Genomic DNA, 54,252 nt, shown 5'->3' with positions numbered 1-54,252 from the left:
GTCAAGCGCTTTTCGCTGTTCGCCAGGGAAATTCTTTCCTGGTGCCTTCGTTTCAGCCCTTCTTACCTTCGTCAAGCGACCGATCCACCATGGCCCTGGCCATATCGATCAGGTGCACCGTCGACAGCGTCAGGTCCCGGCTGGCGCCTCGAAGGTTACTGGCCGACTCATAGGCAACGGAGGCCGCGCACCGCATCAGGTCAGAGGCATGTACAAGTGCCTCCTCGCTGCTGACGTTCTTGTTTACAGCAAAAAAGCGCGGTTGTTCGGGCTCTGCTGACACGGCTGGTTTCAAGTAATGATCGAGCGCGCGCTGTGCGGCAGCGAAGCCCTGTGGCGAGTTGAGGGTGGTATCCATTGGCTCGTCGGGCAGGTCGGTGCTGGTGATTGCCATGGTGACGTAAACTCCTTTTTTATGGTCAAATCCGTAAAACCAGATTAGTACAAAACGTATTTGTTTCGACCAATTAAATAATACAGATTGTGTTTTGAGCGCGGATAGGAGCCCGCGTATCGTGCCGACATGGATAAATGGATTGAATTGGTCAAGGCCAAGATGAGTGAGCTCAATATCACTCAGGAGATACTCGCAGATCGTCTTGGGATGTCGCAGGGTGGTGTTGGACACTGGCTGAATAAACGACGTCAGCCTGCTGTCGACGACATGAACCGTGTGCTGCAAGCCTTGGGCCTGGATTTCCTCGAAGTGGCAATGGTGCTCCGGGAGGTCGAGGCTTACGAGGAAGATAATCCTCCCTTGGCGCAGCGCTATAACCCTTCATTTCGCTACCCGATCAGTGATTGGCAAGACGCACAGCAGCTGCGCGATGGGGAGTTGCCGGTGTACGGTGCGACGCAGTTCGAGCTGTCCGACTACCACGCTCGTGGCGGCGCGTTCTGGCTCAAGGTAGAGGGTGATGCGATGAACGCGCCCAGTGGGCCGAGCATTGCCCACGACATGCTGATCCTGGTCGATCCGGAGGTTGAGGTGCTGCCCGGCAAGCTGGTGATTGCCCAATGGCCCGGCAGCGTCGCAGCCACTTTCCGCAAATTGATCGAGGAGGGCGGCCAACGTTACCTGGTCCCGCTCAACCCTACTTATCCGAAGGCTTTGTACACTGCCGACTGCCGAATCATCGGCGTGGTCGTACAGGCCACCGCCAAGTTCTGATCAGATCGGCCCTGCCAGGGGGTAGGACCGTTCCTTGTTTCAAGCCTCTTGCAGCTCGACCAGCGCGCTGCCTTCACTGACCATTTCGCCTTCCTGGTAGTACAGCGCCTTGATCACTCCCGCGTGCGGCGCACGAATGCTGTGTTCCATTTTCATGGCTTCCAGCACTACCAGCTGCGCGCCGGCTTCAACCGATTGCCCGATCTCTACCAGGACCCGCACGATACTGCCGTTCATGGGTGCGGTCAGGCCGCCCTGATGACTATGACTGGCTTCCACGGCACTGATCGGGTCGTAGGATTCGATGCGGCGAAGCTCCCCATCCCATTGCAGATAGACCACGCCGTCGCGGCGAATGACCCGGTGCTGTCGGCGCAGGCCTTCTTGCTCGGTCAGCAGTTGCTCGCCCTTGAGCTGTGCTGTGCTTGCATCGACTGCGCCCAGCGTAAGAGCACGGTCCTGGCCTTCGCAGCTCAGGTGCAGGCTGATCTGCGTTGGCAGCCCGGTACGAAAACCGTTGCCGCTCGCCCAAGGCGACGCCAGGTCGTCAGTGCGCGGCGCGGTGGTTTGACTTTGGGCAAATGCCTGGCCAGCGGCTTGCCAGAAATCCTCACCCAGCTCTGCCGGTTTTGGCAGCAACTGCTCCTGGTATCGCGGGATGAACCCGGTATCCAGTTCTGCGGCGGCAAAAGCTGGATGGCCGATGATCCGGCGCAGGAAGTTGATGTTGGTCCTGAGGCCACCAATCGCGAACTCGTCGAGCATGCCCAGCAGGCGTAGCCGCGCCTGTTCGCGGTCTTCGCCCCAGGCAATCAGCTTGCCCAGCATCGGGTCGTAGAACGGCGAGATCTCATCACCTTCTTCCACGCCGCTGTCGACTCGACGTCCGTCGCCGGGCGCCGACTCGCGATACAACTCCAGACGTCCTGTCGCTGGCAGGAAGTCATTACCAGGGTCTTCGGCGTACAACCTGACTTCAATGGCGTGTCCGATCAGGGGCACCTGCTCCTGGGTCATCGGCAGGGTTTCACCCCGGGCCACGCGGATTTGCCAGGCGACCAGGTCGAGCCCGGTAATGGCTTCGGTCACCGGGTGCTCGACCTGCAGACGAGTATTCATCTCCATGAAGAAGAACTCGCCTCGAGAGTCCAGCAGGAACTCCACCGTACCGGCTCCGACGTAGCCAATGGCCTGTGCCGAGCGTACGGCGGCTTCGCCCATGGCGCGGCGCAATTGCGCGCTCAGGCCTGGAGCAGGGGCTTCTTCGACAACCTTCTGGTGGCGACGCTGGATCGAGCAGTCGCGCTCATTGAGGTACAGGCAATTGCCCTGCTGATCGGCAAAGACCTGGATCTCCACGTGCCGCGGTTTGAGCAGGTATTTTTCTACCAGCATGCGTGAGTCGCCAAATGACGATTGGGCTTCACGCTGCGCCGAGGCCAGGGCTTCGGCCAGTTGGCTGACATCCTCGACCACTTTCATGCCTTTACCGCCGCCGCCTGCCGTGGCCTTGAGCAGCACTGGATAACCGATGCGTTCACAGGCTGTGCGGAAGGTTTCCAGGTCCTGGGCTTCGCCGTGATAACCAGGCACCAGTGGCACGCCGGCGGTTTCCATCAACGCCTTGGCGGCGGATTTGCTGCCCATTGCATCGATCGCCGAGGCGGGAGGGCCGAGGAAGATCAAGCCGGCATTCTCGATGGCCCGGGCAAATCCGGCGTTCTCGGACAGGAAACCATACCCCGGATGAATCGCCTGGGCACCACTGGCCAGTGCAGCAGCAATCAGTTTGTCGATCTGCAGGTAGCTGTCGGCGGCTTTGCTGCCACCCAGGTCCACCCGGATATCGGCCTCGCGGCTGTGCCTGGCCTCACGATCAGTGGCGCTGTGCACGGCCACGGTGGTCAGGCCCAGGGCCTTGGCGGTGCGCATCACCCGGCAGGCGATTTCGCCGCGGTTGGCCACCAGTAAAGTGGTAATGACGGGCGTGCTCATCAACGCGGCTCCTTCGTGTTTGGGGTGGCGAGCCAGTTCGCCGGGCGTTTTTGCAGGAAGGCACGCAAGCCTTCCTGGCCTTCAGGGCTGACGCGGATCCGCGCAATAGCATTCTCTGTGTAGCGCCGCAGCGCCGGTGTCAGCGCGCCGTTCCCCACTTCGCGCAGTAAATCCTTGCTGGCGCGCATGGCGGCGGGGCTGTTAAGCAGTAAATTGTCGATCCACTGCTCGACCTTCGATTCCAGCTCTGCCAGCGGGTAGCTTTCTGACAATAAGCCGATCTCCCGTGCCCGCTGGCCGTTGAACCGCTCGGCCGTCAGGGCGTAGCGACGCGCTGCGCGTTCGCCGATCGCTTGCACCACGAACGGACTGATCACGGCAGGCGCCAGGCCGATGCGCACTTCCGACAGGCACAATTGCGCGTCATCGGCACCAATGGCCATATCACAGCAGCTGATCAAACCCAGTGCTCCCCCAAACGCCGCCCCTTGCACTACGGCCAGGGTGGGGATTTTCAGTTTGGCGAGGTTGTACATCAACTCGGCCAACTCGCGGGCATCGTCGAGATTGGTGTGGTAATCCAGTTCGGCGGACTGCTGCATCCAGGCCAGGTCGGCGCCGGCGCTGAAATGCTTGCCGCGGCCGCGCAACAGCAGGAATCTGAGGCTGGTATCGGCCGAAACCTTATCCAGGGCGATGATCAGCTCGCGGATCATCTGCGCGTTGAAGGCGTTGTTCTTGTCTTCGCGAGCGAGCCACAAGGTCGCGAAACCCCGGGGGTCGGTGTGCAATTGGAGGGTGTTGAAGTCGCTCATTTTGTCTGTCTCCACAACTCATGTGTGAGCGGGCTTGCTGGCGAAGAACGATAGCGCGGTACATGGAAGACCGCGGTGAATCCTTCGCCAGCAAGCCCGCTCACACAGAAAATCACATCCGGAATACGCCGAAACGGCTCTGTTCTACTGGCGCGTTCAGCGCGGCCGACAAGGCCAGGGCCAACACATCGCGGGTCTGCGCGGGGTCGATGACGCCGTCGTCCCACAGCCGGGCGCTGGAGTAGTAGGGATGTCCCTGCTGTTCGTACTGATCGAGGATAGGTTGCTTGATCTCGGCTTCCTGCTCGGCGCTGAAGCTCAGGCCACCGCGCTCGGCCTGCTCGCGCTTGACTTGCACCAGCACGCCGGCAGCCTGCTCGGCACCCATCACGCCAATCCGCGCATTTGGCCACATCCACAGGAAGCGTGGGTCGTAGGCGCGTCCGCACATGCCGTAGTTGCCGGCGCCGAAGCTGCCGCCAATGATCACGGTGAACTTTGGCACCTTGGCGCACGCCACGGCGGTCACCAGTTTGGCACCGTGCTTGGCGATGCCTCCGGCTTCGTATTTCTGGCCAACCATGAAGCCGGTGATGTTCTGCAGGAACAGCAATGGGATGCCGCGTTGACAGGCCAGTTCGATGAAGTGCGCGCCTTTCTGCGCGGCTTCGGCGAACAGAATGCCGTTGTTGGCGAGAATCGCGATCGGATAACCGTGCAGGTAGGCAAAACCGCAGACCAGCGTCGTGCCGAACAACGCCTTGAACTCGTCGAACACCGAGCCGTCCACCAGCCGTGCGATGACTTCACGCACATCAAAAGGTTGCTTGGCGTCAGCCGATACAACGCCGTAGAGCTCATCGCTGCCATACAGCGGGGCGATCGGGGTGCGTTGCTGCACTTCGCCGAGCTTGCGCCAGTTAAGGTTGGCAATGCTGCGCCGGGCAATGGCCAAGGCGTGCTCGTCGCTCTCGGCGTAATGATCGGCGACACCGGAAACCTTGCAGTGCACATCGGCGCCACCAAGGTCTTCGGCGCTGACGACTTCACCCGTCGCGGCTTTCACCAAAGGCGGGCCGGCAAGGAAGATGGTCGCCTGGTTGCGCACCATGATTGCCTCGTCTGCCATGGCCGGAACATAGGCGCCGCCAGCGGTGCAGGAGCCCATGACCACGGCGATCTGTGGAATGCCCATGGCACTCATGTTGGCCTGGTTGAAGAAGATTCGGCCAAAGTGCTCGCGGTCCGGGAACACTTCATCCTGGCGAGGCAAGTTCGCGCCACCGGAGTCCACCAGGTAAATGCAAGGCAGGCGATTTTGCTGGGCGATGGTCTGGGCGCGCAGGTGTTTTTTCACGGTCAGTGGGTAGTACGAGCCACCTTTTACCGTGGCATCGTTGGCGACGATCATGCATTCGACGCCTTCCACGCGGCCAATTCCGGCGATCACGCCAGCCGCCGGAACATCCTCACCGTACACCTCGTAGGCTGCCAGCTGGCTGATTTCCAGGAAGGGCGAACCGGGATCGAGCAGCCGGTTGATGCGCTCACGAGGCAGTAACTTGCCCCTTGATGTGTGTCGCTCTTGCGCTTTGGGGCCGCCACCTTGCTGCACCTGGGCGAGCAGGGTGTGCAGGGCGTCGACCTGTTTGCGCATCGCCGCGCTGTTGGCCGCGAACTCCGCCGAGCGGGGGTTGAGCAGGGTATGCAGGATAGCCATGGACAACTCCGGTTAGCGGGTTTCGTTAAACAATTCACGACCGATGAGCATGCGACGAATTTCACTGGTACCCGCGCCGATTTCGTAGAGCTTGGCGTCACGCAACAGACGGCCCGCGGGGAATTCATTGATGTAGCCGTTGCCACCAAGAATCTGAATCGCGTCGAGGGCCATTTGCGTGGCGCGTTCGGCGCTGTACAGGATGACGCCGGCGGCGTCCTTGCGCGTGGTCTCGCCGCGCTCGCAGGCCTGGGCCACTGCGTACAGATAGGCTCGGCTGGCGTTGAGTTGGGTGTACATGTCGGCGACCTTGCCCTGGATCAGCTGGAACTCGCCGATGCTCTGGCCAAATTGCTTGCGGTCATGGATGTAGGGAACGATCAGGTCCATGCAGGCCTGCATGATGCCGGTCGGGCCGCCGGACAGCACAACGCGCTCGTAGTCGAGACCGCTCATCAATACTTTCACGCCGCCATTGAGTACGCCCAGGATGTTTTCTTCCGGCACCTCGACGTCATCAAAAAACAGCTCGCAGGTGTTCGAGCCACGCATGCCGAGCTTGTCAAACTTGTTGCTGCGGCTGAAGCCTTTCGAGTCGCGTTCGACGATGAAAGCAGTAATGCCGTGAGGGCCTTTTTCCAGGTCGGTCTTGGCGTAGATCACGTAGGTGTTGGCGTCGGGGCCGTTGGTAATCCAGGTCTTGCTGCCATTGAGCACGTAGCGATCACCACGCTTGTCGGCGCGCAGTTTCATCGATACGACGTCGGACCCGGCGTTCGGTTCGCTCATGGCGAGGGCGCCGATGTGCTCGCCGCTGATCAGCTTGGGCAGGTACCTGGTCTTCTGCTCATGATTGCCGTTGCGGTTGATCTGGTTGACGCAGAGGTTGGAGTGCGCGCCGTAGGACAGCGCAACTGAAGCCGAGCCGCGGCTGATTTCTTCCATGGCCACCACGTGCGCCAGGTAACCCAGGCCAGCGCCACCGTATTCTTCGCTGACAGTGATGCCTAAAAGGCCCATGTCGCCGAACTTGCGCCACAGGTCTGCTGGAAACAGGTTGTCGATGTCGATCTGGGCGGCGCGCGGGGCGATCTCGCTGGCAACAAAGGACTCAACCGAATCACGCAGCATGTCGATGGTTTCACCGAGGGCAAAGTTCAGGGATGGGTAGCTCATGGGACACCTTTTGGCTTTTTTGTTGGGTGGGGAGGGCGGTGCTGCAGCTCTCACCTTTACGTTAACGTAAGCCTGTGACGAAGCGCTGTCAATCACCCTTTACGTTAACGTCAACTTGGGCGGCAGTAGGGCGGATGAGGATAGAAAGCGGACCCTTCTCGGGAGATGAAGACTGTGGGAGCCGGGCTTGCCCGCGATGGCGTCTGCACATTCGATACTGATGTGGCAGGGGGAAGACTGTTACTCCCACAGGGTAAATTCATTGTTGGTGGTGGTGATGTCGAAAACCCGAATCCCAGACAGCACAAAGGGGAGCCGAAGCTCCCCTTTAATTTGTCGTTGCGCGTGCTCTTTTTTTATTATTGAGGGGCGGTCTGTTGTTGTTTTTGGTAACCGTGACCCTTTACCGCTGTTTTTGTCGATCCCCATCCGGGATCAAGAGCAAACGTATTTTTTTGAGCGCTGATCTGCTTTTTCGCCAAGCGATCCAACCAGTTCGGGAGCTACCTGAAGGTAGTTTTATTGTTCTCTGCCCGGTTGCGGGTTACTCCGAAAAGCACCCTGAAAAGCACACCTTCTCCAAAAAAATCTGTTAGCTGCGTCTCTGCCGTGTTGTTCTTGTTATGTCAGAGTCGTTACGTCTTATTTTTATTGGTTTGCTGCTTTTTATTCTTGTTATGCCAAAGAGATAGCAGGAGCCGTGCCAACTTTTAAAAAAGCTTTAAAAACAGATACTTATGATTTGACTGGTTTTTGCCGAAGGCTCTGACTCTCATAATCTGTTTCCGTGTTACTCGATTGCGCCCACATTTCACGGCTGGCGGTAACACCCCGACACAACCGCTCGCTCACTGTGCACTGCGTGCCTTGGCAACCCGCGATCCGGTAGGGCGGCCCAACACGGTACAGATCTGCTGGCCTGCCAGAATCAAGGCGTCCAGGTCAATACCGGTGTGTATGCCCATGCCGTTAAGCAGGTAGACCACATCCTCGGTAGCCACGTTACCGCTGGCGCCTTTGGCATAGGGGCAGCCGCCGAGGCCGGCGATGGAGCTGTCGAAGGTCGAGACGCCTTCCAGCAGGCTGGCGTAGATATTGGCCATGGCCTGCCCGTAGGTGTCATGGAAATGCCCGGCGAGTTTGTCTCGAGGGACATCGGCCGAAACCACTTCGAACATCCTGCGAGTGGCGCCTGCGGTGCCGGTACCAATGGTGTCGCCCAGGGATACCTCGTAACAGCCCATCGCGTACAGCTCGCGAGCAACCCATGCGACTTGCTCGGGTGCTACATCTCCTTCGTAGGGGCAGCCCAGCACACAGGACACGTAACCGCGCACCGTTATCCCGTGTTGTCGGGCTGCGTCCATGATGGGAACGAAGCGCTCCAGGCTATCGCTGATCGAGCAATTGATGTTGCGCCGGGAGAAGGCTTCGGAGGCGGCGGCGAACACCGCAACTTCCTTGACCCCGGCAGCAATGGCGTCTTCGAACCCACGCAGGTTGGGGGCGAGTGCGCCGTAGGTGACGCCTGGTTTGCGCTGGATCTGCGCAAAGACTTCTGCCGAACCTGCCATCTGCGGCACCCATTTGGGCGAAACGAAACTGCCGACCTCGATGTAACCAAGGCCAGCGGCGCTCAGCGCGTCGACCAGTTGCACCTTGTCGGCGACGCTGATGGGCTGGGCTTCATTTTGCAAACCGTCGCGGGGACCCACTTCGATCAGGCGCACGTGAGTTGGAAGGGACATGGGAATAGACCTGTGCTGATAGCCCTGCAGGAGCGAGCGTGCTCGAGATGGTCGTTAGCGATAACGCGGGTTTCCTGATTAAACGCGTTGACCTTGACTCCATCGCAAGCAAGCTTGCTCCTGCAGAGGAGATGTGTGGGATTATTGAAGTGCTTGCTGGCTCTTGATCGTCTGTTCCAGGGCCTGGGTGCAGCGCTCCTGCGCCGTGTCCAGTTCCAGCTTCATCTGCTCGATGTCGAGCATCTGCTGTTCCAGTTGATCACGACGCTCGGCGATCTTGTTCAACATGGTCTGCAACTGTTTCTGGTTGCCCCCGGCAGGGTCGTAGAGTTCGATCAGCTCGCGGCATTCGGCCAGTGAAAAACCGATGCGCTTGCCGCGCAAGATCAGCTTCAGGCTGACCTTGTCCCGGGGCGAATAGATGCGTTCCTGGCCGCGTCGCTCGGGGCTGAGCAGGCCTTGTTCTTCATAGAAGCGGATCGCCCGGGTGGTAATGTCCAGCTCGCGGGCGAGGTCGGAGATGCTGTAGGTCAGGCTGCTCATGGGCGCGCTCGAAAAAGGGTCATGGCGCTAAGCTAAAGGCAGGTTGACGTTTACGTCAAGGGCAAAAGCCCTACACCTTATCCAGTTTCTTCTCATGCGCCGTCACCTGCTGGCACAACTCGATCATCTGCTCGCGCATCCAGCGGTTGGCCGGGTCCTGGTCAGTGCTTTCGTGCCAGTAAAGGTGGGTCTCCACCGGGGGCACATCGTTGACCGGTAAACTGAAGGCATGCAGATCGTTGCGACGGGCAAAGCGCTCGGGCACGGTCATTACCATGTCCGTCTGCTGCAGCACTTGCGACGCCATCAGGTAATGCTGCGAGCGCAGGGCGATCTTGCGCTGGATGCCCATCTTGCCCAGCGCCAGGTCGACATGGCCCAGGCCACTGCGCCGGCTGGAAATATGAATGTGGGTCAGGGACAAGTAGTCATCGAGGCTGAATTTTTCCTTGTTCGCCAGCGGATGCCCCCTGCGCATGGCGCACACGTAGCGGTCCTCCATCAACTTGACATGGCGTACCTGAGGGTCGGTATTGAGCGGGGCATCGACGGCGAAGTCGAGGCGCCCGGCCGCCAGTTCCTTGGTCGTCTCGCGACGCTTGGACAGAAAGCTCTCGATGATCACGGTCGGCGCCAGGCGACGCAGGCGCTGGAACAGCGGGGGCAGGATCACCGCCTCGGTGAGGTCGGTCATGCTGATGCGATACGTCTTGACTGCCTGCAGCGGGTTGAATATGCGGCTTTCCTGAACGGATACACGCAGCAGCGAGAGCGCATTGCGCACCGGCCCGATGATGTTCTGCGCCATGGGCGTCGGGACCATGCCCTGGGCGGTGCGCACGAACAACGGGTCGTTGAATGTCTCGCGCAGGCGGGCGAGGGCGTTCGACACCGCCGGCTGGGTGATGCCAACGATCTGTCCGGCGCGAGTCAGGTTGGCTTCGGTGTAGATCGCGTCAAAGACGATGAAAAGGTTGAGGTCGACCTTGCTCAGATTCATGGCGCTGCACTCTTATTGTGTGGGCTCGGTGGCCTTGGCGATCAGTGGATCATATATCGGTGATGAATGTTAATACACGCCGAGAATAGGCTAGGTAAATTTTCGTCACTGTTCTAGCATCAAATCCATGACCTGAACAACTCATTAAAACCCCCGTTAAAAGGTAGAGCTGCCCATGGATTTCGCTTATTCGCCCAAGGTGCAAGAACTGCGTGAGCGCGTGACCGCGTTCATGGACACCTACGTTTATCCCGCTGAAGCCGTGTTCGAGCGTCAGGTCGCCGAAGGCGATCGCTGGCAGCCGACCGCGATCATGGAAGAACTCAAACTCAAGGCCAAGGCCGAGGGCTTGTGGAATCTGTTTCTGCCCGAGTCCGAGCTGGGTGCCGGCCTGACCAACCTGGAATACGCGCCGCTGGCGGAAATCATGGGTCGCTCCTTGCTCGGCCCTGAGCCCTTCAACTGCTCGGCTCCCGACACCGGCAACATGGAAGTGCTGGTGCGTTACGCCAACGATGAGCAGAAGCAGCGCTGGCTCGAGCCCCTGTTGCGTGGCGAAATTCGGTCAGCCTTCGCCATGACGGAGCCCGACGTGGCGTCCTCCGACGCTACCAATATGGCCGCCCGCGCCGTGCGTGACGGCGATGAGTGGGTCATCAATGGCAAAAAGTGGTGGACCTCCGGCGCCTGTGATCCGCGCTGCAAAATCCTGATCTTCATGGGCCTGAGCAATCCTGACGCACCGCGGCATGCCCAGCACTCGATGATCCTGGTGCCGGTGGATGCCCCTGGCGTGAAGATCCTGCGTCCGCTGCCGGTGTTCGGTTACGACGATGCACCGCATGGTCACGCCGAAGTGCTGTTTGAAAATGTCCGGGTGCCGTTTGAAAACGTCCTGTTGGGCGAGGGCCGCGGGTTTGAAATCGCCCAGGGTCGCCTTGGCCCGGGGCGGATTCACCACTGCATGCGTTCTATCGGCATGGCCGAACGTGCGCTGGAGTTGATGTGCAAACGTTCAGTGAGCCGTACCGCGTTCGGCAAGCCACTGGCGCGCCTGGGCGGTAACATCGACAAGATCGCCGACTCGCGTATGGAAATCGACATGGCGCGCCTGCTGACCTTGAAGGCCGCTTACATGATGGACACCGTCGGTAACAAGGTGGCCAGGAGCGAGATCGCGCAGATCAAGGTGGTTGCTCCCAACGTGGCCTTGCGCGTGATCGACCGCGCGATTCAGATTCACGGCGGCGCCGGGGTTTCCAACGATTTCCCGCTGGCCTACATGTACGCGATGCAACGCACCTTGCGCCTGGCCGATGGCCCGGACGAAGTGCACCGCGCCGCCATTGGCAAGTTCGAGATCGGCAAGTATGTGCCGAAGGAAATGCTGCGCAGCGGCCACTAAACAAACGTGGTGCATCCCCCCACGAGATTCACTGTAGGAGCGAGCTTGCTCGCGATGATCGTCAACGAAGACGCGTTAATGCTGGTTAATGCGGCGCCTCTGAGTTCATCGCGAGCAAGCTCGCTCCTACAGAGGGCGAGTTCAGTGAGTATCCACCTCGGGCAGCCCGTAGAACGTGCGGGCGCACGCGGTGGTGTGTGCTGCCAGGTCTTCCTCGCTTTCCCCCCGATGCAATGCCACCTCACGCAACACCTCCGTCAGATACGCGGGTTCGTTACGGCCATTCTTCGGTTTGGGCCGCAAGCTGCGAGGCAACAGGTACGGCGCATCGCTCTCCAGCATCAATCGACCGCGTTTGATCTCCTTTACCAGAGGGTGCAGGTGCGTGCCCCGGCGTTCGTCGCAGATCCATCCGGTAATGCCGATGTGCAAGTCCAGGTCGAGGTAGCTGAACAAGGCCTTTTTTTCCCCGGTAAAACAATGCACCACGGCAGCCGGCAACTGATCCCGATAGTCGCGCAGGATGTCCAGCAGGCGCTGGCTGGCATCGCGCTCGTGCAGGAACACCGGCAATTGCAGTTCGACCGCCATGGCCAGGTGCTCCTCCAGCACCTTCTCCTGTTGCGGGCGCGGCGAGAAGTCGCGATTGAAGTCCAGCCCGCATTCGCCCACGGCGACAACGTTGGGTTCCTTGAGCAAACTGCGCAGGCGCCGGGCGCTATCGGCGTTCCAGTCGCTGGCGGAATGCGGGTGGATGCCGGCAGTGGCAAACAGCCGCTGGTTGCTTTCGTCCAGCTGCTGGCACAGCTCCAAGGCCTGTTCGCTGCCTTCGAGACTGGTGCCGGTAAGGACCAGTTGGCACACGCCGGCGGCGTACGCACGGTCGAGTACCGCCTGGTGCTTGTCGGCAAAACTGGGGTTGGTCAGGTTGACGCCGATATCGATGAGTTGCATGGTGCTACCTCGGACCAAAGGCCGGAAAGCATATCAGAGCTGCAGATTTATAAGAAAAGCCAAGAACTACAATCAGTTGTAGCTGTCTCTTGATGCCGCGAGGGAGGTCGTGCTGGTCAGTTGGCCCGCATGAAGCCGTTTTCTCGCGCCTTGTCAGCGCTGTTTCTGACGTTCGATTTCGCTCACTCCTTGAAATCGGCCCAGTTTTCTTTCCGGAGAGTGGATGACCCGTCCCTCGGTGTTGCTGTTGCTGTGTTTATCGTTGCTACTGCCGATGCCGGCGGTTGCGCGTCTGGCCGGCCCGCTGCAAGCCGTACCCGCCGCGAAGGTCCGTGATCTGGCGGAAATCCGCAGCAGCCGGGTGCTGCGCGTGCTGGTTAACCAAAGCCGCAACAGCTCCGGGGAAGTCGAAGGCCAGGCGATCGGCGTCGAATACCACCGCCTGCGCGCCTTTGAGCAATACCTCAATGGTCACGCCCGTGACGGTCAGGAAATCTCCCTCAAGATAATCCCCAAAGGCAAAGATCAACTGATCGGCGCATTGCAGCGCGGGGAGGGTGACCTGGTGGCGCCAGGGGAATTGCTCGACCTGCAGCCCGGCCACGCCATCAGCACCAGTCAACCCATTGCCAGCAATATTCCGTTGGTGTTGGTCGGGATCAAGGGCGAGCGGAGTTACACCCGCCTGGAGCAGTTGTCCGGCAAGACCCTGGCCCTGCCGACGGGCAGCGCTGCCGGGGATGCGCTCAGCCAGATCAATCAGAAACTGGCGCTGCATAAATTGCCGCCGGTGAACGTCGAGTGGGTCGACCCCAGCCTCGCGGTCGAGGATGTGTTGGAAATGGTCCAGGGCGGCATCTTCCACCTGACGATAGTCGAACAACCGATTGCCGAGCGCTGGGGCAAGATTCTGCCCAAGTTGCGCCTCGACCGGAAGGTGCTGATCAGCGAGCCGGGAGAAGAGTTCTGGTTCGTGCGGCGCGATGCTTCAATGCTGCGGGCCAGCATCGACCGCTTTCTACTCACCTACAAGAAACCTTCGGACCAGGATGTGGCCTTCCTGCGCATCTACCGTCGGCTGTATCAAGTGCACTATCCCTTGGCCAAGGCCAATCGTCAGCGCCTGGAAAAGCTGCGCCCGGTGCTGCAGAAGCACGCGGCGGCCCAAGGCATGGACTGGCTGAATCTGGCGGCGCTGGCATTCAAGGAATCCGGGCTGCAACCCAGTGCCCGCAGCGGCGGTGCCCCGACCGGGCTGATGCAGATCACCCCGGCGGCGGCGCAACGGGTAGGCGTCAATAACATTCAGGAACTGGATGCCAATGTTCAGGCCGGGGCCAAGTACCTGGCGATGATTCGCCGCAAATTCTTTGCCAGCCCCAAGCTCAATGAGCGTGAGCGCATGGCGTTTGTGCTGGCCGCTTACAACATTGGGCCGGAGCGGGTCCAGGGCATGCGCGCCGAGGCACGACGTCGAGGCTTGAACCCTAATCAATGGTTTTTCCAGGTGGAGCGCATTGCCATGGAGCAGGTTGGAATGGGGCCGGTCAGCTATGTTAATAGCGTGAACAAGTATTACCTGGCGTTCGATCGGGAGCGAGAATCGCTGGAGCCTCAGGGGCAAAAGGTTGTCACACGGAAATGATCTACTAAACTGATTGTTATGCTGAGATATTTACGCTTTTAACATAAAAATAACCGATTAATATAGCGGCCAACCACACTCAAACCAAGAATGGATGACACAGCATGAGCACACTGATCAACAAGGTCCTGTTTACCCGCGCCGGCTACGGCTTGACTGTCCTGCGGATCTTCGTCGGCATCATCTTTGCCGCCCACGGCGCGCAGAAGCTCTTTGGTGCGTTTGGCGGTTACGGTTTGGCCGGCACTGCGCAGTACATGGAAAGCCTGGGCCTGACGCCTGGCTATGTGATGGCGACGCTGGCTGGAGGCACCGAGTTCTTTGGCGGCCTGGCATTGATCATCGGCCTGTTGGTGCGCCCGGCGGCATTGGGCCTCACGTTTGTGTCGCTGGTTGCCATCTTCAGCGTGCACATCAGCAACGGCCTGTTCATGGCCAACAACGGTTACGAATTTGCCCTGGCCCTGCTCGGTGGCTCCATTGCGGTGTTGATCGAAGGCGCCGGCAAGCTGTCGGCAGACCGCGCCATCGCCGGCTAACCGCTCTGGATCAACCAAAAGGCCCGCATCACGCGGGCCTTTTTTGTTGCTCTCAATTCTTGACACTGCCGTGTCGGCTTCTCTAGGATGCTGCTCATGCGCCGATTTAAACAGCTACTTGCGGGGCGCCAGGTGACTCGATCAGTTACCGACAGAAGCTTGGAAACAGGCTTCGAAATTCCGCTAAAGCGCTGGTTCGGTGTTGCCTCTCACCTGCCATGCAGACCTTTGAGGCAGAGACACGACACGATGAATGCATTAAGCCCCGTTGTACGCCCCGCGCCGATCACGGCACACCTCACCCAGCGCAATCCCAAAATCCTGCTTGGCGGCAAACATCAGCCAACGCTCCTGCGTTATCTCGATGGCTGGCCTCGCCGCACGGGTGGTCCTGCGGCATTCCTTATCCAGTTCGTCGAAGACGGTGAGACCCTGGCGCGTTTCGCCAGCGACAGCTTCGACCTGGCGGTGATTCAGTCACCGACTGTTGAAGGGGCCGGCGAAATGATCAGCCAATTGATCCGCGTGGCCCGCCAGGGCCTGATTACACGACGCTGAATGTTACCGTTTTGTCGATTGACGGCGCGTGCCAGCGGCTGGCACTGGCGTCGGTATTCGCGCGAATCAATCAGACGAGCGTCTTAAGGGCCAACTCAAAAGCGTCACAGCCTTTGCTGGCAAAGCTCTGGTAGTTACCGAACAGACGGATCAGGTAGATCGAGCCTACGTTCAGATAGCCCAGGCGGTAAATGGACTTCAACGAATCGAAGTTGCTCGACTCCACATAAGAGACCAGGCCTTTGTAACCCTTCTCCAGGTAATGCTTGAGAGCAAGGTTCATGCCTATGGCGTGCAGGCGCTGACCGCGATACTCGTGATGGGTGAAGCCTTTGTACATGTAGACGTAAGAGGGGCTGAAGTGCAGGAACAGTTCTGGCGGATCGATGTGCGTCGGTTTGCGTGAATACCAGCCATAAGAGGCTAATACCGCGCCATCGAAGATGCCGAAGCATTGATCGCCCTTGGCCAGGGATTCTTCGATAAAGCTCTCGGGCATCTCATTGACTGGATCGCGCGCGTAGTGGCGCATCATCTGTTCACTCAGGAACATCGGCTTGAAGTGCGATGGGTAGTCGAGGAACGCGGGGTCGACTTTCTGCAGCGTGACCCCGCGCAGTATCTTGAACAGCATGAAGGCGTTGACCGTCTTCAAAAAAAGCTGATGACTCGCGCTGGATAACCCAATCTTTCGAATCTTCGTTTGGCTTTTCTCAAGCAGCTGCTGCACGATCATGCCGTCCTCCCGATGGATCTTGTGGATGAAAGGGAATTTGCGTGAATTCAAGGTGCCAATTTATTGGCCTATGTAACAAGATGTTAGCAAGGTATTTTGCTTTTGCCCGGGAAAGCGTCATAAAACTAGCGATACCCGACAGACGTTCCGTAGAGTCAGTTGAGTACTTGCAGCTAACTACCTGAGTTGTCAGACGTTCATTTCCCGCAAGCCTGGGTAGAAAAGGAAAATTTTTTTTCAGTGCCATGCATTCGTGACTCGCCCCAAGGAGGCCCTCGACTTGAGTACCAACATCATCACAAAAGAAGGGCATGACGCCCTGAAACAGGAGCTCGATTACCTTTGGCGGGAGAAGCGTCCGGACACGACTCGCAAGGTCACCTGGGCCGCCTCCCTGGGCGACCGCAGTGAGAATGCCGATTACCAGTACAACAAGAAGCTGCTGCGCGAAATTGATCGCAGGGTGCGCTACCTGCGCAAGCGGCTGGAGGATGTGCGGGTGGTCGAGTACTCGCCGGAGCAGGAGGGAAGGGTGTTTTTCGGCGCCTGGGTCGAGATTGAAAACGAGGCCGGGGACATCAAGAAATTTCGCGTGGTGGGGTATGACGAAATCTACGGGCGCAACGATTACATCTCGATCGATTCACCGATGGCGCGCGCGTTGCTGAAAAAGGAAGTGGGTGACGAGGCGGTGGTGCAGACCCCGGGGGGCGAAACGTTGTGGTGGATCAACGCCATCTCCTACGGGCAAACGCCAAACGATCGCCCAGGGTAGGGCGACCGCTCAGGCGTCGATCAACCCTCGCGCAGCACGGTCAGCGGGCTGGCATTCAGGGCCCGACGGGTACCGAATACGCCCGCGCCGCCAATAAGCACGGCACCGATCAATGGCAATACCAGCAGCCATGGATGCGGCTGCCACGGCAGGTCAAATGCATAGCGGTATAGCACCAGGCTGACCAGTTCCGAGCCCAGTGCCGCGAGCAGGCCACTCACTGCCCCCAGCAGACCGAACTCGATCCGCCGGGCCTTGACCAACAGCTTCCGTTCCGCGCCCAGCGCACGTAGCAGGGCGCCCTGGCGAATGCGTTCATCCAGTGTTGCCTGCAATCCGGAAAACAGCACCGCCATGCCAGCCGCCAGGACGAACAGCAGGACGTACTCCACCGCCAGGGTGACCTGGGCGAGGATGCTGCGCAGCTGTTCCAGCAGGGCTTCGACTTGCAGGATGGTCACTGCCGGAAAGCTTCGGGACAGGTCGACGATCTGCTGGTCATGCCCAGCGGCCAGGTAGAAGCTGGTCAGGTAGGTGGCCGGCAGGTCCTTAAGGGTGCCGGGCTGGAAGATCATGAAGAAGTTGGGCTGGAAGTTGTCCCAGTTGATGTCACGCAAGCTGGTGACTTTCGCTTCGCGATTGACGCCGCCAACGGTGAAAACCATGTGATCGCCCAGCTTGAGCTTCAGGCTTTCGGCAACCTTGCCCTCCACCGATACCCCGGGAATCTCGTCGGGCGTCTGTTCGGTCCACCAGTTGCCGGCGGTGAGCTTGTTACCCGCTGGCAGGTCGGCCGCCCAGGTCAGGCTCAGGTCGCGCTGGATGGCCCGATCTCCGGCTGAGTCCTTGCTGACGATTTGCTGCACCGGTTCGCCATTGATACTGATCAGCCTTCCGGGCACCACCGGATACAAGGGTGCTGCCTGTGCCGAGAGTTCGATCAGGCGGTCGGTGAATGCCTGCTTGTCTGCCGGCAAAATATTCAGTGCAAAATAGTTTGGAGCATTTTTCGGCAGCTGGTTCTGCCAGGTATCGAGTAATTCGCCGCGCAGCAGGGCGATCAACGCCATGGACAGCAGGATCAGACCGAACGCCAGGGACTGCCCCGCAGCTGCCAGGGGGTGGCGCAGCAACTGGCCCAGCCCCAGGCGCCAGGGCAGGGAAGCGCGTGCCAGCATGCGCCGCAGGCTTTTGAGCAGCAGCAACAGCAAGCCGCCCAGGACCAGCGCGGCAATGACGCCGCCGCCGAGCAGGGCGAAGGTCAGCACCAGGTCCAGGCTCAGGCGCCACATGATCAGCCCCAGTGCCCCCAAGGCCGCGCCATAGACCATCCAGGTGCTGGACGGTATGGGCAGCATGTCTCGACGCAACACGCGCAGCGGCGGCACCCGACCCAACGCCGCCAGGGGCGGCAGGGCAAAGCCGGCCAACGCCACCAGCCCGGTGCCGATCCCGGCCATGGCCGGGAACAGGCCGCCAGGCGGGACATCGGTAGGCAGCAGGTCATGCAGTAACGCAAACAACCCGAGCTGCGCCAGCCAACCGATCACCGCGCCGCTGATACTCGCCAGCAAGCCCAGCACAGCCAGCTGCACGCTGAACAACAGCAGGGTTTCCCGGCGTGACAGGCCCAGGCAGCGCAGCAGTGCGCTGGCATCGAAGCGGCGAGTGGCGAAGCGCGTGGCCGACAGGGCCACCGCTACTCCGGACAACAGCACCGCGACCAGGCTGGCCATGTTCAGGTAGCGCTCGGCCTTGCCCAGCGCACCACCGATTTGCCGATTGCCATCGCGGGCATCCTGCAGCCGCTGATTCGGCGCCAGGCCGGGCTTGATCGCTTGTCGATAGCTTTCCAGTGCCTCGGCCTTGCCGCGCCACAGTTCCCGGTAGCTGACCCTGCTGCCGGGCTGGACCACGCCAGTGGCCGCCAGGTCGCTGAGGTTGATCATGACCCGTGGCGTCAGGCTGTAGAAATTCCCCGCCCGATCGGGTTCATAGGTCAGTACCCTGGCGAGTTTGAGCGTTTTCATGCCGACGTCGATGCTGTCGCCCATCTTCAGGTCCAGGGCTGTCAGCAGTCGCGCTTCAACCCAGGCTTCGCCGGGTTTCGGACCACCCCCGGGCTCTTCCGGGGCGAAGGGCGCAGGCGCGCTTTTCAGTTCGCCGCGTAATGGGTAGGCGTTATCTGCCGCCTTGATGCTCGACAGCTGGATCCCGTTGTCGGTGGCGATCACGCTGGAGAACTCGACCACCTGGGCGTGTTCGAGTCCCAGCTCGACGCCGCTGGTGATCTGTTCCGGTCGCGCTGGCGAGCTGCCTTCGAGCAGCAGGTCGGCGCCGAGGAACTCGGTGGCCCGCAGCAACATGGCGCCGTTCAGGCGGGCGCCGAAATAACCAATGGCCGTACTCGCCGCCACGGCGACCAGCAAGGCGAAGAACAACACCCGCAGCTCACCGGCGCGGGCGTCGCGCAGCAGTTGGCGCAGGGCAAGGCTGAACAGGCGCAATAGCGGCAGGCGTGCCATCAAGGCTCCAGAGGGGCGACCAGCAGGCCGGCTTCAAGGCGGATCAGGCGCCGGCACCGGTGTGCCAGGCGTTCGTCGTGAGTCACCAGCACCAGCGTGGTGCCGCGCTCTTTGTTGAGTTCGAACAGCAGGTCGCTGATGCGCTCGCCCGTGTGGCTGTCGAGGTTGCCCGTGGGCTCGTCGGCAAACAGTACGTCGGGCTCGGCTGCGAACGCGCGGGCAATTGCCACGCGTTGCTGTTCGCCACCAGAGAGCTGGCGCGGTGAATGGGTCAGGCGCTGGCCCAGGCCTACCCGCTGCAACAACTGCGTGGCCCGTTCGCGGGCGTCCTTGCGACCGTCCAGCTCCAGCGGCAGCATGACGTTTTCCAGGGCGTTGAGACTGTCGAGCAGCTGGAACGACTGGAACACGAAACCGACGTGCTCGGCCCGGATGCGCGCGCGCTGGTCTTCGTCAAGATTACTCAGGGCCTGGCCGGCCAGTGTGACTTCGCCGCTGCTGGGCAGGTCGAGGCCGGCGAGCAAACCGAGGAGGGTGGATTTGCCTGATCCTGAGGCGCCGACAATAGCCAGGCTATCGCCCTTGTTCAGTTCCAGGCCGAGTTCGTGCAGGATAGTCAGTTCACCTTCCGCGCTGGGTACCACTTTGCTGAGGTTCTTCGCGGTGAGAATGCTTGCGCCCATGGAGAATCCGATGCGAGTGTGGTTTTTGAGTGCTGGCCTGGCCTTGATGTGCATGGCCCAGAACGCAGCGGCGGGTACAGTCCTGATCGTTGGCGATAGTATCAGCGCGGGTTTCGGCCTGGATACCCGCTTAGGCTGGGTGTCTTTGCTTGAGCAGCGGCTCAAGCGCGAAGGTTTCGACGATAAGGTGGTCAACGCATCCATCAGTGGCGACACCAGTGCCGGAGGCCAGGCGCGCCTGCCGGCGCTGCTTGCAGAGCATAAGCCGGAGTTGGTGATCCTCGAGCTGGGTGGCAATGATGGCTTGCGCGGGATGCTCCCAACTCAATTGCAACAAAATCTTGCGTCGATGATCGACAGCTCGCGCGCCAGCGGAGCAAAAGTGTTGCTGCTGGGCATGCAATTGCCGCCCAATTATGGTGCTCGCTATACCAAGGCTTTTGCCGAGGTCTACAGCACCGTGGCCGACGAGAAAAAAATCCCGCTGGTACCCTTTTTTCTGGAGGGGGTGGGTGGGCATCCGGACCTGATGCAAAGCGACGGCCTGCACCCGGCTGCAGGGGCTCAGGGCAAGTTGCTGGAAAATGTCTGGCCGACACTGAAACCGCTGCTTTGACGCTTTTCTACTGGCTGCGTTTCGGCTAAGGTGGCGCCCCCGATTTGGAGCCCCCGATGCCGCGTCCCGCCTGGTCACTTTTCGCCTATCAACTGATCGAGCCTGACGAGCAGCTGGATCTGTTCGCCTGCCAGGAAGTGCGTGTGCATCTGGTGACCCGACAGCTTGAACTGGGCGGCTCGGCAGACCGGACCCTCTGCGGCAGCCTCCTGCCGGCGCAGCCACGTTGGTCGAGTGTGGATCGTCGGGTGTTTCAGGACCAGCGCTTGTGTTCGTTGTGTCGTGCGATTCTGGAATCGCAGAAACGCGGGACTTCGCCGATCTGGCCAGAACTGCGGTTTGAGCTGTAGGAGCCGTAGGAGCTGTCGAGTGAAACGAGGCTGCGATCTTTTGATCCCGCTTTGTGTACATATCCATTTTTGCGGTAACGGCTTCTGATGGTTCCGCTCTTACAGCGGGTTACTTTGCGCCGGGGCGCGCAGCCTTTTCGAAAGTGACCCGCTGTAAGAGCGGAACCATAAGCAGCCCTGACCGCAGCAATGGATATGTACGCAAAGCGGGATCAAAAGATCGCAGCCTCGTTTCACTCGACAGCTCCTACGGCTCCCGCAGCTACCCAGCTCCACCGACCCCAAGGCCCCCATAATCTCAGGCCGAATTCGTTAGCAGGGGTTTCGAAATAAACCGAACCCCCCACCCACCAAGCCCCCCCAGCCAATGCGCGCTCTATCGGTGCGTCTCCCCGAATAGCGAAGCGCCAGTGTACAATCGCGTTTTTATACCTTGTCGATCATGCGAAGGATTTTCCGGATGTTGCCGCGCTTTCCCGCCGTCACCCGCTGCCTGACTCTTGCCGCGCTCTGTGCCGCAGGCCCCGTGGCAGCCTTGGAGTTGCCTCTTCCGCCACCCGGTGAAGACATCATTGGCCAGGTGCAAGTGATCAAGGCCAAGTACGAAGATACCTTCGCCGACCTTGGCACCACCTACGACCTGGGCTATTCGGAAATGGTCGCCGCCAACCCGGGCGTCGACGCCTGGCTGCCTGGCGTGGGCACCGAAATCATTCTGCCAACGCGCTTCATCCTGCCCCCAGGGCCGCGTGAAGGCATCGTGATCAACCTCGCCGAGTACCGCCTTTATTACTACCCCAAAGGCCGGGACGTGGTGTACACCTTCCCGCTGGGCATTGGCCGTGAAGGCTGGGGCTCGCCGATTGCGCATACCACCATCACCGCCAAGACACACAATCCGACCTGGACGCCGCCTGCGTCGATCAAGGCCGAACACCTTGCCGATGGCGATCCTCTGCCCAACGTCGTACCGGCCGGTCCGGACAACCCATTGGGGCCGTTCAAGTTCAACCTGGGTACCCCGGGCTACCTGATCCATGGCTCGAACAAGAAATTCGGCATCGGCATGCGCACCAGCCATGGCTGTTTCCGCATGTTCAACAATAACGTCCTGGAAATGGCGAGCATGGTCCCGGTGGGTACCTCGGTGCGTATCATCAACGACCCGTACAAGTTCGGCGTGAGTGGCGGCAAGGTCTACCTCGAGGCGCACACGCCGCTTGACGACAACGGCAACCCGTCGGTAGTCGACAAGCACACGGCGGTGATCAACGCGATGCTCAAGCGTGAGGACATCACCAACAACCTGCGCATGAACTGGGATGTGGTGCGTGATGTGGTCGCAGCCGAAGATGGCTTGCCAGTGGAGATCGCCGTACCCAATGGTGCGGCGCCGATGGTGACCAGCTCACCTATCGACCTGCAGCAGTAGGCCTGTGCAAAAGCCCGTCGACGTGAATCGCGTCGACGGGTTTTTTATTGTCCGCAGGAAAATCCGGGCAATAAAAAAGCCGACCCAAAAATGGGTCGGCTTGATAACAATCCCGAGGGATTATTACTTGCGGCTAGCTTTGTCGAGCATGCGCAGAGCGCGCTCGTTAGCTTCGTCAGCAGTCTGTTGTGCTTTTTGAGCAGCAGCCAGAGCTTCATCAGCTTTACGGTAAGCTTCGTCTGCACGAGCCTGGGAGCGAGCTGCTGCGTCTTCGGTAGCAGTCAGACGTGCTTCGGTTTCTTTCGATGCGCTGCTGCAACCGGTAGCCAGAACTGCGGCCAGGGCCAGAGCAGAGAATTTCAGAACGTTGTTCATCGTGTTCCCCTTCAAGGACTTTCTATTAAGTAGCTGTCTCCTCAGAGTGAGGAAATAGCCGGCGTACATACTACCCATTACTTGTAGTAAGTAAACTGACGTGTAGCAAGAAGCAAAAAAAATTGTAGGCGTTGATTCTTTTTCGAGCAACTTTTAACTGCTTTGTATAAAAAATATCCAGCTGCGAGCCCCGATCTGAGCGAGCCCCCCGGAAAAAGTTCCCGATCTGCAGCGCTGTTTTTGCGGTCTAGGGTAAAGTCTGTCTAAATGATTTCGTCTACACTTTTGTTCGGGAATTGTGCAGTGCTTCGCTTATCTTTCTGCTAGTTGAGGTGACTTTAACAACGGGCGCTCGTCTTAAGTCTCAACATCCGGCAATGTTCAGGTAATCGGCTGCGGGAAATCCCCGGTCTTGAAGTCCCTGCGTCTCCCCCGGAGCAGCACCCGCCAATCTGCGTAATGACGAGCGTACCTTGAGCATTTTTGCCAATGGTGCCTACTATTTGTACGTGCCCGGTTGCGCGAGATTGGTGCAGCTCTTCTCGGTGTCCTTTCAGGCACGGGGTGGCGTAGATGTTCCTTCGCCGGAAAAACATCGGTAAGGTAGGGGTCAAAATTCAAGACCCGCGAGGAGTAGTGATGAGCGAGGCGTTGTCCATCCACCATGACCAGGCTGGTCATCAGTTCGAGACCAATGTGGACGGTCATCGTGCCTACCTGACCTATATGGACCTGGGTAAACAGACCCTGGATATTTATCGTACCTTCGTACCCAACGCGTTGCGTGGTCGCGGTATTGCCGCCGCGTTGACCGAGCAGGCGCTGCAGTACGCCGAGGAAATGGGCTACACGGTCATTCCATCGTGCTCCTATGTGGAGCGCTACATGGAACGTCACCAGCGCCATGCCGCCAAGCTGAGCCAGTAAACGCAACGCAAAAAAACGCCGGGCTGCCCCGGCGTTTTTTTTGCGTTGCGTTTACTGACCCGCTTGGCCGTGCTCAGTCGCGAGCGCGTTTTGGCAGTACGTCCTTGAGCTTGGCATGCATGCTGCGCAAGGTCGTCTCGGTGGCAGACCAGTCGATGCAGGCGTCGGTGATCGACACGCCGTATTGCAGGTCGGCCAGATCCTTCGGAATGGCCTGGCAGCCCCAGTTCAGGTGACTCTCGACCATCAGGCCGATGATCGACTGGTTGCCTTCGAGGATCTGGTTGGCCACGTTCTCCATCACCAGCGGTTGCAGGGCGGGGTCCTTGTTGGAGTTGGCGTGGCTGCAGTCGACCATGATGTTCGGCTTGATCTTCGCCTTGTTCAGTGCCTGCTCGCAGAGCGCGACGCTAACCGAATCGTAGTTCGGTTTGCCGTTGCCGCCGCGCAGTACCACGTGACCGTAGGCATTGCCCTTGGTGGTGACGATCGACACGCCACCTTCCTGATTGATGCCCAGGAAACGGTGCGGGCTGGAAACCGACTGCAGGGCGTTGATCGCAACGGTCAGGCCGCCGTCGGTGCCGTTCTTGAAGCCGACAGCCGAGGACAGGCCGGAAGCCATTTCACGGTGAGTCTGGGATTCGGTGGTGCGCGCGCCAATGGCCGACCAGCTGATCAGGTCCTGCAGATACTGCGGGGAGATCGGGTCAAGGGCTTCGGTGGCGGTGGGCAGGCCCATCTCGGCCAAGTCCAGCAGCAATTGACGACCGATATGCAGACCGTCCTGAATCTTGAAGGAGTCATCCAGGTACGGATCGTTGATCAGGCCCTTCCAGCCAACGGTGGTACGTGGCTTCTCGAAATACACTCGCATGACCAGATACAGAGTATCGGACACTTCGGTGGCCAGCACCTTGAGGCGCTCGGCGTATTCGTGGGCGGCCTTGATATCGTGGATCGAGCAAGGCCCGATAACGACGAACAGGCGGTGATCGGTGCCATCAAGAATGTTGCGAATGACTTCGCGACCCTTGGTGACGGTGCGCAAGGCAGCGTCGCTCAGGGGAATATCACGCTTGAGCTGGTCAGGAGTGATCAGCGTCTCGTTGGAGGCGACGTTTAGGTCGTTGATCGGTAAATCAGCCATCGTTTACTCGTCAGGTCACGGGTGCCGGCCGCCAGCGAACCCGCGCGGCGGAGCACAGCAAATTAAGCGCGTCGGGGAGCGGAACCTTAGCGCGTTACACCGTGGCTCGACAATGGGCAGAAGTGGGTTTAATCCAGCACAGGCTGCGCAAAAGCCTTGCTTACCGTGTCGTGGGAGAACTCATCGGCATGCTGCTGCACCCATTCAAGCGCCAGTGCCTGGTTGTCCTGGCGCTCGCTGTGCGGTTCATGCAGGCGGCAATAGCGTTCGATCTGGCAAATCTGCTCGCCCATTCTCGCGCTGAACAGCATCTGTTCGTCGACAAAGGCTATGCCTACCAGATACCCGCGCTTGCGGCGCAGGCACCAGGCTACATAGCCCAGGTAGCGCAGGTCCGGGTTGAGGGTCGGCATGCGCACTTCAAGCGCCGTGCCGTGGCGCCAGGCGCGGTGATAATTGCAAGCCATGCCGCCGAGGCTGATAGTGTGCAGCCGTTGTCGCGATATGCATTCATGTTTGAGCAACGTTAATTCAACGGGCACATCGTCAGGGTGAGGAAGAAAACGTCCCATGAACACAGACTCCATGTGTCGGTCATCTGACAGCGTTTCCCCCAGTATAGTGGTCGAATTGGAACTGACCGATTTCGATGCCGACCAACGGCTGCTGGCGCTGAGCGGTGTTTCGCTGGTGATTTTCACCAGCGTCGGCTGCGCCAGTTGCCGTTATGCCAGGGCTCGCTTGCCCGGGCAGGCGCTGGAGGTCGACCGGCTGTGCTGGATTGATGCCGGCAGCAACGGTGGCGTGGTCGAGCGTTACCAGGTCTTTCACTTGCCAGCGCTGTTTGTCGTGCGTGACGGTGAATTCTTCGGGGCACTGAATTCGCGCCTTGAGACTACTGAACTCAATGAGGCGCTGACTAAGGCGCTGACACGAACAGCAGAGGAGTTGCCATGACGGGGGCAGCAGCGAGGCCGACAATCGGCATTATAGGCACCGGGGCGATCGGTGGATTTTACGGGGCGATGTTGGCGCATGCCGGCTTCGATGTGCATTTCCTGGTGCGCAGCGAGTTCCACGCCGTGGCCGAACGTGGCCTGCAAGTGCACAGTGCGCAGCATGGGACATTGAACGTTTTCCCGGTGCAAGCCTATTCCTCGGTCGACGACATGCCGCCCTGTGACTGGTTGCTGGTGGGGACGAAAACCACCAGTAACGCCGAGCTGGCATCCACCATCGTTCGAGCTGGCGCGGCTGACGCCAAGGTGCTGCTGTTGCAAAATGGCCTGGGCGTCGAAGACAGCCTGCGCGAATCGCTGCCTGATTCGCTGCACGTGCTCGGAGGTCTCTGTTACATCTGTGTCCATCGCGAGGCGCCCGGGGTTATTACTCATCAGGCCCTTGGCGCAGTGCATGTCGGTTATCACAGCGGTCCTGCCGCCGACCTGCCGGCGCGCCAGGCAATAGCCGAAGAAGGCGCCGGACTGTTCCACTTCGCCGGCATCGACTCCCAGGCCATGGCAAATCTGCATCAGGCACGCTGGCAGAAACTGGTCTGGAATATCCCCTACAACGGACTCTCGGTGCTGTTGCGCGCGAGCACTGTGCCGTTGATGGCCGATACCAATAGCCGGGAACTGATCAAGGCGTTGATGGCCGAAGTGGTGCAGGGCGCCACCGCCTGTGGTTATCAGGTGCCCGCCGGGTACGCCGAGCATCTGTTCATGATGACCGAAAAGATGCCCGATTATTGGCCGAGCATGTATCACGATCATCTGCACGGGCGGCCACTGGAGCTGGAGGCGATCTACGCCCGGCCCCTGGCAGCCGCGAAAGCCGCGGGATGCGACATGCCGCGAATCGAAGCCCTGTTCCGCAGTTTGGCTTTCATCGATCGACGTCCTGCCTGAGTCGGTCATTCAGTGAGGGAAGGTATGGCAAAGACTATCGATGACAAGCTGGTGCTGGCGATTTCCTCGCGAGCGCTGTTCGACCTGAGCGAAAGCCACAAGGTGTACCTGTCCAGTGGCGTTGAGGCCTACCGCCAATATCAGATCGAGCACGAGGACGAAATCCTCGAACCGGGCGATGCATTTCCCTTGGTGCAGAAACTGCTCAACCTCAACAACAGCCTGGGCCGTGCCCGGGTCGAGGTGATCCTGGTGTCACGCAACAGTGCCGACACCGGGCTGCGGGTGTTCAACTCCATCCACCACTACGGCCTGGCGATCTCGCGCGCAGCATTTGTCGGCGGGCGCAGTCCGTACCCCTACCTCAAGGCCTTCGGCTGTGACCTGTTCCTGTCGACCCATGCCGAAGACGTGCGCAGTGCCCTGGACGCCGGTTTCGCTGCGGCGACCATCCTGTCCGGTGGTGCCAGCCGGGCGGCCAGCGAAGAATTGCGGATTGCCTTCGACGGTGACGCGGTGCTGTTTTCCGATGAATCCGAGCGGGTTTACCAGGCCGGTGGCCTGGAAGCCTTTCAGGCCAGCGAGCGGGAGTCGGCCCGGCAACCGTTGCGGGGTGGACCGTTCAAGGGCTTCCTCGCGGCACTTAATTTGTTGCAGCGTGAATTTCCAGACGACGCCTGTCCGATCCGCACCGCCCTGGTGACGGCACGTTCGGCGCCGGCCCATGAACGGGTGATCCGCACATTGCGCGAATGGGATATCCGTCTCGATGAGTCGCTGTTCCTTGGCGGCCTGACCAAGTCGGCTTTTCTCGAAGCGTTCGCTGCCGATGTATTTTTCGACGATCAGGCCGGGCACTGCGAGTTGGCCCGTGAAGTGGTTGCGACCGGCCATGTGCCCCATGGCATAAGCAACGAGCAAAAGGTTTAAGCCCGCCGTTCAATGCGTTACACCGGCCGCCGTACTCGCCAAGGCACTGCTAAGCTCAACCCATCTCCGCCATGTTGGCACAAGAGGAGGTCATATGATTCGTTCGATGCTGTATGCCACTGACCTCGGCCTTTACGCACCGTTGGTGATGCAGCATGCCCTGGCGCTGGCCCGGACATTTGATGCGCAGTTGTATGTGGTGCATGCGGTGGAGCCGATGGGGCTGTTCGCCGAGTCGGTACTGCAGAGCTACCTTGATGAGCAGGCGTTGAACGATTTTCACAGCCAGGGCCTGAATACGGTGATTGCCAACATCGAGCAGCGGGTGCTCGACAGCTTCCGCGAGGAGCTGGGTGAGGAGGGGGACCAGGACCTGGCGCGCATCCAGGCGGTGCGGGTGATCCAGGGAGATCCCTCACAGGTGATTCTTGACCAGGCGCAGAAACTCTCTGTGGATTTGCTGATCGTAGGTAGTCACAGCCACGGGGCCGGCGCGGAAACACCCTTGGGCCGCACCGCTGCGCGGGTGTTGCAACTGGCGAGGGTGCCGGTCTACCTGGTACCGCTGGTTGAGCGTCGGCGCCTGGGAGATCGCTAGAACACGAATCGTGGCGAACTGATAAAAAGTTCTAGATTTATTCTTCAAACCATTAATATAGTTATATACCGTCGCTGATGCCCGTGGCGTCTACCTGCTTTGAGGGATTCATATGAAGCTTCAACAATTGCGCTACATCTGGGAAGTGGCGCACCACGACCTCAACGTTTCAGCTACAGCCCAAAGCCTTTACACCTCGCAACCGGGCATCAGTAAGCAGATTCGACTGCTGGAGGACGAATTGGGCGTCGAGGTCTTCGCCCGCAGCGGCAAGCACCTGACCCGCGTCACCCCTGCAGGCGAGCGCATCATCACCACCGCCGGCGAGATCCTGCGCAAGGTCGAAAGCATCAAGCAGATCGCCCAGGAATTCTCCAACGAGAAAAAGGGCACCCTGTCGATCGCCACCACCCACACCCAGGCGCGCTACGCACTGCCGCCGGTGATCAGCAACTTCATCAAGCAATACCCCGATGTGGCCCTGCACATGCACCAGGGTTCGCCGATGCAGATCGCCGAAATGGCCGCCGACGGCACAGTGGATTTTGCCATTGCCACGGAAGCGCTGGAGCTTTTCGGCGACCTGGTAATGATGCCATGCTACCGCTGGAATCGCTGCGTTGTAGTGCCCCAGGGCCATCCGTTGACCAAGCTGTCGAAGCTGACCCTCGAAGCGCTGGCCGAATACCCGATCGTAACTTATGTGTTCGGTTTCACCGGTCGCTCCAAGCTCGACGAGGCCTTCAGTCACCGTGGCCTGACACCCAAAGTGGTGTTCACCGCCGCCGATGCTGACGTGATCAAGACCTACGTGCGGCTTGGCCTGGGCGTGGGCATCGTGGCGAAGATGGCCGTTGACGCCAAGCTCGACAGTGACCTGGTGATGCTCGATGCCAGCGATTTGTTCGAGTCCAGCATTACCAAGATCGGCTTCCGTCGCGGTACTTTCCTGCGCGGTTTCATGTGCGACTTCATCGAGAAATTCGCGCCGCACCTGACGCGCGAAGTCATGGCCAAGGCCATCCAGTGCCATAACAAGCAGGAGCTCGAAGAGCTGTTCGACGGAGTCGAATTGCCGGTGCATTGATCCCGGTCTAGATCACCTCGGTAACAGCAAACTGTTGCCGGGTTCCCGCCACCAGAATGTCTACCTCGTCCCCTTCGAACTTGCCCAGCAGGCTTTTGCCCAGGGGCGAGCGGGGGGTGATGACGGTGATGATCTGCCCCACCATATCGATCTTCAACCCCGCCGCGTCGGGTGCGAGGAACAGCCATTGTTCGCGACCCTTTTCGTCTTCCAGCCCCAGCAGCGCACCGACTTCGATGCCGCGTTGCTCGTCGTAGGGGCGCAGGGCCAGGTTCTGGCAAAGGGTCAGTGACTGCCTGATCTCCTCCACGCGCCTGGCCTGGCCGGCTGCCAGGTAGGACGCTTCCAGGCCCAGGGTGTCGTACTTGTTCTCGGCGATGTTCTCTTCGTGAGTCGCGGTCTCATAGGCGGTCTGCGCCGCGCGCTCGGCGATGTCGAGATCAATGCGCAGCTTGTCGAGTATGAGTTGGTGGACGGTCTTCTTGTGCATGGCTGGCTTCATCAATCGCAAAATTGCTGGACGTTGGCGCGACTCTTTTCACTCGGTGCGTTCTGGTCCTGTTGCAGCCAGAACTGGCACTTCGGGTTGGCCAGGTTGCGGCTGCTGCCCCGGGCCTGATCCAGTCGCTGCTGCTGCTCGTTCTTGCGCAGGTTTTCTTCGTATTGTTCGAACAATGGACTCTGCGGCGCAATGTCAGGTCGTGGTTGCACCTGCGCCGGAACGGGCGGCCTGGCCAGTTGCTCCACCGCCGTGGCCACGGGCGCCAACTGCTCGCTGAACAACAGGCGTGAGGCGAGCCAGCAAGTCAGGGCGATCGCCATGAATCCAAGCCACAGGCCCAGGGCGATGCTGGCACTCAGTTGCAGCACATTGAGTCGTACGGCAAGTGGGCGGCGCGGGTTGGGGCGGTAGGGCATGGCGGCCTCCTGGCGGGTGGTTGCAAGCGAAGGGCGATTGTCGCATGAAGATTAATCGCCGTCGGCTCTTCTGCGCGGGGTAATTTATGCGGACAATCGCTACCTTTGCCAACGGGAGCCTGGAATGCCTCAAACGAACCCCCGCTGGGATATTTTCTGTACCGTGGTCGACAATTTTGGCGACATCGGGGTGACCTGGCGGCTGGCCCGGCAACTGGTGGCCGAGCACTCGGTGCAAGTGCGCCTATGGGTCGACGACCTGCGCGCCTTCGAGCGGCTGTGCCCGGAGATCGACATTCAGCTGGCGCAGCAATGGCAGCAGGGCGTCGAGGTGCGGCAATGGCCGGCGGAATGGCTGCCGGTTGATGCCGCTGATGTGGTCATCGCCGCATTTGCCTGCCAATTGCCGGCGCCCTATATGGACGCCATGGCCGCGCGGGCACAACCACCGCTGTGGCTGAACCTGGATTACCTGAGTGCCGAAGACTGGGTGGTGGGTTGTCACGGCTTGCCGTCGGTCAAATACCGACACGTGCAGAAGTACTTTTTCTTCCCCGGTTTCCGCCAGGACACGGGCGGCTTGCTGCGCGAGCGTGGCTTGCTCGAGCGACGGCGCAAGTTCCAGCAGGATGCTTCAGCGCAGCGCGAATTCCTCCAGGGCCTGGGCGTCGATCGCGCCCCTGGCAGCCAGTTGATTTCGCTGTTCGCCTATGAGAATGCCGGGTTGGCCAGCTGGCTTGATTGCCTGGCGAGCGATTCCACGCCTTCGCACATGCTGGTGCCGGAAGGGCGGATCCTCGGCGACGTCGAGCGCTGGCTTGGGGTCGAGGGGCTCGCGGCGGGGGACGTGCACGTTCGCGACGGTTTGACCGTGCAGGTGCTGCCATTCGTCCGACAGGATCAATACGACCTGTTGCTGTGGAGCTGCGATTTTAATGCGGTGCGCGGCGAGGACTCGTTCGTGCGTGCCCAATGGGCCGGGCGCCCGCTGCTGTGGCACATCTATCGACAGGACGAAGATATTCACCTGGACAAGCTCGAAGCCTTCCTCACGCTGTACACCAAGGGCCTGACGCGGCCGGCCAGCGAGGCGATCAGCGGTCTATGGCGAGCCTGGAATGCCGGTGTAACAATGAGCGATCACTGGCTGGCCACCCGTAAACACTCGCCAGAACTGCAGCAACACGCCGAGGCGTGGTGTCTGGAACAGGCCTTGCAAGATGATCTTGCCGCGGCGCTGGTACAGTTTTATGTAAATTGGATATGATACGCGGCCTAGATTTTTGTAAATCCCATCCAAATTCGGATATTCGCAATGAAAACTGGTAAAGAACTGAAACCCGGTACCGTGATCCGTCTCGAAAACGATCCTTGGCTGGTTCAGAAAGCTGAATTCACCAAATCCGGTCGTAACAGCGCGATCATGAAGACCAAGCTGAAAAACCTGCTGACCGGTTACAAGACCGAGATCGTTTACAGCGCCGACGACAAACTGGACGACGTAATCCTCGACCGCAAAGAAGCGACCCTGTCCTTCATCAGCGGCGACACCTACACGTTCATGGACACCACCGACTACACCATGTACGAGCTGAACGCTGAAGACATCGAAGCCGTTCTGCCTTTCGTTGAAGAAGGCATGACCGATGTTTGCGAAGCGATCTTCTTCGAAGAGCGTCTGGTTTCCGTAGAGCTGCCGACCACTATCGTGCGCGTAGTTGACTACACCGAAGGTTCGGCTCGTGGCGACACTTCCGGCAAGGTGATGAAGCCTGCCAAGCTGAGCAACGGTACCGAGCTGCAAGTGGCTGACTTCATCGAAATCGGTGACCGCATCGAGATCGACACCCGCGAAGGCGGTTCCTACAAAGGCCGTGCTAAATAAGCACAGCTTCAGGAATGAAAAAGCCCGACCATTGAGTCGGGCTTTTTTGTGCCTGCAAAATCACAGGATCGCAGCCTCGTTTCACTCGACAGCTCCTACAAGGGAATCACGTTCTTCCTGGTTCTTCCTGTAGGCGCTGTCGAGTGAAACGAGGCTGCGATCTTTTGCTTTTAAACCGTGACGTGCAAGCGCACTTCAACGTTGCCGCGGGTGGCGTTCGAGTAAGGGCACACCTGGTGAGCCGCCTCTACCAGCGATTGCGCGTCGGCTTGTTCAAGACCCGGCAGACTGATGTGCAGGTCGATGTCCAGGCCAAAACCGCCGGGGATCTGACCGATGCCGACATGGGCAGTAATCGAGGCATCGTTGGGGATGCTGCGCTTGGTCTGGCTGGCAACGAATTTCAGTGCGCCGATGAAGCAGGCGGAGTAGCCGGCCGCGAACAGCTGCTCGGGGTTGGTTGCTGCGCCACCCGCACCGCCCAGCTCTTTAGGCGTGGCGAGCTTGACGTCGAGGACGTTGTCGCTGGAAATCGCACGACCATCACGGCCGCCAGTGGAAGTTGCGATTGCGGTGTAGAGCGTTTGCATGATTTAGGCCTCGCCAGATCAGATATGTTTCGCGCTAAATGTTTGCGCGCCAAGTAAGTGCGAGATGAATGTATCGCGCTAATAGTTTGCGCGCAAGATAAACTTTCAAGCGCCTGATAGCGCAGTACCCGTCGACATCAATGTTGGATGTTATACCGCTATCGCGGGCAAGCTTTGCTCCCGCAATGGGCTTCACCTTCAGAGGCGTTCGCTCTCACCTTCAGAGGCTGTCCTGCAGATGACTACGCAGCGCTTGCAACTCGGCCTGCAGCTTCTGCAACTGCTGTAAGGTCTGGCCACTCGCCCCCAGGATGCACTGTGGAATATCGCGGGCCTTGTCCCGCAATGCGCGGCCTGGCCCGGTCAACTCGACAATCACTACCCGCTCATCCTCACGGCTGCGGGTACGACTGAGCAAGCCCTCGACTTCGAGGCGCTTGAGCAGCGGCGTCAATGACCCGGGATCGGTCAACAGACGGGCGCTGATTTCACTTACGGTCAAGCCGTCGCGCTCCCACAACACCAGCATCGCCAGGTACTGCGGATAGGTGAGGCCCAACGCCTGCAGGAGCGGTTTGTAGACTTTGGTCATCATCAGTGACGTGGAGTGCAGGGCGAAACACACCTGATTGTCCAGCAGCAGGTGGTCACAGTTATCCGGAGTGTTGCGCTTGTCGGTCATTTCAAAGCCTTGATCAGTCATCGTCATCAATCTAGTGGGCGAATCTTTAATGCGCCAGATAATTCGCGGTCAGTGCCGACCCAGGGTGTTTTGCAGCACCAGGTCCCAGGGCGGGATCGGGCTGAAACGGGTCTTCAGGTACTCAAGCAGCAGGCGACTGCGTGGGTTGGGTTGCTGCTGCAGGCGCAACGCGTAGATCCCGGTGCTTTCCGGCGGCGGCAGTCCGTTGTCACAAAACAACGGTTGCAGTTCGCCGCGCAGCAGGTATTCGCTGGCAAGCCAGGTGGGTAGATGGGCAATGCCCAGCCCGGCCAACGCACCGCACACCAGTGCTTCGGCATTGTTGGCGCTCATGCGGATGCGCGCCGGGCGGTGCAGTTGCATCTGTCCGTGCTGTTCAAAGCGCCAGGCGAAGGGCGGCGCCAGGCCGTCCCAGTCCAGGCCATCATGCTCGATCAACTGCGCCGGTTCCGCCGGCACGCCACGGAGCTTCAGGTAGGCTGGGCTCGCGCACGCAATTCGAACCATCCGCGCCAGAGGTGTGGCGACCAGGCGGGTGTCGGCCATTTGTCCGGCGCGCAGCACGAGGTCGACCTTGCCCAGGTTAAGGCCCTGCATGTCGACGAAACTGTCGATCAGGTGCAGTTGCACATCGAGGCCAGGGTAGAGCATCAGGAAGTCGGCAATCACTGGCGCCAGGTGTCGGCGCCCGAACGCGGCAGGCGCGTCGATACGAATCAGGCCTTCCGGTGCACTGCTCAGGGAAACCGCCTCGGCTCGGGCCAGGCGCAGTTCGGCGACGATCCGCCGCGCGCGCTCGGCAAACGCCAGGCCTGCCGGTGTCGCCCGCACCGCGTGGGTGCTGCGGATGAACAGCTGGCTGCCCACGGCGTTTTCCAGGCTGTCGATACGCCGGGCGACAGCGGAGGGTGTCAGCGGATAACGACGCGAAGCGGCAGAAAAACTGCCGGTTTCCAGTACGTCGAGGAACAGCGCAAGCTGCTCGGTTAACTGATTGGGGTTCATGGCGATGCGCTTGTGCGAAGTTGGCACAGCCATTGTGCGTTGCTATGCGTTTCACTGCCAATCCCGAATGCGTAGCATGGGCCCATGATTTGGATAGGAATGTAACTGTGATTGAGTTCTTGGTGTATCTGGTGTTCGGCGCAGCCTTGGGCACCCTGGGCGGATTATTTGGCATTGGCGGCGGATTGATCGCTATCCCATTGCTGGGTGTTTTTTTCGGGCTCGACCAGCAAATAGCCCAAGGCACGGCGCTGGTCATGGTGGTGCCGAACGTAATGCTCGCCTTGTGGCGTTATCACCAGCGCAATCGCATCGAATTGCGCCACGCGTTGCCGCTGGCCGTGATGGGCTTCAGTTTTGCCTGGATCGGCTCGATCTGGGCGGTGGGCATTGATGCGCAATCCATGCGCGCCGGATTCGTTGCATTTCTGGTGGCCTTGTCTGCGTACAACCTTGTGCGAATGTTCACCACCAACCCGCCGGCAACGGCGCAAATGCGCTATTCATGGCCATGGCTGGGCGTGCTCGGCGCCGCGTCCGGGACCATGGGGGGTCTATTCGGCGTTGGCGGGGCAGTGGTGGCAACACCGGTGTTGACCAGCCTGTTCGGCACCACTCAGGTCGTTGCCCAAGGGTTGTCCCTGGCCCTGGCGCTGCCCAGCACCGGGGTGACACTGGTGACCTACGCCGTGCACCATCAAGTCGACTGGATGATCGGCGTGCCATTGGCCATCGGCGGCCTGCTGAGCATCAGCTGGGGCGTTAAAATCGCCCACGCGATGCCGGAGCGCCTGCTGCGCGGGCTGTTTTGCGGCTTTCTGGTGATGTGCGCGGTGATGCTCGCCTTTAAAGTTTGAAACCATCGACGATGTGTTCCGCCAGGCACTCAGTGATAGGCGAGGGGTTGTGCAAGTTGCGCACCAGCATGATGCTGGCCTCGGGCAACACCGGCAGACCCTCGGCCTCACCCAGGATTCGCATATCGGGGGTGATCAGGCTTTCCAGTTGCGCAGTGACTGCAAGGCCGGCGCTGACCACCGCCATGATCGCCGACAAGCTGGAACTGTTATACGCCACCCGATAATCACGCCCCATGGCATCCAGTGCATTGCACGCCCACAGGCGGCAGAAACAATCGCTGTTGAACATCGCCAGCGGCAAAGGCGCCTGCTCGTGGGCGCTGAAACATTGCGCTTCGGCCCAGACAAATCGTTCTTTGCGCAGCAGTTGGCCGATCTCGTTGCCGGGTTCGCGGGTGACGATGGACAGGTCAAGGTCCTGGCGCAGCAACAATTGTTTTGATGACTCGCAATGCACCTCAATCTGGGTCAGCGGATAGGACTGCGCAAAACGCCGCAGAATCCCGGGTAGAAAACGCATCACGTAGTCGTCCGGCGTACCGATCCGGACCATGCCGACCATATGCGGCTCGCGCAGGGTATTGAATACTTCGCTGTGCAGCTTGAGGATGCGCCTGGCATAACCAAGCAGTACCTGGCCCTCGGCTGTCAGCCGCACCTGGCGCCCGTCACGTTGAAACAACTGGCGCTGCAGCACGTCCTCTTCAAGCCGCTTCATCTGCATGCTGACCGCAGACTGGGTGCGGTTGACCAGTTCGCCTGCGCGAGTGAAGCCACCTTGGTCAGCGATGGCGACGAAGGTGCGCAGCACTTCAGTGTCGATACTGGGGTAGGCAGACATACATCAATCTCCGAGATGTATTGCATAAGAAACATTCGTTGGATTGATCTTAGCCCCGGCGCGACACTTGAGCCATCCCAAACGGAGGGCAACAAGATGAAAGGTCAACAGGATGTCAGCGCAGTAGAAAAACACTCCATTCACGTCGTCTCGGATCTGCTGCACAAGCTGACCCGCTGGTATGAACTGCACCGCGAACGGGAAATGTTGGCGGGCATGAGCGATGAGTCCTTGAAGGACATCGGCCTGAGTCGCGCGGACGTGGCGCAGGAAGCGGAGCGTCACTTCTGGCAAGACCCATTGGGCGGCGGCAAATAAGGCTGGAAACACCGATGGCACATGCCTGGTCACAACCCCATCACGCGTGGCGCAAGCCCGGGTCATGGGGTTTTTCATGGGCGGCAGCAGGCGGTCGTATTCGTTCGCTGGAGCCGGGCGGGCACCTGCTGAAAAGGCGATGAGGTCACGCCATTGGCGTTTCATGCGTGGGCCGCTAAGGTGGACACAGACCTCTGCATGAGCCTTTGAATGTCTACCTCCTCGTATTTTTCCTTGCTGCAGGCCAGGCGCCTGGCGTTGAGCTCCCAGGGGTTCGGTGGGCGCCAGCCGCCAGCGCTGGTCAAATCAATCCAGGTCAATCGTTTGATCGAACGTCTGGGTATCCTGCAGATCGATTCGGTCAATGCACTGGTGCGCTCGCACTACCTTCCCCTGTTTTCGCGCCTGGGCTGTTATTCATCCGCCTTGCTTGATCAGGCGGCCTGGAGTCAGGGGCGGCAGCGCACGCTGTTTGAATACTGGGGGCATGAAGCGTCCCTGCTGCCCTTGTCGATGTTCCCCTTGATGCGCTGGCGGATGGCGCGGGCAGGCCGGGGCGAAGATATTTATCAGCAACTGGCGCGTTTCGGTCGTGAGCACCAGGACATCATCCGCCGCGTCCTTGGCTCGGTTCAGGAACTCGGGGCGTTGGGCGCAGGCAGCCTGTCGACTCGCCAGGAAAGAGCCGGGCCATGGTGGGACTGGAGCGCGGAAAAACACGCGCTGGAATGGTTGTTTGCCGCCGGTGAAGTGACTGTTGCCGGACGACGTGGATTCGAGCGGTTGTATGACTTGCCGGAGCGGGTGCTTCCCGCGGTCATCCTCCAGCAGCCGATGCTCTCGGAAGATGAGGCCCAGCGTGGCCTGTTGCTGGATGCGGCCAATGCCTTGGGCATCGCGACGGAAAAGGACCTGCGTGACTACTTTCGCCTGAATCCGGGCGATGCGCGTTCGCGCCTGGCGGAACTGCTGGAGGCGGGCGCATTGCTGTCCTGTGAGGTCCAGGGTTGGCGGCAACCGGCCTTTTGCCTGCCCGAGCCGAAAGTGCCACGCAAGGTCGAGGCCAGCGCCTTGCTGTCGCCCTTCGATTCACTGATCTGGGAGCGCGGCCGTACCGAGCGGTTGTTTGATTTTCGCTATCGGCTGGAGATTTATACGCCCCGGGATAAACGGGTCTATGGCTATTACGTGCTGCCGTTTTTGCACAACGAACGAATATCGGCGCGGGTAGATTTGCGCGCGGAGCGCGCGCACGGCCGCTTGGCGGTGCATGCCGTGCACGAGGAAGAGCCGGGGCTGGACGATGAGGGGATGCTGGCGTTGGCGGTGAATTTGCGGCGGATGGCCGATTGGCTGGGGCTGGCGCAGGTGCAGTTGAATTGCCAGCGGGTGAGTGCGGCCAGATTAAGAGTGGCATTGGCTGGGATTGAGGGTGCCTGAGCTGGCCTCATCGCGAGCAGGCTCGCTCCCACAGTTGACCGCGTTTGGCAGAACAACGCCGTCAAAATGTGGAAGCTAGCCCGCTCGCGATTGTTTCAAAGTGGTTTACCGCCGGACTTGCTTCAACGTCTCGGCAATCAAGAACGCCAATTCCAGCGACTGATCTGCATTCATCCGCGGGTCACAATGGGTGTGGTAGCGGTCTGACAACCCGTCCTCGGTAATCGGCCGCGCGCCGCCGATGCATTCGGTCACGTTCTGTCCTGTCATCTCGATATGAATCCCGCCGGCATAACTGCCTTCGGCCTGGTGAACCTGGAAGAATTGCTTCACTTCGCCCAGGATCTGCGCAAAGTCGCGGGTCTTGTAGCCGCTGCTGGCCTTGATGGTGTTGCCGTGCATCGGGTCGGAACTCCACAGCACCTGCTTGCCCTCGCGCTGCACAGCGCGGATGAGGGCGGGCAGGTGGTCACCGACCTTGTTGGCGCCCATTCGGGCGATCAGGTTCAGCCGGCCAGGGTCGTTGTCCGGGTTGAGCACATCAATCAGGCGGATCAGGTCGTCGGGGTTCATGCTCGGGCCGACCTTGACCCCAATCGGATTGTTCACGCCACGCAGAAACTCGACGTGAGCGCCGTCCAGCTGGCGAGTGCGGTCGCCAATCCACAGCATGTGCGCTGAACAGTCATAGTAATCGTTGGTCAGGCTGTCACGGCGAACAAAAGCTTCTTCGTAATTGAGCAGCAAGGCCTCGTGCGCAGTGAAGAAACTGGTCTCGCGCAGCTGTGGCGAGCTGTCCATGCCGCAGGCGCGCATGAAGGCCAGGGTTTCATCGATGCGATCGGCCAGGTGGCTGTATTTCTCAGCCAGTGCCGAGTTGGCGATGAAGTCCAGGTTCCACTTGTGCACCTGATGCAGGTCGGCAAAACCACCCTGGGCAAACGCGCGCAGCAGGTTGAGGGTGGCGGTGGACTGGTGGTAGGACTGCAGCAGGCGTTCCGGATCCGGCACGCGGCTTTTTTCATCGAAGCCGATGCCGTTGACGATATCGCCACGGTAGGCCGGCAAGGTGACGCCGTCGATGGTTTCGTCATTGGCCGAACGGGGTTTGGCGAACTGCCCGGCCATGCGACCGACCTTGACCACCGGGCAGCCGGCAGCAAAGGTCATGACGATGGCCATTTGCAGCAGCACCTTGAAGGTGTCGCGAATTTTTGCTGCGGAGAATTCGGCAAAACTTTCAGCGCAATCGCCGCCCTGCAACAGAAACGCCCGACCCTGTGTCACTTCGGCGAACTGGCGACGCAACTCCCGGGCTTCACCGGCAAACACCAGCGGCGGATAGCTGGCCAGGGTTTGCTCGACCTGCAGCAAATGTGCTGCGTCTGGGTAGGCGGGTTGTTGCTGGATCGGCAGGGCGCGCCAGCTGTCAGGGCTCCAGGGTTGGCTCATCACGGTCTCGGTAGTTTTACGCTCGGACCCTCATGTTATCAGCAATTAGTGCGTGACCTGCTCCCGTTGCATCGCTGACAATCGCGCCTTTGCAGCCGCATCAGCGGTTGACTGCAGCTGTTTCCCCAAGCTGCAGGCCCGAGACGACCAGGAGACGAAATGACCGAGGAGCGCGTCGAGCATCTGCTCGCCGAGGTACAGGATGAGTTCGGCGTGATACGCGTGCTGGAAGTGGCGGACTACCGATTTCTCGAGTTCGGTGACGCCATCGAACAGAGTTGCGTGTTCACCGCCGACCCGAGCTGGCTCGAATACGATTACACCCGCGCGATGCTGATCGGTGCGTTGTGCCACGAGCAGCCGGAAAGTGCATTGTTCCTGGGGCTGGGCGCCGGTACGCTGACCCAGGCCTGCCTGAAATTCCTGCCGCTGGAAGACGTCGAAGCCATCGAGCTGCGGCCCGACGTGCCGCGCCTGGCCATTGAATACCTGGGGCTGGATGATGATCCGCGCCTGTATATCAGGGTCGGCGACGCGCTGGAGTTGCTGGACACTGCGGAGCCTGCAGACCTGATTTTCGTCGACCTGTATACCGATGTCGGGCCTGGGGTCGGCCACCTGGCCTGGAGTTTCCTGGAGAACTGTCAAAAGCGCCTGAATCCGGGCGGATGGCTGGTGATCAATCAGTGGGCGACCGACGATGGCAAGCCGCTGGGCGCTGCGCTGTTGCGCGGGCTGTATCACCGCCATTACTGGGAGTTGCCGGTGAAAGAGGGCAATGTGATTTTGCTGGTGCCGTCAGAGCTGGATCAGGAGCTCGACATGGACGCCCTGGTGGCCCGGGCCGAAGGGCTGGCGCCGCGATTGGGGTATTCGTTGCAGTCGCTGATCAAGGCTATTCGCCCGGCAACATGAGTCGGCGTCTGTGAGGCCCTCATCGCGGGCAAGCCCGCTCCCACAGGTTTCGTATACGACGCAATCATTGTGGGAGCGGGCTTGCCCGCGATGAGGGCCCCACAGTCAATACATCCCTCAAAGCCCCTTAAACACGCCAGGTCGCTTCTCGATCATCGACCGCACTCCCTCCCTGGCATCCTCACTGCCCAGCAGCTTCTTCGCCAGCGGCGCCAGCCCCAGCGCTGCCGCCGTTTCTCCTTCATAGCGCGCCTGCCGGGCCGACATCAGGGTCGCCTGCACCCCAAGCGGCGCCTGACGGGCGATCCGTTCAGCCAACTCCAGTGCCCGTGGCAGCAAATCCTCACTGGCCATGACTTCCTGGACCAGGCCCAGGTGCAGCGCCTCATGGGCATCGAACTCATCCCCGGTAAGTAACCAGCGCATTGCATTGCCCCAGCCGGCAACCTGATGCAGGCGCAAGGTGGCGCCGCCGAACGGGAAAATCCCGCGTTGCACTTCTTTCTGGGCGAAGCGGGTATTGCTGGCGCACAGGTTGATATCAGCGGCCAGCATCAATTCGATGCCAATGGTCAGGCAGTATCCCTGGGCGGCGACGATCACCGGCTTGCTCACCCGAGGGCCGGCCTGGATTCCCCATGGATCGCAGCCACCGGGGGGCACCTGCCAGCCTTCGGCCAGGCTGGCACTGGCGCTGACCAGGTCGAGCCCGGCGGTAAAATGCTCGCCGTGGCCAAACACTACCGCCACCCGCGCTTCGCGGTCGGCTTCGAACTCGCCATAGGCCAGGCTCAGTTCATTCAGCAGGTCGAGGTCGAACGCATTGCGCTTGGCCACCCGGTCCAAACCGATCAACAGCACATGACCGCGCCGTTCGCGGCTGAGTCGACTGGAGCAGGGCTGATTCATGGGGCAATTCCTCGGGCGGGAAGGGGGCGGTTGCCGGGCGCAGGGCAAAGGTGGCGGCTCAGCAGGGTGAACCGTTTTAGCGCCATCTCCAGCAGGGCCGGGCCTTTGAAAAGTAGACCCTGGTTGGATTCTGCGCAAAGCCTGTGACACAACGGCGTATACGTCAGTTTTCCGACAAATAATGCTCCCTTTTTGCCCGAATTCCGGTATAGTGCGCGCCGGCCTTTAACCAGGCCGCGTTTAGGTAGCGCAATTCCCCGAAGTCAGCTTCGGCTGCACGTCCGCACAGCGGACTCTCCCTTGACGAATCTTTTTCATTCATTCGTTTTCGCAAATCCCCGCCGACAAAGCAGCCAGGGCGACTCTTGAGTCTTACACGGCATGCGCAGCTTTGGAGCATGGGTCTTTGCGGATGCACTTAGAGGCAGACCCATGACCCAGGAAACCGGCGGCTTCGCCGCTTTTAATCTTAATCCGAATATCCTTGCAGCCGTCATTGCGACTGGCTACGAAGAACCTTCGGCTATTCAGCAGCAATCGATCCCAATCATCATGGCCGGCCAGGACATGATTGGCCAGGCGCAAACCGGTACGGGTAAAACCGCTGCGTTCGCCCTGCCTATTCTGCATTGCATCGATCCTGCCAAGCGCGAGCCGCAAGCCCTGATCCTGGCGCCAACCCGTGAGTTGGCGCTGCAAGTAGCAACCGCTTTCGAAACCTACGCCAAGCAAATGCCGGGCGTTACCGTTGTGGCCGTTTACGGCGGCGCGCCTATGGGCCCACAACTGAAAGCAATCCGTAACGGCGCACAAATCGTTGTCGCCACCCCGGGCCGTCTGTGCGACCACCTGCGTCGCGACGAAAAAGTCCTGTCGACCGTGAACCACCTGGTTCTCGACGAAGCTGACGAAATGCTCAAACTGGGTTTCATGGACGACCTCGAAGTCATCTTCAAGTCCCTGCCTGCAACCCGCCAGACCGTATTGTTCTCGGCAACCTTGCCGCAGTCGATCCGTGCCATTGCCGAACGCCATCTGCGCGATCCGCAACACGTGAAGATCCAGACCAAGACTCAGACCGTTACCGCGATCGAACAGGCTCACCTGTTGGTTCACGCTGACCAGAAGACCTCGGCTGTATTGAGCCTGCTGGAAGTTGAAGATTTCGACGCCCTGATCATGTTCGTACGCACCAAGCAAGCGACCCTGGACCTGGCCAGCGCCCTGGAAGCCAAAGGCTACAAAGCCGCTGCGCTGAACGGTGACATTGCCCAGAACCAGCGTGAGCGCGTGATCGACTCCCTCAAGGATGGCCGTCTGGACATCGTTGTGGCGACCGACGTTGCCGCTCGTGGCCTGGACGTTCCGCGCATCACTCACGTGTTCAACGTTGACATGCCGTACGATCCAGAGTCCTACGTTCACCGTATCGGCCGTACTGGCCGTGCCGGTCGCGAAGGTCGTGCGCTGTTGCTGGTGACTCCACGTGAGCGCCGCATGCTGCAAGTGATCGAGCGTGTAACCGGTCAAAAGGTTGCCGAAGTTCGCCTGCCGGACGCACAAGCTGTTCTCGATGCTCGCATCAAGAAACTGACCAACAGCCTGTCGCCACTGGTGGCTGACGCCGAATCGACCCACGGTGATCTGCTGGATCGCCTGACCGCCGACATCGGTTGCACTCCGCGTGCCCTGGCCGCTGCCCTGTTGCGCAAGGCAACCAACGCCCAGGCGTTGACCCTGGCCGCGATCGAGAAAGAACGTCCACTGGTGCCGAACAATGCACCGCGTGGCGATCGTCCAGAGCGTACCGGTGATCGTCCGGACCGTGGTGATCGTGAGCGTCGCGCTCCGGTTCCATTGGCTGAAGGTCGTGCTCGTTGCCGTACCGCGCTGGGTGCGCGTGATGGTATCGCTGCCAAGAACCTGCTGGGCGCCATCCTGAACGAAGGCGGCCTGGCCCGCGAAGCCATCGGTCGCATCCAGGTGCGTGACAGCTTCAGCCTCGTCGAGCTGCCGGAAGATGGTCTGGAAAAGCTCCTGACCAAGCTGAAGGACACTCGCGTTGCTGGCAAGCAGTTGAAGCTGCGTCGCTATCGCGAAGATTGATCGGCCCTCGGGTTGATTGATCGAACATAAAAAATCCCCGACTGGTTCGGGGATTTTTTTTGCCTTTGAAAACGTACCCGCCGCCGCCGCCGCCGCTGCCGCTGCCGCCGCCGCTGCTGCCGCTGCCGCCGCTGCTGCCGCTGCCGCTGCTGCCGCCGCTGCCGCCGCCGCCGCTGCTGTTGCTGCCGCTGCCGCCGCCGCTGCTGCCGCTGTTGCTGCCGCTGCTGCTGCTGCTGCTGCCGCTGCTCGAACCCACTGTAGGAGCTGTCGCAGGCTGCGATCTTTTGATCTTGATCTTGGGCAATTGAAGATCAAAAGATCGCAGCCTGCGGCAGCTCCTACGGGTTAGGTTAGTCAGGTTTCGAGGTTGTTTGCGCTATCGGTCCGCCGCCCGCCGTTACCACCTGCACACTCATGCGCGGCGTTGCCAGATCCATTCCTGCCTCATCCAGATGGCGTTTGAGCGACAGGTTGAACGCCCGCGACACTTCCCACTGCTTGATCGGTGCCGTCTTGAATCGGGCGCGCAGGATCGCGTTGCCTGACTCGAAACTCTCGACGCCCTGGATCTCCAGCGGAGACCAGATGTTGCGCCGCTGCAGCGGGTCGGTGCGCATTTTCTGGCCGACATCACGCATCAGCTTGATCGCTTCGTCGATGTCCATGCTGGACGGCACCGCCACCCGGAAAATCGCGTAGCCGAACTCCCGGGAGTAGTTCTTGATGCTTTTGATTTCGCTGAACGGGATGGTGTGCACGATACCGTCGATGTCCCGCAGGCGTACCGTGCGGATCGTGAGGCCTTCGACGGTCCCCAGGTGCCCGCCGACGTCCACGTAGTCATCAATGGCCAGTGAGTCTTCAATGATGATGAACAGGCCGGTGATCAGGTCGGCGACCAGGGACTGCGCGCCAAAACCGATGGCCAGGCCGATTACGCCGGCACCCGCCAGCAGCGGCGTGACGTTCATGCCCATGTTGGCCAGGGCGACGATCAGCGCGATGATGAAAATGGCCACGAACAGCACGTTGCGAATCAGCGGCATCATCGTCTGCGCCCGGGCGTTGGCCAGGCCTTTGCGCGAGCGGGTCAGGGCGTGGTGCACCGCGGTGTCGCTGAGAATCCAGATCAGCCAGGCGAACATCAGCGTGCCGGCCACGCTTAACAGCTTGACGCTGATTTCATGGCCTTCACCCTCGGTGAAGGCTATCAACGACATGCCCCAGACGCGCAGGCCCAATTCGATGAACGCCAGCCAGACCACCAGGTGGGCCAGGGTGTAGAAGAAGCTTTTCAGACGATCCGAATACAGTGCATGGCGCTTCACCCCGCGTTGCGGCCTGAGCGAGTGACGCCGCACCAGGCCGTTGATCACCATGCACAACACCAGCAGCACGGTGCAGATCAGCGACTGGCGCAGTGCGGTGCTGGTATCACCGGCGGATACGAACGTGGCAAACAGCGAGATCGCTACCAGCACCAGCGCCGGTACATACCAGAAGGTGCCCAGGATATCGATGCTGTCGCTGAGTGCGCGGCGGGTCAGGCGGCGCGACAGTGGCTGGTTGCGGATCAGGTGGGCGATCGGGCGGCGGAAACGCAAGATGAACAGTCCCGTGGACAGCGCTGCCAGGACATTGGCTATGGTCGCGGCGGTGTGCGCCAGGTGGCTGCCAAGACTTTCCACCAGGCGCGGGTCGCTCAGTGCCTCACCAAACGCGGCAAAACTGCCGATCAGCCACAGTGGCCGGAAGGCCTGGTGCCGCAAGATGAACAAGGCGCGGTGCCGGTGCGGGCCGTCCAGAACGGAAAAGGCGATCACGCAGATAGCCGAGAAACAGGTGCCCACCACCAGCGCATAGGCAAGGACCATGGCCAGGCTTTTGCCCAGTGACGAGGGCAGGGCGTAGGTCATGTACACGGTCATGACCAGGGCGATCAACCAGGGCCCGAGTTTGCGCAGGGCGAAGCGCAACATATCCAGGGCCTTGGGGTGTTGGGGCAGCTCTTCGGTCAGGCCGAAGCGCATGCGCACGCGGTGGCCGAGCCAGATCAGCACGGCAGCAAGCAGGCTCCAGACCATCAGGATCATGGCGAAGGCGAAGATGATCGGCAGCCATTCGTTGGCCGGCAGAATCAGCGCTTGCAGCTCGTCCTTGGCCAGGTCGTACTCTTGGGACCAGCGGGTAATCGGGCTGTCCTCCCCGGAAAACTGTTTCTCGAAACTGGCCAGCGTGCCGCCGATCAAACCAAGCACACCTTGTTCGGCGGCTGGCTGGACTTGCTTGGTGGCATCGCGGAGTTTTTTCAGGTCGGCCAGCAGTTTGCTGCGCTGCTGGTCGTTTTCCAGCGACTTGATGACATCGTCCAGGGACTGCCCGAGAGGCGCTTGCGCCTCCGGCTGGGGTTTCTCCGAGCCATTGAGCAGCCCGGGCAGGCCGACCGCCTCGGCAGACGCCAGCGGTAACAGCGTCATGAGGCAGACGAAGAGGAAATACGGCAGGGCAAAAAGACGAACAAACACTAGGCGGTCAACCTTGGGAGATCAGATTGCCCGAGTGTACGAGCCCGCCAAAATCAATGCGAGTCGGGGCGAGTATTTATTCGTTGAGTTTGGCGAGGATCTTGAACACCACGGTGCCAAGGATCGTCAGCATGCCAATCCACATTGCGAACACGCCGGCATTCTTGTCGCGGAAATTGAATCCGATGGCCAGCAGGATCATCCCGGTGAGGATCGGGATCAGCATGGCGTGGAAGGATTGCATGGTGATCATGGCGACGGCCTTGTCGAAAGGGATTACTTGAATTCTAGGCGGGTTTGGTGGGTCGAGCACAGGCCTTGGGAGCCCGGCTTGCCGGCGATGGAGTCATTGAAACCGCCATCGCCGGCAAGCCAGGCTCCTACACGGGTGTCATGGCAATTCGTGACTGGCGTAGAACGCGCTCAGTACTTTCACAAGGTGCGCCAGGTCATGGCTGCCGCACAACTCGCGGATCGAGTGCATGGCGAACGTCGGCAAGCCGATGTCGACCGTGCGCACGCCCAGGTGGCTGGCGGTGATCGGGCCGATGGTCGAGCCGCAGCCCATGTCGCTACGCACCACGAAGCTTTGCACCGGCACTTCTTCAGCCATGCACAAGTGACGGAAGAACCCGGCGGTTTCGCTATTGGTGGCGTAGCGCTGGTTGCTGTTGACCTTGATGACGGGGCCGGCGTTGAGTTTCGGGCCGTGGTTGGCATCGTGCTTGTCGGCGTAGTTGGGGTGCACGCCATGGGCGTTGTCGGCCGATACCAGCAGGGATTTCTGGATGGTGCGGACAAACTCGTCACCCTCCGGCAGCAAGCGGCGCAAGGTTTGCTCAAGCATTGGGCCGTCGGCACCGCAGGCCGAGCAGGAGCCGACTTCTTCGTGGTCGTTGGCCACCAGCACGCAGGTTTCATCGGTCTCGGCGGTGAGCAATGCCTGCAAGCCGGCATAACACGACAGCAGGTTGTCCAGGCGCGCACCGGCAATGAAGTCGCCATGCAGGCCGATGATCGCAGCGGCCTGGGTGTCGTAGAAGCTCAGCTCGTAGTCGAGCACCACGTCGGCATTCAAACCATGTTCCAGGGCCAGCTGGTTGGTGAGCACAGCACGAAAATCCACGCGCTCGTCGCCGGCAAACTGCGCGAGGATCGGCGGCAGTTCGGTTTGGGCATTGATCGCCCAGCCCATGTTGGCTTCACGATTGAGGTGAATGGCCAGGTTGGGAATGATGGCAATCGGAAGCTTGAAATCGATCAGCTGGCTTTCGACCTTGCCGTCGCGGCGGAAAGTGACCCGGCCGGCCAGCGACAGGTCGCGGTCGAACCAGGGTGCCAGCAAGGCGCCGCCGTAGACTTCCACGCCCAGCTGCCAGAAACCCTGGCGCTGCAACTCCGGCTGCGGCTTGACCCGCAGGCACGGGCTGTCGGTGTGGGCGCCCACCAGGCGGATGCCGCTGTTGAGTGGGGAGTGGCGGCCCATCTTGATCGCGACAATTGAAGAGTCATTGCGGGTGACGTAGTAGCGACCGTTCGCTTCGGTGTTCCAGGACTCGCGCTCGTCAAGACGCTGGTAGCCCGCCGCTTCCAGGCGCTGTACAAGGCTGGCAGTGGCATGAAAGGGGGTAGGGGAGGCCTTGAGAAAGTCGATCAGGCCTTGGTTCAACTCTTCGCGCATAAAAAGCTCCAGACAGCAGTGGCGCCAGTTTAACGTATTGGGCGGCTAATGTGCCTATCGAGCCGATCCCTGTGGGAGCGGGCTTGCTCGCGAATACGGATTGCCAGCCGGCATAGATGTCGACTGACGCACCGCCATCGCGGGCAAGCCTCGCTCCCACAGGTTTGTGTGGTTCGCACAAGCTATGAACTGGCCAACTGTGGGAGCAAGGCTTGTCCGCGATTGGCGGGGGAAGGCAGTAGCCTAGAACGGTGCGGGACACTCGAAGCGCAGGCGTTCGCCGGATTGCGGATGGGTGAAGCTCAGCATGCTGGCGTGCAGGCACAGCCTTGGCCAGGCGGCCAGTGCCTGTTCGTGGGCATAGAGCCCGTCGCCCAGCAGTGGATGACCAATGGACAGCATATGCACGCGCAGTTGATGGGAGCGGCCAGTGATGGGCGTCAGTTCGACCCGGCACCAGTCACCGCAACGCTCCAGCACTCGCCAAAATGTCAGCGCGTGCTTGCCAAATTCGTGATCCACCACGTGGCGGGGTTTGGTCGGCGGGTCGTAGCGCAGGGGCAAGTCAATGCTGCCACTGTCCAGTTCCGGCTGGCCCCAGCACAGGGCGGTGTAGGCTTTCTCCGTTTCGCGGTCGTGAAACTGCCGGGACAACTCGCGATGAGTATCCGGGTCACGCGCCAGCAGGATGATGCCGGACGTCTCCCAATCCAGCCGGTGGACGATGCGCGCCTCAGGGTAGCCATTTTCCTGCAGGCGGGTGATCAGGCAGTCCTTGTTGTCATCGGCCCGGCCAGGGACGGAGAGCAGCAAGGTCGGTTTGTTCACCACCAGGACGCCGGCGTCCTGGTGGATGATCTGGATGTTGGACAGCGGCATTAAAACAGCCTCGTAACAAACGCCAACGGCGACTCACGCCCTTCATTGTCCCCGTAGGAGCTGCCGCAGGCTGCGATCTTTTGATTTTGCCTTTAAAAACAAGATCAAGAGATCGCAGCCTGCGGCAGCTCCTACACGGTCCCGAAGGGCCTGAGCCGCCGTGGCTCCAGCCGGATCGACTCAGCGATCAGGCAGGGTGATATTGAGTTCCAGAATCGAGCAGCTGCCCTGGTTTTCCAGAGCGACATGCACGTCATCGGACCCGATATTGACGTACTTGCGGATCACCTCCACCAGTTCCTTCTGCAAGGCTGGCAGGTAGTCCGGTGTACTGCGTTGGCCGCGTTCATGCGCCACGATGATCTGTAGACGCTCTTTCGCTACCGAGGCTGTGCTTGGCTTCTTGTTGGCTCGAAAGAAGTCAAAAATGTTCATTACCTACCTCCAAACAGGCGCTCGAAGAATCCCTTCTTCGTGACATCGAGGAAACGATGCTCCACGGTTTTGCCCAGCAGACGATCGACGGCATCGCTGTATGCCTGGCCGGCATCGCTCTGGTCGTCGAGAATCACGGGCACACCCGAGTTGGAGGCCTTGAGTACAGCCTGGGATTCCGGAATCACGCCAAGCAGGGTGACAGACAGGATTTCCTTGACGTCTTCCACGCCGAGCATCTCACCGTCATTCACGCGTTGCGGGTTGTAGCGGGTCAGCAGCAGGTGTTCCTTGATCGGATCCTCGCCCTTTTCAGCGCGGCGCGACTTGCTGGCCAACAGGCCCAGCATGCGATCCGAGTCACGTACCGAGGACACTTCCGGGTTGGTCACGATGATCGCTTCATCAGCGAAGTACATCGCCAGGTGAGCGCCCTTCTCGATACCTGCCGGGGAGTCGCAGACCACGAACTCGAAGTCTTCCTTCAACGCCATCAGGACTTTTTCCACGCCTTCGACGGTCAGCGCGTCTTTGTCGCGGGTCTGGCTGGCGGCCAGTACGTAAAGGTTTTCCAGGCGCTTGTCTTTGATCAGGGCCTGTTGCAGGTTGGCTTCGCCGTTGACCACGTTGACGAAGTCGTACACCACGCGGCGTTCGCAACCCATGATCAGGTCGAGGTTACGCAGGCCTACGTCGAAGTCGACGATAACTGTCTTGTGGCCGCGCAGTGCGAGGCCGGTACCGATAGCGGCACTGGTGGTGGTCTTACCCACACCACCCTTGCCGGATGTAACCACGAGAATCTTGGCCAAGGTGTTTCACCCCTAAGGAAAAAGGACATTTAGCCCCTGAAAAAACATCTCTGGAAAACTACTGCAGTCGGACAGCCTTGGCTGGAATCCGGCCCTGAACGGCGCTTACCTTCGGTAAACACTGCTTTCTGGCCATTTTCCCACTTCGTTCAAGCCGTTTTCGCTACGTTTTAGAGATGCTTGGAAAATGCGGCAGTATCCGTTAAAGCCGAATGATGTTCAACACATCGCCCGACAGGCTGACCTGAACGCCTGAACCCCATAAAGGGTCGCGTCGCAGGTCCTCCGAAACCTTGTAGTGGCCTGCAATGGAGACCAGTTCAGCGCTCATCTGCTGACAGAAAATCCTGGCCTTGGTGTCGCCTTTGACCCCGGCCAGCACGCGACCGCGCATCGGGCCGTATACATGGATGTTGCCATCGGCGAGAAGTTCCGCCCCCGGGCTGACGGAGGAAATCACCACCAGGTCGCAACCCTGGGCGTAAATCTGCTGGCCGCCGCGCACGGGGGAGGTGATGATTTTGGTCGGCTTGATCGTCGGCTCCGGTGGTTTCTCCGGTTTTTTCACGACAACGCCTTCATTCGGGTCCAGGGCTCGCTCACGGGCACCGGACGGTGGCAGCACCGGCAGGTCGACCGCAATGGCCGCAGCAATGTCCTCGATGCGACTGGCACGGATCGCCAGGGTGCGCAGGCCATGCTGGCGGCACACGCGCATCAGGCCCGGCAGATCAACGGCGCCTTCACCCGGTGGAAGTTTGTCCAGGGCCAACACCAGTGGCGCGTTGCTGAAGAAGTTAGGCGCCTGGGCGACCTTGGCGGCCAGTTGTCGATCGAGGTTCTCGAGGTCGTTACGGGCCAGTTCCAGCACCGTAATGGCGAGCATGCTGCCCTTCAACTGGAACACGGGATCTTTGTCTAGCGGTTCGGTTTGGCTCATGGTCGGCATACAACGACTTGTCACTAAAAGTGCCGAGACTTATAACGAGAACGCCCGCAGGCCGCAAGCCGGGTCTAACGATGTAGAATGCGCGGCCATTGTCTTGACGGAACCTTTAATGGATCGCCCGCGTTTTCGAAGAGCATTTCTTTACCCGCGTTTCTGGCCGCTGTGGTGTGGTCTGGGGCTATTGTGGCTGATTGTCCAACTGCCTTATCCGGCGTTGCTGTCCATCGGTCGGCTCCTGGGCGCCGTCATGTATCGCCTGGCGGGCGACAGACGGCGCATCGCCAAGCGCAATCTCGAATTGTGTTTTCCGGAAAAATCCGCCGCCGAGCGCAAACACCTGCTCAAGGAAAATTTCGCTTCCACCGGCATCGCCTTCTTTGAAATGGCCATGAGCTGGTGGTGGTCGCGCGAGCGGCTGGCGAAGCTGGCGCATGTCGAAGGCCTGGAGCATCTGCAAAAAGCCCAACGCGAAGGCAAGGGGGTGATCCTGATGGCCGTGCATTTCACCACCCTGGAAATCGGGGCAGCGTTGCTCGGCCAGCGGCACACCATTGATGGCATGTACCGCGAGCACAAGAACCCGCTGTTCGATTACATCCAGCGCCGCGGCCGCGAGCGCCACAATCTCGACTCGCTGGCCGTGGAGCGTGACGACGTGCGCGGCATGCTCAAGCTGCTGCGGGCCGGACGCGCGATCTGGTATGCACCGGACCAGGACTACGGCGCCAAGCAAAGTATCTTCGTGCCGCTGTTTGGCATTCAGGCCGCTACTGTGACGGCCACCAGCAAGTTCGCACGGCTGGGCAAGGCGCTGGTGGTGCCGTTCACCCAGGAGCGCCTGGCGGACGGCAGCGGCTATCGACTGATGATCCATGCGCCGCTCGAAGGCTTCCCGGGGGAAACCGAGGAAGCCGACTGCATTCGCATCAATCAGTGGGTCGAAGGCGTGCTGCGCGACTGTCCGCAGCAATACCTGTGGGCGCATCGGCGTTTCAAGAGCCGCCCACCCGGTGAACCCAAGCTGTACGCCAAGCGCGGTTGAGACATGATCCCCTGCAGGAGCGGACTACCAACAAGTACCATGGAGCGTTGCGATGAGTCCCGTTGAACCGGTTACAGGCTTGATTCTTTCCGGCGGTGGGGCTCGGGCGGCCTATCAGGTGGGAGTGCTGGCGGCGATTGCCGAGTTGCTGCCGCAGGGTGCACGTAATCCGTTTCCGGTCATTGTCGGTACCTCGGCGGGTGCGATCAATGCGGTCAGCCTGGCCAGTGGCGCGCTGGATTTTCGTGCCGCCATCGAGCGCCTGACGGCGTTCTGGCAAGGCTTTCGCAGTCATCTGGTGTTGCGCAGCGACTGGCCAGGGGTGATCCATCAGGCCAGCCGCTTTGTCGGTCACAGCCTGCTCGGGATCGGTGCCCAGGTGCCGGTGGCCTTGCTTGACAGTTCGCCATTGCGCGGACTGCTCGACGACAAGCTGCAGTTGTCCGGCATCGCTGAGGCGATCGCGCAGAAACAGTTACAGGCCGTGGCGGTCACTGCGTTTGGCTATGAGTCGGGTCAGGCCGTCACGTTCTACCAGGGCGGCGGCACCATCGACGCCTGGTTACGCCATCGTCGCATCGGCGTGCCTACGCAATTGACGATTGAGCACCTGCTCGCCAGTTCCGCGATTCCGCTGCTGTTCGCGCCGGTGAAAATCGGTGAAGAGTATTTCGGCGACGGCGCGGTACGCCAATCGGCCCCGATCAGTCCGGCCCTGCATCTTGGTGCCAGCCGCGTGCTGGTGGTGGGGGTCAGCGGCAACCCGCGCGGGGTCGATCCCGAGCAGCCGCTGCAACGCGCCTATACCGGCCAGCAGCCGACCCTCGCGCAAATTGGCGGGCACATGCTCAACAGCACGTTCATCGACAGCCTGGAAAGCGACATCGAGCTGCTGCAGCGTCTGAACCAGTTCAGTCACCTGATGCCAGATGGCACGCCCACCCGAGCGCTTGGCGTGGCGCCGGTGGAGGTGCTGGTGATCTCACCGAGCCAGCCGATCGATGAGATCGCTGCGCGGCATCGGCAGGAATTACCAGCGGCGCTACGCCTGTTCCTGCGCGGACCGGGGGCGACCAAGACAAGTGGAGCGGGGGTGTTGAGTTATCTGTTGTTCGAGGCGGGGTATTGCAGCGAGTTGATTGATTTGGGGCGGCGCGATGCGCTGGCCAAGCGCGGGGAGTTGTCCCGGTTTCTGGGGTTGCTGTAGGAGCGAGCTGGCTCGCGATGGACGTTAACGATGACGCTGGGAGCCTGAAACCCCGTGGCGCTCTCTGGTCCTTCGCGAGCAGGCTCGCTCCTACAAAATCATGGCGCTCTCTGGTCCTTCGCGAGCAGGCTCACTCTTACAAAATCAGAAGTGAACCTTGACCAGGAAGCTGGTCACGCTCTGATCGGTTTTGAAGCCCTGGCTGTCTTCGATACCGTACTTGTTTTTCCAGTAGTCATACTCGACACCGACGTACAACTGCTTGGCACCCAGACTCAGGGCCTTGCCCAGGTCGTATTTGACTTGCGGATTGAAGTGCAGGTTGGCGTGGTATTCGCCTTTGTCGTTCACGTCGTTGTCGACCACCCAGTCCATGAAGCCGTCGATCAGCACGTCCGAGTCACCCACCGGGAGGGTGTAGGACCAGGCCGGCGTGATCTGCCAGACATCGTCACCCGCACGGTCGCCTTCGGTGTGACGGTTATAGAAGTTCAACTGGAAGTAGTCGAAGCCGGGGATGGCCAGGTCAAAACCCGGACCGATCAGGTACGACTCGGTGTCGTCTTCGCCGAACTCATAGGTCATGGCCAGCAGCACGTCCTTGATCGGGCCGAACTCCAGCTTCTGGTTGAAAATCTTGTTGAACGACAAGCGCGGGCTGAATTCGCCGTAGTGAGTGTTCTTGCCGGCGAAAGAGTCTTCCTTGCCGTTGTAGAAAATCTTGTCGATGAAGAAGAAGTTGTCCCCGTATTTCCAGCCGTCGGCGTGTTCGAATGTCACGGTCTGCTGGATGCGCGGGTTGACCTGGAAGTCTTTGCCATACAGGTAAGTCAGGCTGTTGTCCTGCCACTGCAGCAAGTCGCCGGCCATGGCCTGGCCCCCGGCCAGCAACGATCCTGCCAGCATCAGGCTAGTGCACGTACGTTTCATTCGGCTGCTCCCAAAAAGTAGTGGTATCACGTTATTTTTTTAAGGTCGGCGCTCTGGTGTGGCGCCTTTTTCTTTAGCTGCAAAAAATCATCCATTCGGTCAGCTTTATTGCTGTTAGCAAAAGCTGCGCCAAGGCTTTGCGAAAACCAAAAAACTCCCGCTCGGCTGCTCGAAAACAGTCGATTGAGAGTGGTTCGGGGATGCCTTGATACCGTCCAGAGCCGGGATAAGTTGGCTTTCTGGTCAGGAATTAAATCCGGGCTTTTTTTTAAAGCGGATTCAGGCGGTCGCGGAGAATACTGACTCCTTGGCCAGGTCTCAAGTGCCCCGCAACAGCGCACCGACGACAGGTTTGGGGCACGGTTGCGGGTCATCTTAGAAGTGCACCTTCACCAGCAGGCTGGTGGTGTTTTCATTGGTGTCGAAATTGGCGCTGTTTTCGATGCCGTACTTGTCTTTCCAGTAGCTGTATTCGATGCCGACGTAC

Annotated in this window: 58 protein-coding genes (1 of these 58 cut by a window edge); 25 read left to right on the top strand and 33 right to left on the bottom strand. The window is 60.2% G+C overall.

Annotation, left to right across the window (positions count from 1 at the left end):
• Positions 1-52: 52 nt before the first annotated feature.
• Positions 53-394, bottom strand: a complete 342-nt coding sequence (locus tag AAEZ05_RS15340) for a DUF6124 family protein (RefSeq protein ID WP_205892935.1) — start codon at positions 392-394, stop codon at positions 53-55.
• 129 nt (positions 395-523) lie between these two features.
• On the opposite strand from AAEZ05_RS15340, the gene AAEZ05_RS15335 reads away from it, so the two are divergent.
• The gene (locus tag AAEZ05_RS15335) at positions 524-1,171 is read left to right on the top strand and encodes an XRE family transcriptional regulator (protein ID WP_350647912.1); all 648 of its coding nucleotides are present in this window, start codon (positions 524-526) and stop codon (positions 1,169-1,171) included.
• A 39-nt stretch (positions 1,172-1,210) separates the two neighbouring features.
• On the opposite strand, the gene AAEZ05_RS15330 is transcribed toward AAEZ05_RS15335, so the two are convergent.
• From AAEZ05_RS15330 to AAEZ05_RS15300, 7 genes are all read right to left on the bottom strand, one after another.
• Positions 1,211-3,166: an acetyl/propionyl/methylcrotonyl-CoA carboxylase subunit alpha gene (locus AAEZ05_RS15330; RefSeq protein ID WP_350647910.1), complete on the bottom strand. Its 1,956-nt coding sequence runs from the start codon at positions 3,164-3,166 to the stop codon at positions 1,211-1,213.
• Positions 3,166-3,981 (bottom strand): gamma-carboxygeranoyl-CoA hydratase, encoded by an 816-nt coding sequence (locus AAEZ05_RS15325; RefSeq protein WP_045060186.1) that lies wholly within the window; start codon positions 3,979-3,981, stop codon positions 3,166-3,168. Before AAEZ05_RS15325 ends, AAEZ05_RS15330 begins: the two co-directional genes overlap by 1 nt.
• Positions 3,982-4,093: 112 nt before the next feature.
• Positions 4,094-5,701, bottom strand: a complete 1,608-nt coding sequence (locus AAEZ05_RS15320) for a carboxyl transferase domain-containing protein (protein WP_350599764.1) — start codon at positions 5,699-5,701, stop codon at positions 4,094-4,096.
• A gap of 12 nt (positions 5,702-5,713) precedes the next feature.
• On the bottom strand, positions 5,714-6,877 hold the full coding sequence (locus AAEZ05_RS15315; protein WP_350647908.1) for an isovaleryl-CoA dehydrogenase: 1,164 nt from the start codon (positions 6,875-6,877) through the stop codon (positions 5,714-5,716).
• Between the two features lie 848 nt (positions 6,878-7,725).
• Positions 7,726-8,625: a hydroxymethylglutaryl-CoA lyase gene (locus AAEZ05_RS15310; RefSeq protein WP_350647906.1), complete on the bottom strand. Its 900-nt coding sequence runs from the start codon at positions 8,623-8,625 to the stop codon at positions 7,726-7,728.
• 141 nt (positions 8,626-8,766) lie between these two features.
• Complete coding sequence (locus AAEZ05_RS15305) at positions 8,767-9,168, bottom strand: MerR family transcriptional regulator (RefSeq protein ID WP_045060190.1); 402 nt, start codon at positions 9,166-9,168, stop codon at positions 8,767-8,769.
• 70 nt (positions 9,169-9,238) lie between these two features.
• Positions 9,239-10,168 (bottom strand): LysR family transcriptional regulator, encoded by a 930-nt coding sequence (locus tag AAEZ05_RS15300; RefSeq protein WP_045060191.1) that lies wholly within the window; start codon positions 10,166-10,168, stop codon positions 9,239-9,241.
• 175 nt (positions 10,169-10,343) lie between these two features.
• Between AAEZ05_RS15300 and AAEZ05_RS15295 the strand changes: the two genes are divergently transcribed.
• Positions 10,344-11,573, top strand: a complete 1,230-nt coding sequence (locus tag AAEZ05_RS15295) for an acyl-CoA dehydrogenase (RefSeq protein WP_205892939.1) — start codon at positions 10,344-10,346, stop codon at positions 11,571-11,573.
• A 141-nt stretch (positions 11,574-11,714) separates the two neighbouring features.
• On the opposite strand, the gene AAEZ05_RS15290 is transcribed toward AAEZ05_RS15295, so the two are convergent.
• A complete protein-coding gene (locus AAEZ05_RS15290) occupies positions 11,715-12,527 on the bottom strand; it encodes a TatD family hydrolase (RefSeq protein ID WP_350647904.1) in 813 nt (270 codons plus the stop codon).
• A 223-nt stretch (positions 12,528-12,750) separates the two neighbouring features.
• Between AAEZ05_RS15290 and AAEZ05_RS15285 the strand changes: the two genes are divergently transcribed.
• The 3 genes from AAEZ05_RS15285 (at position 12,751) to AAEZ05_RS15275 (ending at position 15,269) form a co-directional block, all read left to right on the top strand.
• The gene (locus tag AAEZ05_RS15285) at positions 12,751-14,172 is read left to right on the top strand and encodes an MltF family protein (RefSeq protein ID WP_205892941.1); all 1,422 of its coding nucleotides are present in this window, start codon (positions 12,751-12,753) and stop codon (positions 14,170-14,172) included.
• Between the two features lie 104 nt (positions 14,173-14,276).
• Positions 14,277-14,711, top strand: coding sequence for a DoxX family protein (locus AAEZ05_RS15280; RefSeq protein WP_045060195.1), 435 nt, complete (start codon positions 14,277-14,279; stop codon positions 14,709-14,711).
• Between the two features lie 249 nt (positions 14,712-14,960).
• Positions 14,961-15,269: a class I SAM-dependent methyltransferase gene (locus AAEZ05_RS15275; protein WP_350647902.1), complete on the top strand. Its 309-nt coding sequence runs from the start codon at positions 14,961-14,963 to the stop codon at positions 15,267-15,269.
• Between the two features lie 70 nt (positions 15,270-15,339).
• On the opposite strand, the gene AAEZ05_RS15270 is transcribed toward AAEZ05_RS15275, so the two are convergent.
• Positions 15,340-15,903 carry a GNAT family N-acetyltransferase gene (locus AAEZ05_RS15270; protein WP_205892942.1) on the bottom strand — a complete coding sequence of 188 codons (564 nt, stop codon included), beginning with the start codon at positions 15,901-15,903 and terminating at the stop codon, positions 15,340-15,342.
• 382 nt (positions 15,904-16,285) lie between these two features.
• Here AAEZ05_RS15270 and greB point away from each other — a divergent pair, with 382 nt between their 5' ends.
• Entirely contained in the window at positions 16,286-16,780 is a 495-nt protein-coding gene (gene greB, locus AAEZ05_RS15265) for a transcription elongation factor GreB (protein ID WP_045060197.1), read from the top strand.
• Between the two features lie 20 nt (positions 16,781-16,800).
• Here greB and AAEZ05_RS15260 read toward each other — a convergent pair whose 3' ends face one another.
• Both AAEZ05_RS15260 and AAEZ05_RS15255 read right to left on the bottom strand, forming a co-directional pair.
• Positions 16,801-19,305, bottom strand: coding sequence for an ABC transporter permease (locus AAEZ05_RS15260; RefSeq protein ID WP_045060198.1), 2,505 nt, complete (start codon positions 19,303-19,305; stop codon positions 16,801-16,803).
• Complete coding sequence (locus tag AAEZ05_RS15255) at positions 19,305-19,988, bottom strand: ABC transporter ATP-binding protein (RefSeq protein ID WP_350647900.1); 684 nt, start codon at positions 19,986-19,988, stop codon at positions 19,305-19,307. Before AAEZ05_RS15255 ends, AAEZ05_RS15260 begins: the two co-directional genes overlap by 1 nt.
• Before the next feature lie 10 nt (positions 19,989-19,998).
• On the opposite strand from AAEZ05_RS15255, the gene AAEZ05_RS15250 reads away from it, so the two are divergent.
• From AAEZ05_RS15250 to AAEZ05_RS15240, 3 genes are all read left to right on the top strand, one after another.
• Positions 19,999-20,604: an arylesterase gene (locus AAEZ05_RS15250; protein WP_045060199.1), complete on the top strand. Its 606-nt coding sequence runs from the start codon at positions 19,999-20,001 to the stop codon at positions 20,602-20,604.
• 56 nt (positions 20,605-20,660) lie between these two features.
• Complete coding sequence (locus AAEZ05_RS15245) at positions 20,661-20,954, top strand: hypothetical protein (RefSeq protein WP_003226812.1); 294 nt, start codon at positions 20,661-20,663, stop codon at positions 20,952-20,954.
• 460 nt (positions 20,955-21,414) lie between these two features.
• Positions 21,415-22,386 (top strand): L,D-transpeptidase family protein, encoded by a 972-nt coding sequence (locus AAEZ05_RS15240; RefSeq protein WP_045060200.1) that lies wholly within the window; start codon positions 21,415-21,417, stop codon positions 22,384-22,386.
• A 123-nt stretch (positions 22,387-22,509) separates the two neighbouring features.
• Here the strand turns inward: AAEZ05_RS15240 and oprI are convergent, their stop codons facing one another.
• Positions 22,510-22,761, bottom strand: a complete 252-nt coding sequence (gene oprI, locus AAEZ05_RS15235) for an outer membrane lipoprotei OprI (RefSeq protein ID WP_003199355.1) — start codon at positions 22,759-22,761, stop codon at positions 22,510-22,512.
• 639 nt (positions 22,762-23,400) lie between these two features.
• Here oprI and AAEZ05_RS15230 point away from each other — a divergent pair.
• Complete coding sequence (locus AAEZ05_RS15230) at positions 23,401-23,688, top strand: GNAT family N-acetyltransferase (protein ID WP_020800382.1); 288 nt, start codon at positions 23,401-23,403, stop codon at positions 23,686-23,688.
• Between the two features lie 73 nt (positions 23,689-23,761).
• Here the strand turns inward: AAEZ05_RS15230 and AAEZ05_RS15225 are convergent, their stop codons facing one another.
• The gene (locus AAEZ05_RS15225) at positions 23,762-24,838 is read right to left on the bottom strand and encodes a 3-deoxy-7-phosphoheptulonate synthase (protein ID WP_350599758.1); all 1,077 of its coding nucleotides are present in this window, start codon (positions 24,836-24,838) and stop codon (positions 23,762-23,764) included.
• Positions 24,839-24,966: 128 nt separating this feature from the next.
• Positions 24,967-25,410: a PilZ domain-containing protein gene (locus AAEZ05_RS15220; RefSeq protein ID WP_045060202.1), complete on the bottom strand. Its 444-nt coding sequence runs from the start codon at positions 25,408-25,410 to the stop codon at positions 24,967-24,969.
• Between AAEZ05_RS15220 and AAEZ05_RS15215 the strand changes: the two genes are divergently transcribed.
• The 5 genes from AAEZ05_RS15215 (at position 25,409) to cysB (ending at position 29,363) form a co-directional block, all read left to right on the top strand.
• Positions 25,409-25,795: a YbbN family protein gene (locus AAEZ05_RS15215; RefSeq protein WP_045060203.1), complete on the top strand. Its 387-nt coding sequence runs from the start codon at positions 25,409-25,411 to the stop codon at positions 25,793-25,795. The two genes, AAEZ05_RS15220 and AAEZ05_RS15215, sit on opposite strands and share 2 nt — an antisense overlap.
• The gene (locus AAEZ05_RS15210) at positions 25,792-26,748 is read left to right on the top strand and encodes a putative 2-dehydropantoate 2-reductase (RefSeq protein WP_205892947.1); all 957 of its coding nucleotides are present in this window, start codon (positions 25,792-25,794) and stop codon (positions 26,746-26,748) included. The genes AAEZ05_RS15215 and AAEZ05_RS15210 overlap by 4 nt, the downstream gene beginning before the upstream one ends.
• Before the next feature lie 24 nt (positions 26,749-26,772).
• Positions 26,773-27,678: a 5'-nucleotidase gene (locus AAEZ05_RS15205; RefSeq protein ID WP_205892948.1), complete on the top strand. Its 906-nt coding sequence runs from the start codon at positions 26,773-26,775 to the stop codon at positions 27,676-27,678.
• Positions 27,679-27,772: 94 nt separating this feature from the next.
• Positions 27,773-28,276, top strand: coding sequence for a universal stress protein (locus AAEZ05_RS15200; RefSeq protein WP_045060206.1), 504 nt, complete (start codon positions 27,773-27,775; stop codon positions 28,274-28,276).
• Positions 28,277-28,388: 112 nt separating this feature from the next.
• A complete protein-coding gene (cysB, locus tag AAEZ05_RS15195) occupies positions 28,389-29,363 on the top strand; it encodes an HTH-type transcriptional regulator CysB (protein WP_008148549.1) in 975 nt (324 codons plus the stop codon).
• Positions 29,364-29,370: 7 nt separating this feature from the next.
• Here cysB and AAEZ05_RS15190 read toward each other — a convergent pair whose 3' ends face one another.
• Both AAEZ05_RS15190 and AAEZ05_RS15185 read right to left on the bottom strand, forming a co-directional pair.
• Positions 29,371-29,853: a GreA/GreB family elongation factor gene (locus tag AAEZ05_RS15190; RefSeq protein WP_045060238.1), complete on the bottom strand. Its 483-nt coding sequence runs from the start codon at positions 29,851-29,853 to the stop codon at positions 29,371-29,373.
• A gap of 11 nt (positions 29,854-29,864) precedes the next feature.
• Complete coding sequence (locus tag AAEZ05_RS15185) at positions 29,865-30,281, bottom strand: hypothetical protein (RefSeq protein ID WP_205892949.1); 417 nt, start codon at positions 30,279-30,281, stop codon at positions 29,865-29,867.
• Positions 30,282-30,405: 124 nt separating this feature from the next.
• Here AAEZ05_RS15185 and earP point away from each other — a divergent pair, with 124 nt between their 5' ends.
• Both earP and AAEZ05_RS15175 read left to right on the top strand, forming a co-directional pair.
• Positions 30,406-31,548, top strand: coding sequence for an elongation factor P maturation arginine rhamnosyltransferase EarP (gene earP / locus AAEZ05_RS15180; RefSeq protein WP_045060208.1), 1,143 nt, complete (start codon positions 30,406-30,408; stop codon positions 31,546-31,548).
• A gap of 48 nt (positions 31,549-31,596) precedes the next feature.
• The gene (locus AAEZ05_RS15175) at positions 31,597-32,166 is read left to right on the top strand and encodes an elongation factor P (protein WP_032626910.1); all 570 of its coding nucleotides are present in this window, start codon (positions 31,597-31,599) and stop codon (positions 32,164-32,166) included.
• A 170-nt stretch (positions 32,167-32,336) separates the two neighbouring features.
• On the opposite strand, the gene AAEZ05_RS15170 is transcribed toward AAEZ05_RS15175, so the two are convergent.
• The 3 genes from AAEZ05_RS15170 to AAEZ05_RS15160 all read right to left on the bottom strand — a co-directional run bounded on the left by AAEZ05_RS15170 (position 32,337) and on the right by AAEZ05_RS15160 (position 34,464).
• A complete protein-coding gene (locus AAEZ05_RS15170) occupies positions 32,337-32,756 on the bottom strand; it encodes an organic hydroperoxide resistance protein (RefSeq protein ID WP_350599752.1) in 420 nt (139 codons plus the stop codon).
• Between the two features lie 220 nt (positions 32,757-32,976).
• Complete coding sequence (locus AAEZ05_RS15165; protein ID WP_045060239.1) at positions 32,977-33,438, bottom strand: MarR family winged helix-turn-helix transcriptional regulator; 462 nt, start codon at positions 33,436-33,438, stop codon at positions 32,977-32,979.
• 69 nt (positions 33,439-33,507) lie between these two features.
• On the bottom strand, positions 33,508-34,464 hold the full coding sequence (locus AAEZ05_RS15160) for a LysR family transcriptional regulator (protein ID WP_045060240.1): 957 nt from the start codon (positions 34,462-34,464) through the stop codon (positions 33,508-33,510).
• Positions 34,465-34,571: 107 nt separating this feature from the next.
• On the opposite strand from AAEZ05_RS15160, the gene AAEZ05_RS15155 reads away from it, so the two are divergent.
• Positions 34,572-35,321, top strand: a complete 750-nt coding sequence (locus AAEZ05_RS15155; protein WP_045060210.1) for a sulfite exporter TauE/SafE family protein — start codon at positions 34,572-34,574, stop codon at positions 35,319-35,321.
• On the opposite strand, the gene AAEZ05_RS15150 is transcribed toward AAEZ05_RS15155, so the two are convergent.
• Complete coding sequence (locus tag AAEZ05_RS15150; RefSeq protein ID WP_350647895.1) at positions 35,311-36,165, bottom strand: LysR family transcriptional regulator; 855 nt, start codon at positions 36,163-36,165, stop codon at positions 35,311-35,313. The two genes, AAEZ05_RS15155 and AAEZ05_RS15150, sit on opposite strands and share 11 nt — an antisense overlap.
• A 96-nt stretch (positions 36,166-36,261) precedes the next feature.
• On the opposite strand from AAEZ05_RS15150, the gene AAEZ05_RS15145 reads away from it, so the two are divergent.
• Complete coding sequence (locus AAEZ05_RS15145; RefSeq protein WP_350647893.1) at positions 36,262-36,483, top strand: DUF1127 domain-containing protein; 222 nt, start codon at positions 36,262-36,264, stop codon at positions 36,481-36,483.
• A 210-nt stretch (positions 36,484-36,693) separates the two neighbouring features.
• Positions 36,694-37,923 (top strand): winged helix-turn-helix domain-containing protein, encoded by a 1,230-nt coding sequence (locus tag AAEZ05_RS15140; RefSeq protein ID WP_350647891.1) that lies wholly within the window; start codon positions 36,694-36,696, stop codon positions 37,921-37,923.
• A 105-nt stretch (positions 37,924-38,028) separates the two neighbouring features.
• On the opposite strand, the gene AAEZ05_RS15135 is transcribed toward AAEZ05_RS15140, so the two are convergent.
• On the bottom strand, positions 38,029-39,375 hold the full coding sequence (locus AAEZ05_RS15135) for a class II 3-deoxy-7-phosphoheptulonate synthase (RefSeq protein WP_045060214.1): 1,347 nt from the start codon (positions 39,373-39,375) through the stop codon (positions 38,029-38,031).
• Between the two features lie 159 nt (positions 39,376-39,534).
• On the opposite strand from AAEZ05_RS15135, the gene AAEZ05_RS15130 reads away from it, so the two are divergent.
• On the top strand, positions 39,535-40,290 hold the full coding sequence (locus AAEZ05_RS15130) for a spermidine synthase (protein WP_045060215.1): 756 nt from the start codon (positions 39,535-39,537) through the stop codon (positions 40,288-40,290).
• Between the two features lie 117 nt (positions 40,291-40,407).
• Here AAEZ05_RS15130 and AAEZ05_RS15125 read toward each other — a convergent pair whose 3' ends face one another.
• Positions 40,408-41,199, bottom strand: coding sequence for a crotonase/enoyl-CoA hydratase family protein (locus AAEZ05_RS15125; protein WP_350647889.1), 792 nt, complete (start codon positions 41,197-41,199; stop codon positions 40,408-40,410).
• Positions 41,200-41,631: 432 nt separating this feature from the next.
• On the opposite strand from AAEZ05_RS15125, the gene AAEZ05_RS15120 reads away from it, so the two are divergent.
• Positions 41,632-43,305: a DEAD/DEAH box helicase gene (locus tag AAEZ05_RS15120; RefSeq protein WP_045060217.1), complete on the top strand. Its 1,674-nt coding sequence runs from the start codon at positions 41,632-41,634 to the stop codon at positions 43,303-43,305.
• Positions 43,306-43,370: 65 nt separating this feature from the next.
• Positions 43,371-43,613 (top strand): hypothetical protein, encoded by a 243-nt coding sequence (locus AAEZ05_RS15115; RefSeq protein WP_350647887.1) that lies wholly within the window; start codon positions 43,371-43,373, stop codon positions 43,611-43,613.
• A 42-nt stretch (positions 43,614-43,655) separates the two neighbouring features.
• Here AAEZ05_RS15115 and AAEZ05_RS15110 read toward each other — a convergent pair whose 3' ends face one another.
• From AAEZ05_RS15110 to minC, 7 genes are all read right to left on the bottom strand, one after another.
• On the bottom strand, positions 43,656-45,830 hold the full coding sequence (locus AAEZ05_RS15110; protein WP_350599746.1) for a mechanosensitive ion channel domain-containing protein: 2,175 nt from the start codon (positions 45,828-45,830) through the stop codon (positions 43,656-43,658).
• Positions 45,831-45,906: 76 nt separating this feature from the next.
• Positions 45,907-46,083, bottom strand: a complete 177-nt coding sequence (locus AAEZ05_RS15105; protein ID WP_163019418.1) for a hypothetical protein — start codon at positions 46,081-46,083, stop codon at positions 45,907-45,909.
• A 138-nt stretch (positions 46,084-46,221) separates the two neighbouring features.
• A complete protein-coding gene (locus AAEZ05_RS15100; protein ID WP_045060220.1) occupies positions 46,222-47,511 on the bottom strand; it encodes a M18 family aminopeptidase in 1,290 nt (429 codons plus the stop codon).
• 243 nt (positions 47,512-47,754) lie between these two features.
• Positions 47,755-48,390 carry an RluA family pseudouridine synthase gene (locus AAEZ05_RS15095; RefSeq protein WP_205892376.1) on the bottom strand — a complete coding sequence of 212 codons (636 nt, stop codon included), beginning with the start codon at positions 48,388-48,390 and terminating at the stop codon, positions 47,755-47,757.
• A gap of 180 nt (positions 48,391-48,570) precedes the next feature.
• A complete protein-coding gene (gene minE, locus AAEZ05_RS15090) occupies positions 48,571-48,825 on the bottom strand; it encodes a cell division topological specificity factor MinE (protein WP_007944431.1) in 255 nt (84 codons plus the stop codon).
• Positions 48,825-49,637, bottom strand: coding sequence for a septum site-determining protein MinD (minD, locus tag AAEZ05_RS15085; protein ID WP_045060222.1), 813 nt, complete (start codon positions 49,635-49,637; stop codon positions 48,825-48,827). The genes minE and minD overlap by 1 nt, the downstream gene beginning before the upstream one ends.
• 202 nt (positions 49,638-49,839) lie before the next feature.
• Entirely contained in the window at positions 49,840-50,577 is a 738-nt protein-coding gene (minC, locus tag AAEZ05_RS15080) for a septum site-determining protein MinC (RefSeq protein WP_045060241.1), read from the bottom strand.
• 118 nt (positions 50,578-50,695) lie between these two features.
• On the opposite strand from minC, the gene AAEZ05_RS15075 reads away from it, so the two are divergent.
• Together AAEZ05_RS15075 and AAEZ05_RS15070 are read left to right on the top strand one after the other, a co-directional pair.
• Positions 50,696-51,628 (top strand): lipid A biosynthesis lauroyl acyltransferase, encoded by a 933-nt coding sequence (locus AAEZ05_RS15075; RefSeq protein WP_350599745.1) that lies wholly within the window; start codon positions 50,696-50,698, stop codon positions 51,626-51,628.
• A gap of 52 nt (positions 51,629-51,680) precedes the next feature.
• Positions 51,681-52,835, top strand: coding sequence for a patatin-like phospholipase family protein (locus tag AAEZ05_RS15070; protein ID WP_045060224.1), 1,155 nt, complete (start codon positions 51,681-51,683; stop codon positions 52,833-52,835).
• A gap of 144 nt (positions 52,836-52,979) precedes the next feature.
• Here AAEZ05_RS15070 and AAEZ05_RS15060 read toward each other — a convergent pair whose 3' ends face one another.
• The 3 genes in view from AAEZ05_RS15060 to AAEZ05_RS15050 are tightly spaced (at most 26 nt apart) and all read right to left on the bottom strand, a layout consistent with a single transcriptional unit that may run on beyond the window.
• Positions 52,980-53,765 carry an outer membrane protein OmpK gene (locus AAEZ05_RS15060; protein ID WP_350599743.1) on the bottom strand — a complete coding sequence of 262 codons (786 nt, stop codon included), beginning with the start codon at positions 53,763-53,765 and terminating at the stop codon, positions 52,980-52,982.
• 26 nt (positions 53,766-53,791) lie between these two features.
• Positions 53,792-54,139: a hypothetical protein gene (locus AAEZ05_RS15055; RefSeq protein ID WP_350599742.1), complete on the bottom strand. Its 348-nt coding sequence runs from the start codon at positions 54,137-54,139 to the stop codon at positions 53,792-53,794.
• 1 nt (position 54,140) lies between these two features.
• Positions 54,141-54,252, bottom strand: the 3' end of a protein-coding gene (locus AAEZ05_RS15050; protein WP_045060226.1) for an outer membrane protein OmpK. 674 nt of this gene lie beyond the right edge of the window; only the last 112 of its 786 coding nucleotides appear in the window; its start codon lies beyond the right edge, outside the window; its stop codon occupies positions 54,141-54,143.

This window comes from Pseudomonas sp. HY13-MNA-CIBAN-0226, assembly GCF_040310305.1.
GTDB lineage: Bacteria > Pseudomonadota > Gammaproteobacteria > Pseudomonadales > Pseudomonadaceae > Aquipseudomonas > Aquipseudomonas gregormendelii.
The sequence above is the reverse complement of the archived record's forward strand: the minus strand, read 5'-3'. Positions and strand labels throughout refer to the sequence as shown.

Coding starts and splice junctions, on each gene's coding strand:
- AAEZ05_RS15290 (WP_350647904.1), bottom strand. CDS start 12,527: ATGCAACTCATCGATATCGGCGTCAACCTGACCAACCCCAGTTTTGCC.
- AAEZ05_RS15070 (WP_045060224.1), top strand. CDS start 51,681: ATGAGTCCCGTTGAACCGGTTACAGGCTTGATTCTTTCCGGCGGTGGG.
- AAEZ05_RS15145 (WP_350647893.1), top strand. CDS start 36,262: ATGAAAGGTCAACAGGATGTCAGCGCAGTAGAAAAACACTCCATTCAC.
- minE (WP_007944431.1), bottom strand. CDS start 48,825: ATGAACATTTTTGACTTCTTTCGAGCCAACAAGAAGCCAAGCACAGCC.
- AAEZ05_RS15100 (WP_045060220.1), bottom strand. CDS start 47,511: ATGCGCGAAGAGTTGAACCAAGGCCTGATCGACTTTCTCAAGGCCTCC.
- minC (WP_045060241.1), bottom strand. CDS start 50,577: ATGAGCCAAACCGAACCGCTAGACAAAGATCCCGTGTTCCAGTTGAAG.
- AAEZ05_RS15060 (WP_350599743.1), bottom strand. CDS start 53,765: ATGAAACGTACGTGCACTAGCCTGATGCTGGCAGGATCGTTGCTGGCC.
- AAEZ05_RS15095 (WP_205892376.1), bottom strand. CDS start 48,390: ATGCCGCTGTCCAACATCCAGATCATCCACCAGGACGCCGGCGTCCTG.
- AAEZ05_RS15130 (WP_045060215.1), top strand. CDS start 39,535: ATGACCGAGGAGCGCGTCGAGCATCTGCTCGCCGAGGTACAGGATGAG.
- AAEZ05_RS15170 (WP_350599752.1), bottom strand. CDS start 32,756: ATGCAAACGCTCTACACCGCAATCGCAACTTCCACTGGCGGCCGTGAT.
- cysB (WP_008148549.1), top strand. CDS start 28,389: ATGAAGCTTCAACAATTGCGCTACATCTGGGAAGTGGCGCACCACGAC.
- AAEZ05_RS15205 (WP_205892948.1), top strand. CDS start 26,773: ATGGCAAAGACTATCGATGACAAGCTGGTGCTGGCGATTTCCTCGCGA.
- AAEZ05_RS15300 (WP_045060191.1), bottom strand. CDS start 10,168: ATGAATCTGAGCAAGGTCGACCTCAACCTTTTCATCGTCTTTGACGCG.
- AAEZ05_RS15075 (WP_350599745.1), top strand. CDS start 50,696: ATGGATCGCCCGCGTTTTCGAAGAGCATTTCTTTACCCGCGTTTCTGG.
- AAEZ05_RS15215 (WP_045060203.1), top strand. CDS start 25,409: ATGAACACAGACTCCATGTGTCGGTCATCTGACAGCGTTTCCCCCAGT.
- AAEZ05_RS15305 (WP_045060190.1), bottom strand. CDS start 9,168: ATGAGCAGCCTGACCTACAGCATCTCCGACCTCGCCCGCGAGCTGGAC.
- AAEZ05_RS15150 (WP_350647895.1), bottom strand. CDS start 36,165: ATGTCTGCCTACCCCAGTATCGACACTGAAGTGCTGCGCACCTTCGTC.
- AAEZ05_RS15310 (WP_350647906.1), bottom strand. CDS start 8,625: ATGTCCCTTCCAACTCACGTGCGCCTGATCGAAGTGGGTCCCCGCGAC.
- AAEZ05_RS15315 (WP_350647908.1), bottom strand. CDS start 6,877: ATGAGCTACCCATCCCTGAACTTTGCCCTCGGTGAAACCATCGACATG.
- earP (WP_045060208.1), top strand. CDS start 30,406: ATGCCTCAAACGAACCCCCGCTGGGATATTTTCTGTACCGTGGTCGAC.
- AAEZ05_RS15270 (WP_205892942.1), bottom strand. CDS start 15,903: ATGCTGTTCAAGATACTGCGCGGGGTCACGCTGCAGAAAGTCGACCCC.
- AAEZ05_RS15210 (WP_205892947.1), top strand. CDS start 25,792: ATGACGGGGGCAGCAGCGAGGCCGACAATCGGCATTATAGGCACCGGG.
- AAEZ05_RS15320 (WP_350599764.1), bottom strand. CDS start 5,701: ATGGCTATCCTGCATACCCTGCTCAACCCCCGCTCGGCGGAGTTCGCG.
- AAEZ05_RS15335 (WP_350647912.1), top strand. CDS start 524: ATGGATAAATGGATTGAATTGGTCAAGGCCAAGATGAGTGAGCTCAAT.
- AAEZ05_RS15295 (WP_205892939.1), top strand. CDS start 10,344: ATGGATTTCGCTTATTCGCCCAAGGTGCAAGAACTGCGTGAGCGCGTG.
- AAEZ05_RS15275 (WP_350647902.1), top strand. CDS start 14,961: ATGAATGCATTAAGCCCCGTTGTACGCCCCGCGCCGATCACGGCACAC.
- AAEZ05_RS15105 (WP_163019418.1), bottom strand. CDS start 46,083: ATGATCACCATGCAATCCTTCCACGCCATGCTGATCCCGATCCTCACC.
- AAEZ05_RS15245 (WP_003226812.1), top strand. CDS start 20,661: ATGCCGCGTCCCGCCTGGTCACTTTTCGCCTATCAACTGATCGAGCCT.
- AAEZ05_RS15120 (WP_045060217.1), top strand. CDS start 41,632: ATGACCCAGGAAACCGGCGGCTTCGCCGCTTTTAATCTTAATCCGAAT.
- AAEZ05_RS15255 (WP_350647900.1), bottom strand. CDS start 19,988: ATGGGCGCAAGCATTCTCACCGCGAAGAACCTCAGCAAAGTGGTACCC.
- AAEZ05_RS15325 (WP_045060186.1), bottom strand. CDS start 3,981: ATGAGCGACTTCAACACCCTCCAATTGCACACCGACCCCCGGGGTTTC.
- AAEZ05_RS15230 (WP_020800382.1), top strand. CDS start 23,401: ATGAGCGAGGCGTTGTCCATCCACCATGACCAGGCTGGTCATCAGTTC.
- AAEZ05_RS15175 (WP_032626910.1), top strand. CDS start 31,597: ATGAAAACTGGTAAAGAACTGAAACCCGGTACCGTGATCCGTCTCGAA.
- AAEZ05_RS15160 (WP_045060240.1), bottom strand. CDS start 34,464: ATGAACCCCAATCAGTTAACCGAGCAGCTTGCGCTGTTCCTCGACGTA.
- AAEZ05_RS15240 (WP_045060200.1), top strand. CDS start 21,415: ATGTTGCCGCGCTTTCCCGCCGTCACCCGCTGCCTGACTCTTGCCGCG.
- AAEZ05_RS15250 (WP_045060199.1), top strand. CDS start 19,999: ATGCGAGTGTGGTTTTTGAGTGCTGGCCTGGCCTTGATGTGCATGGCC.
- AAEZ05_RS15200 (WP_045060206.1), top strand. CDS start 27,773: ATGATTCGTTCGATGCTGTATGCCACTGACCTCGGCCTTTACGCACCG.
- AAEZ05_RS15135 (WP_045060214.1), bottom strand. CDS start 39,375: ATGAGCCAACCCTGGAGCCCTGACAGCTGGCGCGCCCTGCCGATCCAG.
- AAEZ05_RS15185 (WP_205892949.1), bottom strand. CDS start 30,281: ATGCCCTACCGCCCCAACCCGCGCCGCCCACTTGCCGTACGACTCAAT.
- AAEZ05_RS15330 (WP_350647910.1), bottom strand. CDS start 3,166: ATGAGCACGCCCGTCATTACCACTTTACTGGTGGCCAACCGCGGCGAA.
- AAEZ05_RS15285 (WP_205892941.1), top strand. CDS start 12,751: ATGACCCGTCCCTCGGTGTTGCTGTTGCTGTGTTTATCGTTGCTACTG.
- AAEZ05_RS15125 (WP_350647889.1), bottom strand. CDS start 41,199: ATGAATCAGCCCTGCTCCAGTCGACTCAGCCGCGAACGGCGCGGTCAT.
- AAEZ05_RS15055 (WP_350599742.1), bottom strand. CDS start 54,139: ATGACCCGCAACCGTGCCCCAAACCTGTCGTCGGTGCGCTGTTGCGGG.
- AAEZ05_RS15225 (WP_350599758.1), bottom strand. CDS start 24,838: ATGGCTGATTTACCGATCAACGACCTAAACGTCGCCTCCAACGAGACG.
- AAEZ05_RS15220 (WP_045060202.1), bottom strand. CDS start 25,410: ATGGGACGTTTTCTTCCTCACCCTGACGATGTGCCCGTTGAATTAACG.
- AAEZ05_RS15260 (WP_045060198.1), bottom strand. CDS start 19,305: ATGGCACGCCTGCCGCTATTGCGCCTGTTCAGCCTTGCCCTGCGCCAA.
- AAEZ05_RS15280 (WP_045060195.1), top strand. CDS start 14,277: ATGAGCACACTGATCAACAAGGTCCTGTTTACCCGCGCCGGCTACGGC.
- AAEZ05_RS15340 (WP_205892935.1), bottom strand. CDS start 394: ATGGCAATCACCAGCACCGACCTGCCCGACGAGCCAATGGATACCACC.
- AAEZ05_RS15140 (WP_350647891.1), top strand. CDS start 36,694: ATGTCTACCTCCTCGTATTTTTCCTTGCTGCAGGCCAGGCGCCTGGCG.
- oprI (WP_003199355.1), bottom strand. CDS start 22,761: ATGAACAACGTTCTGAAATTCTCTGCTCTGGCCCTGGCCGCAGTTCTG.
- AAEZ05_RS15165 (WP_045060239.1), bottom strand. CDS start 33,438: ATGACCGACAAGCGCAACACTCCGGATAACTGTGACCACCTGCTGCTG.
- AAEZ05_RS15190 (WP_045060238.1), bottom strand. CDS start 29,853: ATGCACAAGAAGACCGTCCACCAACTCATACTCGACAAGCTGCGCATT.